We start from the raw sequence: 56325 nt of genomic DNA on the forward strand, positions 1-56325 counted from the left end.
GCGTCCCGGCGGCAGCGGCATCAGCGGCCGCCGGGGGTTCCGCCGGATCGGCCGGATCGGAGGTCGCGCCGGGCGGCGGATTGGGGAAGAGATCGACGATCAGCCCGGGCAGCAGGACCGCGTTGGGATTGGCATCGGCGGCGTTCGGGCCGTCGGCCGCGACCGCCGGACCGGCCGGCGTCGTGTCCGGGGCATCAGGATTTGGCGCCGAGGGCTCGCCCTGCACGGTAAATTCGTCGGGTCGCGCCGCTCCCGGCACGCAGTCCGGCCCGCCGGCGGCCTGCAGCCGCAGGCATTCGAGATCGGCCTCGGTCAGGCTCGGGTCGTTGGTCTGCGCGGACGCGGAAAAGGCGGCGATAAGAACCGCCGCCCAAACAAGCGTTGCAAATCCGTAGCGCGCACTAACCGCCATCGCCCGGCTTCCTCCCGGTCAGCACAGTGTCGGCAAAGGGCTGGGCAGCAATAAGGCCGACAATGCGATCATAATCCGCGGCGGTTTCCACGGGAATGCCGATCTTGAAAACACCGCCGGAGGCCGGTCCGGACAGGATGGTCGCGCCCTGGCCGGACAGGAAGGCGGCGACGTCGGCGATCCTGGCCTCCGGCTTGAAGGTGACCAGCGCGAAGGGAAGATCGGGCTGCCCCCAGCCGGCGATTTCGACCGGGCCGCCGCGGCCGCCGGGACCCATTGCCGTCTGCACCAGCACCAGCGCCACCGCTGCGGCGGCCGCCGCCCAGGCGAAGCTCGCCGGGATCGCCAAAAAACCGCTCCACAGCCGCGCAAGCGCCGAGCCCGCCGAAGCGCGCGCCGGAACGGCCTCCGCGTCGAGCGTCCTTGAAAAGCGGCTCAGGGCGTCGGCGGGCGGCCGTATGGCGTCGTTGGCGGCGGAAGTGCCGGAGAACTCCGCCTCGGCTTCCTCGAGCGCGGCCATGGCGCCGGGATCGGTCGCCAGCCAATCTTCCACGGCGGCGAGATCGGCGCCGTCGAGCGTACCGTTCAGGTAGAAGGGCAGCAGCGCCTCGAGTTCGTCGCGCCGCGACATGTTTCCGGTGTTCTCTTGCGGGCTCATGGCCATCCCCTTTCGAAGCCGGCAGCCTGCAGGGCCTCGCCGAGTTTCTTGCGGGCGTAAAACATGCGGGTCTTCACCGTGGCGGCCGGGATCGACAGGATCTCGGCGATCTCGGCGACCGACTTGGCATGGTAGTAGGCGAGATCGATGACGGTGCGGTGTTCCTCGGGCAGCGCGTTGACCATGCCGCGCAAGGCGGTCGCCTTGTCGTCCTTCATGACGGCGACCTCGGGCGTATCGGCCGTGTCGGGTACGGCCGCCGCCGCGTCGTCGTCGATCCAGACCTCCTTCTTCTTGCGCAGCGCCGACAGCGCCTTGAAACGGGCTATGCCGAGCAGCCAGGTCGACACTTCCGAGCGGCCTTCGAAGGCCGGCGCCTGCCGCCACAATTCGAGGAAGACTTCGCTTGCAATATCGTCAGCCATCGTTTCCGATCCCGTCTGGCGCGCCACGAAGCGGTAGACCCGAGCGTGGTGGCGCATGAACAGGAGCCTGACGGCGGCGCGATCTCCCTTGGCGACCCGCTCCACGAGTTCGCGGTCGGACTGCTGGCCGGGTGCTGCGGTCATGGTAACCATGAGGCTCCTGCAGGCTCAGTCGCGCGTAGCCGGCGAAAGGTTCACCGGAATATTCGGACTCTGGCTTTAGCCGATGTGGCCTGCGGGCGGAAGGGTGCGTTTCCCCTGCCCATTTCCAGACGAGGGGCGGAAAGTCCGCGCCCGATGATTGCGGCCTGTCCACCCCGCCTGCTATGCGCGCGGCATGCCGCCGCTGCCGACCCTCCCCGTCACGGAAATCCTGCCGCAGCTTGCGCGGGCGCTCGACGCCGGCGTCAGCGCCGTGCTGGTCGCGCCGCCCGGCGCCGGCAAGACGACGCTGGTGCCGCTGGCGCTGCTCGGAGCACCCTGGCTGAAAAACGGCCGCATCGTGCTGCTGGAGCCGCGCCGGCTCGCCGCCCGTGCCGCGGCGCGGCGCATGGCCTCGCTGCTGGGCGAGGAGCCGGGCGCAACGGTCGGCTACGCCATGCGCATGGAAAGCCGCATGTCGGCGAAGACGAAGGTCATGGTCGTCACCGAGGGCGTGCTGGCGCGCATGATCCTCGACGATCCCGAACTGCCCGGCGTCTCCGCCGTGCTGTTCGACGAGTTCCACGAGCGTTCGCTCGACGGCGATTTCGGGCTGGCGCTGGCGCTCGACGTGCAGGGCGCGCTGCGGCCCGACCTCAGGCTTCTGGTGATGTCGGCCACGCTCGACGGCGCGCGGGTGGCAAGGCTGCTCGAAGGCGCCGCCGTGATCGAAAGCGCCGGGCGTGGTTTTCCGGTCGAAATCCGCCACGAGGAGCGGCCGGCCGGAATGCCGGTCGAGGACGCCATGGCCAGGGCGATCCGCGAGGCGGCCGCGACCGAGCCGGGCGGCGTGCTCGCCTTCCTGCCCGGCCAACGCGAGATCGAGCGCACCGCCGAGCGTCTCGAAGGCCGGCTGCCGGCAGATTGCGACATCGTCCCGCTCTACGGCCAGCTCGACGGCAAGGCGCAGGACGCGGCGATCCGCCCGGCGCCCGCCGGCCGCCGCAAGGTCGTGCTCGCCACCGCCATCGCCGAAACCTCGATCACCATCGACGGCGTGCGCGTGATCATCGATTCCGGCCTGTCGCGGCTGCCTCGCTACGAGCCAGCGACCGGCCTGACGCGGCTGGAGACGGTGCGCGTCAGCCGCGCCTCCGCCGACCAGCGCGCCGGCCGCGCCGGCAGGACCGGGCCGGGCATTGCCATCCGTCTGTGGCGCGCCGAGCAGACGGCGGCGCTGCCTGCCTTCACGCCGCCGGAGATCCTGCAGGCGGACCTGTCGGGCATGCTGCTCGACTGCGCCGCATTCGGCGTCTCAGACCCCTCGGCCCTGCGCTTCCTCGACCCGCCGCCCGGCCCGGCGCTCGCCGAGGCGCGCGCTCTTCTCACCGGCCTCGGCGCGATCGACGAGGCCGGCCGGCTGACGCCATCGGGCGAAGCGATGCGCAGGCTGGCGCTGCCGGCGCGGCTGGCGCACATGGTCGCCGAGGCCGCACGGGGCGGACAGGCCGAAACCGCCGCGGAACTCGCCGTGCTGATCACCGAGCGCGGGCTGGGGGGCGACAGCGTCGACCTGGAGCGGCGGCTGACCCGCTTCCGTGGCGAACGCGGCCCGCGTGCGACCGCGGCGCGAGGACTGGCTGAAAGGCTGGCGAGGCAGGCGCAAGACACCGCCCGCAAGCGTCGCGATGACCCGACCAGCCCCGGCGCGCTGCTGCTCAATGCCTGGCCGGACCGCGTTGCCAAGGCGCGGAGCGAGCGCGGAAAGTTCCTGCTCGCTAACGGGAGCGGTGCTCGTCTCGACGCGACCGACCCGCTGGCGGGCGAGGCGTTTCTCGTCGTCGCCGATCTGCAAGGCAAGGCGCAGAGCGCCCGCATAGCCTCGGCCGCCGCGGTGTCCGAGGACGACATCCGCGCCGCCCTCTCTCATCGCATCGAGACCCGCACCGAAACCGCCTTCGATGCCGAAAAGCGCTCCGTGCGCGTCAGGGAGACCGCCCGCCTCGGGGCCATCGTGCTGTCGGAGCGCATGCTGCCGCCCCCGTCCGGCGCGGAGGCGGACCGGGCGATCGTTTCGGCGATCCGGGAACATGGCCTTGCGCTGCTGCCCTGGACAACCGACGCCGAGACGCTGCGCCAGCGCCTGTCATGGCTGCATCGCGGCCTCGGCGCGCCCTGGCCCGATGTTTCGGACGAGGCGCTCACTTCCGCGCTGGAAGATTGGCTGCTGCCCTTCCTGCAAGGCCAATCGTCTTTCGCCCGAATCGATCCGGGCGTCCTCCATACCGGGCTGATGTCGCTGGTCCCGCACGATCTGCAGAGGAAGATCGGGTCCCTCGCACCTACGCATTTCGACGCGCCGTCGGGCAGCCGCGTGCCGATCCGCTACGACGGCGAATGGCCGGTGCTGGCGATCCGCGTGCAGGAGCTGTTTGGGCTGGACACGCATCCGTCCATCGCAAATGGTAAGGTCCCGCTTACGCTGGAGCTGCTCTCGCCCGCGCACCGTCCGATCCAGACGACGCGCGACCTGCCGGGCTTCTGGCGCGGCTCCTGGGCGGACGTGCGCGCCGACATGCGCGGCCGCTATCCGAAACATGTCTGGCCCGACGACCCGCTGGCGGCCGTTGCCACCGCCCGCGCCAAGCCGCGCGCGAAATGAAATAAAGCATTCCAGCAAAGCGTGTTCGGCGGTTTTGCGTTCGGAATTGCGCGGGAACAATCTATACGAATTGCACGACCGCAACGATATGGTGTGACGACCATGGCCCTCAACACGCTCGATCTCGGCCAGAGCCAACGGCTGCGCCTCAATACGCTGGTGCGCCTTCGCTGGCTGGCGATCGTCGGCCAGAGCGTTTCCGTCGTCGTCGTCGCCTATGGGCTCAGCTTCCCGATGCCGGTCGTGCCCTGCTTCGCGCTGATCGGCTGCTCGGCTGCGCTCAATGTCTATCTTGCGCTGCAATACCCGGCCACGCACCGGCTGCAGCCGAACGCTGCCTTCGGCATCCTCACCTTCGACGCGCTGCAGCTTGCCGGCCTGCTCTACATGACCGGCGGCCTAACCAATCCGTTTTCGCTGCTGATGGCGGTTCCGGTCGTGGTGTCGGCGACCTCGCTGCCGCTCGGCATGACGGCGTTGCTGGGCGGCATCGTCGTCGCCACCGCGACGCTGCTCGCCTTCTTCCATCTGCCGCTGCCCTGGTATGACGGAGCCGAGATCGCCATGCCCTTCATCTATGTCGCCGGCAGCCTGGTGGCGCTGTCGTCGTCGATCGCCTTCACCGGCATCTATGCCTTTCGGGTCGCCGAGGAAGCCAGGCTGCTCGCCAACGCGCTGTCGGCGACGGAACTCGTGCTGCAGCGCGAGCAGCACCTTTCGGCGCTCGACGGGCTGGCGGCTGCCGCCGCCCACGAGCTCGGCACGCCGCTCGCAACCATCGCCTTGGTCGCCCGCGAGATGGAGCGCGCTCTGGGCTCGGACGCGACTTACGCCGAGGACGTGAAGCTGTTGCGCTCGCAAAGCGAACGCTGCCGCGAAATCCTCAAGCGGCTGACCAGCCTGTCCTCCGAAGGCGAGGTGCACCTCGCCCGCCTGCCGCTCACCTCGCTGGTCGAGGAGGTGACGGCGCCGCACCGCGATTTCGGCATCGCCATCAAGCTCGAGCCGGGCGAGCGGCAAGGCCCAGAGCCGGTCGGCCGGCGCAATCCCGGCGTCATCTACGGGCTCGGCAATCTGGTCGAGAACGCCGTCGACTTCGCCAAGGAGCGCGTCTCCGTTCACTGGCGCTGGAACGACGAGCAGGTCGTGTTCACCATCGTCGACGACGGGCCGGGCTTCCCGCCCGAGATCGTCAGCCGCATCGGCGAACCCTATGTGTCGACGCGCCAAGGCGCCGAGCGCGGCGGTGGGCTGGGGCTCGGCCTGTTCATCGCCAAGACGCTGCTGGAGCGCTCCGGCGCGACGCTGTCCTTCCGCAACTCGAACACGCCGGGCGAAGGCGCCCTGGTCGAGATTTCCTGGCCGCGCGCCGCCTTCCTGGCGCCCGTGCAGGCGGCCGAGCCGATGTTCGACACGGCCTGAATCGCGGCGAAATTGGACAAGCCGGCTCACTGGTCATATTTGAGGGCCATATTGCAAAGCGGATAGAGATGATGACCCCGGACGAGATAACCGAGATTGGCACGATCGATGGCGACGCCTCGCTGCTGATCGTCGACGACGACAAGCCCTTCCTGACTCGCCTTGCGCGCGCCATGGAAGGCCGCGGCTTTACCGTCGACACCGCCGAGAGCGTCGAGGAGGCGGTCGCCAAGGCCCGCGCCAATCCGCCGGCCTATGCCGTGGTCGACATGCGGCTCGGCGACGGCAACGGGCTCGACGTGGTCGCCGCCATCCGCGAGGGGCGCAAGGACGCCCGCACCGTCATCCTCACCGGCTACGGCAACATCGCCACCGCCGTCACCGCGGTGAAGCTCGGCGCGATCGACTATCTGTCCAAGCCCGCCGACGCCGACGACGTCTACGCAGCGCTGACCCGCACCTCAGGCGAGCGCGCAGCACCCCCGGAAAACCCGATGTCGGCCGACCGGGTGCGCTGGGAGCATATCCAGCGCGTCTACGAGATGTGCGACCGCAATGTCTCGGAAACCGCGCGGCGGCTCAACATGCACCGCAGGACCTTGCAGCGCATCCTGGCCAAGCGGGCGCCGAGATGAGGGAGTAGGGAGTAGGGGAAAAACGGAGCAGGCTCCCATCACTACTCACTACTCACTACTCACTACTCACTACTCACTACTCACTACTCACTACTCACTACTCACTACTCACTACTCACTTTCCCCGTCCAACGCCGGCACCGCCACGCCCGCCAGTTCCGCCGCGAGCAGCCGCGCCGCGCCTGCGCGTGCGATCCTCAGCATCAGCGCCTTGCGCGTCGCCGGCAGCATGCGGTGCTCGGGCGCGTCGCGCAGCATCTCCGCGCCGTAGCCGTCCGAAAGGATGAAGCCGCATTCCCTAGGAAAGATTTCCGCCGGCACGTCCGGATGCGTGGCGAAGAAGAAGCGGTCGGCAAACAGCCTATATTCCGGCCATTTGCGGTCGACGCGAAAATCCTCGACCGAGGACTTTATCTCGATGATCCAGATGTCGCCCTTCCTGGTCAGCGCGACGAGGTCGGCGCGGCGTCCGGTGGCCAGGCTGAGCTCGGGCAGCACATGCGCACCCATTTCGGACAACAACCGCTGCACGCCGCGGCGCACCATCATGGCGCGCGCCGACTGGCGGCCGTCTACAAGCGGGTTCTGGAGAATCGGCGAAACGATTGGCATGGCGCACCATGCCAGCTTTTGTTCACGATTTGAACCCCGCGCGGCGAGGCGCCGCGCCGGGATCAGTTCCGGTCGAAAGGCGATCCGGCGCCGTTTGCCGTGACGGTGTCCAGCTTCCCGCGGCGAACCAAGATCGGCTTCTCGTATTGCTTTTTCATGTACCCGCTCCGCGTCAGTATCTTGCCCTAGGTTCCATACCAGGGAGGATCGGTCAACCGTCGGACTTAACTCGCGGTCATCCCGCCCGCCATATCGTCGAGGATCGGGCAATCCGGGCGCTCGTCGCCGTGGCAGGCGTGGATCAGCGTCTGCAGCGTCGCGCGCATCGACTGCAGCTCGCGCACCTTCTCCTCGATGGCGGCGACATGGCTCCTCGCGATCTCGCGCACGTCGTGGCTGGCGCGGCTCTTGTCGCGGTAGAGCGCCATCAGCTGGCGGCAGTCCTCGATCGAGAAGCCGAGCCCGCGCGCACGCCGCAGGAAGGTGAGCCGGTGGATGTCGTCGCCGGAATAGTCGCGGTAGCCGTTCTGCGCCCGCGCCGGACGGATCAGGCCGATGTCCTCGTAATAGCGGATGGTCTTCGCGGGGAGGCCCGAGCGGCGGGCGGCGGCGCCGACATTCATGGTGGTGAGTCCTTGATTCCGTCCCGGCCATTTCCGGGCCATTGATTTTGCTTCACATTCTCGTGACACCTGTTGCCAAAATGCCATAGAGAACCGCTTACTTGGCGTCACACGCCGCATATAGGCAATCTGCGCTTGGCAGACAAAGGCCGCGCAACCTAAGAATGGCGAAAATGCGGCCCGAATCGGGCCATGACGCGGACGGGATACCAGGACCAATCATGCGGATCAAATCACTGCTCGTTGCTGCCGGGCTTGCCATGGCGACTGCGCTTGCCGGCTGTTCGACCGACGGCATCACCGGCGTTTCGTTCGCCAGCTACGGCGCACGCACCGACGCTGGCTACCGCGTTCCGGCCATACCGATCACCAAGGTTGCGAGCAAGTACCGCCGCCAGACCGTGAATTACCAGACCAATGAAAAGCCCGGCACCATCGTCGTCGATACGGGCCAGAAGTTCCTCTACTTCGTCCAGCCCGGCGGCAAGGCGATACGCTACGGCATCGGCGTCGGCAAGGAAGGCTTCGAATGGAAGGGCACGGCGCGCATCGGCGCCAAGCGCGAATGGCCGGTGTGGACGCCGCCGCCTGCGATGATCAAGCGCCGGCCCGATCTCGCCAAATGGCGAGGCGGCATGCCGGGCGGCCCGCAGAACGCGCTCGGCGCGCGCGCCATGTACCTGCACAACAAGGGCGGCGATTCCGGCTACCGGCTGCACGGCACGCCCGAGTGGTGGTCGATCGGCAAGGCGATGTCTTCGGGCTGCATCCGCATGCTGAATCAGGACGTCATCGACCTCTACAGCCGTGCCAGCGTCGGCGCCAAGGTCGTCGTGAAGTAGAGTTTCGCATATCCGCGGACCGTCTCGGCAACAAGGGTGGTCCTAGACAGAAAACCGGGTCGGGGGGCCCGGTTTTTTGTTGTCTGCCCTCGCGTCAGGCCGTAAACCGGCATCAGGCGCGACACCGGCCCCCGGTTCGGATATGGGCAGGTACCGCGTGCGGCGAAGCGGTGTCCGGAAAGTGTGCTGATCGGCAAGGTCGCGACGGTATCGCCGCCGGCGGCCGGCGGTGTATCCGAAAGAAGGCGAAGGGGTCGATATGAGCGAACGGTTCGAGACGCGTGGGGAGATAGGGCATTCCATCGCCGGCGTGAGGGATCAGCTCTCGCTGCAGGCCCGGGTCTTCACCGTGGCGGTCGGCATCTCGGTAATCGTGCTCGGCTTCCTCTACTACCAGTACATGGGGCTCGCCGAAAAATACGCCGATCTGCAGGCCGCGCACGCCAGGATCGAGACGCAACTCGAAGCCGCGATCGCCAGCGTCGCCAGGGTGAAGGTGGATACCGAACAGGGCCGCGTCGATGCGCGGGACATCAAGAGCCTGCTCGAGGCTGCGCTGAAGCCGCCGGGAGCCCCCACCAGCGCGTCATTCCCGGGATGGCTTGGTATCAGGGCGGACGGGCCGAAGGAAGCGAAAGCGCTCATCGACCAGTACAAAACGCCGGTCTGGATCTACGCGACCAGCCCGATGGAATAGCCTTCAGCGTCGCGCGTCGGTTCGGACGCGCAACAAAGCTCGGCTCTATTTGTGAAACCGAAGTTTTTGCCGTCAGGCGACCTGCTCGACCTGCTGCACTTCCGGCACGAAATGCTTGAGCAGGTTCTGGATGCCGTGCTTCAGCGTCGCCGTCGATGACGGGCAGCCCGCGCAGGCGCCTTTCATGTTCAGGAACACCGTGCCGTTCTCATAGCCGCGGAAGGTGATGTCGCCGCCATCCTGGGCGACCGCCGGGCGCACCCGCGTGTCGAGCAGTTCCTTGATGGTGACGACGATCTCCTCGTCGGCCTTGTCGTAGAACTCGCCTTCCTGCTCCGTGCGGTCGGCCGTCGCCTGGCTGCCGGTAATCATCACCGGCGCCCCCGACATGAAGTGTTCCATGATGGCGCCGAGGATGGCGGGCTTCAGATGCTGCCATTCCAGGCCCTCGTCCTTGGTCACGGTGACGAAGTCGTAGCCGAAGAACACGCCCGTCACGCCCGCTATGGAGAACAGCTTTCCAGCCAGCGGCGAAGCCTGAGCGGCGCCTTCCGCGTCGCGGAAATCGGCGGTGCCCTCGGCAAGCACTTCCTTGCCGGGCAGGAATTTCAGGGTCGCCGGGTTGGGGGTCGCTTCGGTCTGGATAAACATCGTCGTCTCCGTGGCCGTTCGAGCAATCGGCCGCTTCTTTGGAATAATTCTAAATAGGCCTGTTTTCAGTCACATTCAAGCGAAAGCGATGCTTCCTCGCCGGGCCGGCAGGAACGGTTTTCTCCCGGGACGGCCGAATCGAGGTCGTTCAGGCCAGGCTGTCGATTTCCTCGTCCGAGAGGTTCTGCGGCACGACCGTGACCGGAATGGGGAAGGCGGCGCCCTTGCCGGCGATCGAGGCGACCAGCGGCCCCGGTCCCTCCTTCGCCGCGCCCGCCGCCAGCACCAGGATCGCGATGTCCTGGTCTTCCTCGATCAGCTTGTGGATCTCGTCGGCCGGTTTGCCTTCGCGGATGACCCGTTCCGGCTCGATGCCGACCTGCTCGCGCACCTTGGTCGCATAGACGTCGAGCGCGGCGCCAGCCGCCTGCATCGCCTCCTCGCGCATGATCTTCTCGACGCCCAGCCAGTGCTGGAAGTCGCCCGGCTCGATGACGTAGAGCAGCACCAGAACGCCGCCGGTGCTCTTGGCGCGCTTCGAGGCATAGGCGACGGCGCGCTCGCATTCCGGCGTATCGTCGATGATCGCCAGGAACTTCCGGCGATGGCCGGCTTCCCGGCTGAGACGTTTGGAGACCATGGACTACTCCCTCACGCGGCCGCTGGTCGATCGGCGCAATCTGCCACCCGCCGGCTCAGGCGGCAAGCCGAGGCCGGTGGTCCAGCCACGGCTCCTGCCAATCAGTTGCCCAGCAACCCGACGATCTCGCGCACCGTCTTCATCGTCGCCTCGGCCTGCATACCCGCCCGTTCGCCGCCGTCGCGCAGCACCGAATCGACATAGGCATGGTCGGCCGAGATACGGCGCATCTCGCCGGCGATCGGCGCGAGTTTCTCGACCGCCAGGTCGGCCAGCGCCGGCTTGAACGCGGAGAACTGCTTGCCGCCGAACTCGGCCAGAACGTTCTCCTTGCTCGTCTCGGCAAGCGCGGCATAGAGCACGACGAGATTTTCCGCCTCCGGCCTGCCCTTCAGCCCGTCGGCCTCGGACGGCAGGCCATCCGGATCGGTCTTTGCCTTCCTGATCTTCTTCGAGATCGTCTCGGCGTCGTCGGTCAGGTTGATGCGCGACAGGTCGGAGGGATCGGACTTCGACATCTTCTTCAGTCCGTCGCGCAGGCTCATGACGCGCGGCGCGGGGCCCTCGATAAGCGGCTCGGTCAGCGGGAAGAAGCCGTTCACCGTCTCCTCGCCGACCTTCATCTCGACGCCGGCGCCAAGCTCGGCGATGCGGGCCGAAAAGTCGTTGTTGAATTTCTGGGCGATGTCGCGCGTCAGTTCCAGATGCTGCTTCTGATCGTCGCCGACCGGCACATGGGTGGCGCGGTAGACCAGAATGTCGGCCGCCATCAGCGTCGGATAGGCAAACAGGCCGACGCTGGCGTTCTCGCGGTCCTTGCCGGCCTTCTCCTTGAACTGCGTCATGCGGTTCAGCCAGCCCATGCGCGCCACGCAGTTGAAGATCCAGGCGAGCTCGGCATGCTGCACGACGCGGCTCTGGTTGAAGACGATGTGTTTTCGCGGATCGATGCCGGCCGCCAGGAAGGCGGCGGTCACCTCGCGCGTCGCGCGGATGAGCTCCGCCGGTTCCTGCCAGGTGGTGATCGCATGCATGTCGACGACGCAATAGATGCAGTCGTGGCTGTCCTGCAGCTGCACGAAGCGGCGGATCGCGCCAAGATAATTGCCGAGATGGAGGTTGCCCGTCGGCTGGACGCCGGAAAAGACGAGCGGCTTGAAACTGGACATTCTTGTTCCTTTGGCTTGTGGAGGGCCGTTCAGCATGGTCCCCAACCCGACGGTCAGCGCAGCAGAAGTTGCGGACTTTTCGGGACGGGTCATGCGTCTAGCAGATATGCGAGACGACTGTCCTTGCGGACGGCGCGCTTATGGACGAGCGCGCGCTTCGGATCAAGCCTATGCCTTCGCGCCAACGGGCTTGTCGGCGGCCGGGGCGCGCCCGGCCCTGTCGACGAGCCCTACCAGCGGCTTCAGCGCCGAGGGCAGGCGGTCGGCCAGGATTGCGAACAGAAGCGAGCCGACGACGGTGGCTGCAAGCACCAGGACGAATTTGGTCCACATTCCGGCGTCGAGCGGCAGCACGTAAAACAGCGCCGCCACCACGACGGTCTGGTGGACGATGTAGAGCGGAAAGATCTTGCGGTTGAGCCAGGCGAGCGTTGTGCTGGAGCGGTTGAAATACAGCGCGAAATAGCCGACGAGGGCAAGGATCATCGACCAGGCCAGCGCGAAGAGCAGTATCTTGAAGAGCGGCGTCATCTGGTCGTAGTCGCCGATGAAGAGCCGGCCCGCATCGGTCCAGGAATAGACGTAGAGATAGGCCGCGCATGTCAGCGACAAGCCCAGACTGACATGGCGGCGCGCCACGATCGCGCCGATCACCGCCGCATGGTGCTTCGCGACGAGGAAGCCCAGCCCGAACCAGCTCGCCCAGGTCGCGAACCAGGCGCCGTCATTGACGAGTGCATTGGTCTGGCGCGGGAAAAACGGCGTCAACGCGAGGTTCAGCACGAGCGGCAGCAGGAAGAAGAGATAGATCGCGTCGCCGCTCGCCTTTTTCTCAAACCAGTCCGCCACCGGCCGCATCGCCGGATGGCCAAGCAGCCGGAACACCGGGTAGCAGACGAAGCACATGACGACGAGATAGCCGACGAACCACATATGGGCCCAGGTGAAGTTGCCCTCCGGATATTTGCCCTCGGTGAAATAGCGGGTCAGCCAGAAGGCCGGCAACGAGCCTTCATAGCCGTCCTCCCAGATGCGCTCGTACCAGACTTGCGGCACGACGATCACGCACATGGCGAAGATCAGCGGCACGAACAGCCGCAGGAAACGCTCCTTGAGGAAGCCGAGCCCGCCGCTCGAGCGGAAGACGAACCACGTGCCCATGCCGGAGACGAAGAAGAGCAACGCAAGGCGCCACGCGCGCGGATGTTTCATCACCAGCGACAGCGTCTCGCTGCCTTCGGTGCTCTTCAGAAGCCAGTTCATGTCGGGAAAGAAGGCGACCGACGAGTGGTAGACGATCAGGAGCGCGAAGGCGAAGACGCGCAGCGCATCGACGTAATAAAGCCGCCCTGCCGACTGCATGACTCACACCCCGTACACACCATACCCGACCCGTCACCGGGCACCCGCTCCGGTTGTGACGGCATTTCGTTAAGAAAGTTTGGGTTCCGTCGGTAGGATTAGAAACGACCGTTAATAGAGGCCTATTCCGCGTCGACCGGCGTCGTGCCCGCGCCGCCCTTGCGCCTGACATTCCTGCGGATCATGCCGAGGTCGGCGCCGCCGAGCCCGAAGGCCGCCGCGAAATAGAGGAGCATCGCGCCCGCCACGATCCCGGCAAGCGCCACCGCCTGCGTATAGAAGGGAGAGGCAGAGGCAAGCTGCGGCGTCAGATACGCCGCCGCAGCATAGATCGCGCCCGCCATCGCCGCTGAAGCCAGTACCAGCCGCGGCATTCTTTTCACCAGGCCGGCGTCGCTTTTCCAGTGCCCCCGCTTGATCAGCACGCCGAACAGCAGCGACGCGTTCACCCAGCCGGCCACCGCCGACGCCGTGGCGATTCCCGCCGCGCCCATCGTCGGGAACAGCCATAGCGCTACCGAGATGTTCACGGCGACCGAGACACCCGCGAACAACATCGGCGTCCTGGTGTCTTCGCGCGCAAAATACCCGGGCGTGAAGGCCTTGATCAGCACGAAGGCTGGCAGGCCGATGCCGAAGATGGCGAGCACTTCGGCGACGACCGCCGTATCGGCGGGCGTGAACGCACCGCGCTCGTAGAGTACGCGCACGATCGGCTCCGCCATGGTCATCAGGGCGGCCGCCGCCGGCAGCGTCAGGAACAGGGTGAACTCGACCGAACGGTTCTGCAAATTGGCCGCCTCGATGCGGTTGCCGGAGCGCAGCGCGCGCGCCAGTTCCGGCAGCAGCACGACGCCGACCGCGACGCCGACGACGCCGAGCGGCAGCTGATAGACGCGGTCGGCCAAGTTGAGCGACGGCACCGCTCCGGCCCGGCCGGACGCGATGGCGGTGCCGACAAGCGTGTTGATCTGCGTGATGCCGCCGGTGATGGCGGCCGGCAGCGCCAGCCACAGCAGGCGCCTGACGTTGCGCGTCAGGCGCGGGCGGCGAAAGCCGATTGACACGCCGGCGTGCCGCACCGCGAAGAAGACGATGCCGAGCTGCACCAGGCCGGCCGCGAGCACGCCCCAGGCCAGCGCCAGGCCGACCTCCCTGCCGTCATAGCCGCCATACCAGGCCACGGCGAGGACGCCGACCAGTATGACGTTGAGGAACACCGGCGCGATGGCCGCCGCGAAATAGCGATGCAGCGAATTCAGCATGCCCGCCATCATGGCGCCGAGCGACATGCAGATCAGATAGGGGAACATGATCGCCGCCAGCTCGACGGTGAGCAGCAGCTTGCCGGGATCGTCGGCGAAGCCCGGCGCGATCGCGTAGCGGATGACGAAAGGCATCGCGAGTTCCATGACGATCGTCAGCACCAGCAGGATGCTGAACAGCACGCCGAACACTTCCTCGGAGAATTTTTTCGCGCCGGCCACGCCGCCGGCTTCGATCTCCCTGGCGAACAGGGGCACGAAGGCGGCGTTGAACGCGCCTTCCGCGAACAGCCGCCGGAATGTATTCGGAAACTGGAACGCCGCGTAGAAGGCCTCGGCGACCGGTCCGGTGCCAAGTGCGGCCGCCATCAGCATCTCGCGGGCGAAGCCGAGGATGCGGCTCGCCATCGTGCCCGACCCGACGGTGGCGAATTTTTTCACAAGGCTCATGCGGGTTCCATCACTCCGCCGCCGCCTTCGCTTTCGCCGCGCGCTCGGCCGCCACGGTTCCTTCCAGCGTTGCGATCAGCCGCTTCTTCACCGTCTCCTGCCGGGTCGGGTTCTCGATCTTCGAGCCGGTCAGGTCGGTCACGTAGAAGGTGTCGATCACCTTCTCGCCGAAGGTGGTGATGTGGGCCGAGGCGATGTCGAGCGACAGGTCCGACAGCGTGCTGGTGATCTCCGACAGCAGGCCCGGCCGGTCGAGCCCCTCCACCTCGATGACGGAGAAGCGGTTCGACAGCGAATTGCCGATGTCGACGCGCGGCTTGATCTTGAACGTCTTGGCGCCGCGCTTCGGCTTGGTGCGCCTGGCGATCATCTCAGGCAGCCACGCCTGGCCCGACAGCACATCCTCGATGAGCTTGCCGACGCGCTCGGCGCGCCGCCGCTCGTCCTCGTCGCGGTCGAATTCGCGCGAGATGAGTATCGTGTCGAGCGCGCGCCCGTCGGCGGTGGTGAATATCTGCGCGTCGACGATGTTGCCGCCCGCCGCCGCGCAGGCGCCGGCGACGACCGACAGCAGGCGCGGGTGATCCTGCGCCAGCACGGTGATCTCCGTCACCGCCTCGAAGGTATGCGTCTTCACCATGGTCGCCAGCTTTTTCCTCGCCGCATCCGCCTCGCGGATGAACTCGGCATGGCGAAGCTGGTCCTTCAGGTCGACGGTGAGCAGATAGTTCTCGTAGTGCAGCCGGACATATTTGCGGCGCGCCTTCTCCGGCCAGTCGGCAAGCCCCGCGGCAAGCCGTTCGCGCGCCCCGCTAGCGCGTTCGGCGCGCGTCACCTCGGAGAAGCCGCCGGTCAGGAGCAGTTCGGTCTCGTAGTAGAGCGTGCGCAGGAGCTGGCCCTTCCAGCCGTTCCACACGCCCGGCCCGACGCCCCTGATATCGCATACGGTGAGCACCAGCAGCAGTTTCAGCCGCTCGACCGACTGCACGACCGAGGCGAAATCGTCGATCGTCTTCCTGTCGTTGAGGTCGCGCGTCTGCGCCGTCATCGACATGACGAGATGGTTCTCCACCAGCCAGGCGACGGTCTCGGTGTCGGCCGCCGACAGGCCCATATGCGGACAGATGCGCCGCGCGATCCTCGCGCCAGCCTCGGAATGGTCCTCGGGCCGGCCCTTGGCGATGTCGTGCAGCAGCACTGCCACGTAGAGCACCTCGCGGCTTTTCCTGAGACCAGGCATCAGCGCGTGCGACAGCGGATGGATCCTCTCTCCGTCGCCGCGCTCGATCTCGTGCAGCACGCCGATGCAGCGGATGAGGTGCTCGTCGATCGTGTAGTGGTGATACATCGAGAACTGCATCATCGCGACGATCTTGCCGAAGTCGGGGATCAGCCTGCCGAGCAGGCCGGCCTCGTTCATCCGCCGCAGGTTGAGATCCGGATTGCGGTCCGAAGTCAGAAGATCGAGGAACAGCCTGTTCGCTTCCGGGTCGCGGCGCAGGTTCCTGTCGACGAGGCCAAGCGAGCGGGTGAGCAGCTTCAGCGCGTCGGGGTGGAATTCCAGCCCGTGCTTGTCGGCGAACCAGAACAGCCTCAGCATGTTGACCGGATCGCGCCGGAAGACGTCGGCGTCGGCGATGTTGATGCGGTGGTTGTCGACGATGAAATCGCTGGTGCCGGCGAGCTTGCGCTTGCGGCGCTGGAACGTCAGGAAGATGCGGTTGAAGCCGGGAACGTGTTTTGCCTGCTCCTCCTCCAGCGCCGCGCAGAAGATGCGGGTCAGGTCGCCGACCTCCTTGGCGATCAGGAAGTAGTGCTTCATGAAGCGCTCGACCGCCGACAGGCCGGGATGCCGGGTGTAGCCCAGCCGCTGCGCGATCTCGCTCTGGATGTCGAAATGCAGCCGCTCCTCGGCCTTTCCGGTCACGAAATGCATGTGGCAGCGCACGGCCCACAGGAAGTCTTCCGCCTTGCGGAACTGATCGTATTCCCCCTGGGTGAACACGCCCTGGTCGACCAGTTCGTCGGCCGTGCGCACGCGATAGAAATATTTGCCGATCCAGAACAGCGTCTGCAGGTCGCGCAAGCCGCCCTTGCCGTCCTTGACGTTGGGCTCGACGAGGTAGCGCGTATCGCCCGCCTTGGCGTGGCGGTCGTCGCGCTCGGCGAGCTTGGCCTGCACGTATTCGGTGCCGGTGCCCTTCACCACCTCCTTGTCGAATCGCACGATCAGCTCGTCGTAGAGCGCCTGTTCGGCCCACAGGAAACGCGCCTCCAGGATCGAGGTGCGGATTGTGATGTCGGCGCGCGACAGGCGCACGCATTCGTCGATGTTGCGCGTCGCATGCCCGACCTTCAGTCCCATGTCCCATAGCATGTAGAGCATGTATTCGACGACGGCTTCGCCCCAGGGCGTCTGCCTGGCGGGCAGCAGGAAGAGCAGGTCGATGTCGGAGCCCGGCGCCAGCGTGCCGCGGCCGTAGCCGCCGGTCGCCACCACCGCCATGCGCGGGCCGGGCGGCTTGCCCTTCCCGTTGGGAACCTGCGTCAAGGCGAAGTCGTGCAGCGCGCGGATGATCTCGTCCATCAGGTGCGACAGCCGCATCGCGCAGGCCGTGCCCCCGCCATCCTCGAGCAGCATCGTCTCGGCAGTCTGCCGGCCGGCGGCCAGGCTCTCCTTGAAGAGCGCGAGCGCCTTTGCCCGCGCCTCGGCCGGCGTGCCAGCCTTTCCGGCCCGCGCGTCGAGCTTGCGCCGCAGCGCCGCGCCGTCGATCATGTCTTCGAGCTTGAGGGGAATCTTAGCCATTGGGCCTCGGCGTCACGGCGCGTCTATAGAGCAATTCCCCGAAAAGTGGAAACCGGTTTTACGGCCGGAATTGCGGCGGACAGACGAACTATTTCGGGACAGGCGCAAACCGGTTTTACGGCAGGGATTGCCCCTATGACGCCTCGCGCATCAGGCGGGCGCGGGCGAAGGCCTTGAGATCGGCGTTGCTCATCGCACGCGCGAAGGCATGGCCCTGCAGCGCGTTGCAGCCGAGCATTTTCAGTACGCGCGCATGCTCCATCGTCTCGACGCCCTCCGCCAGCACCTCGATGCCGAGCGACTTGCCGATCTCGATGATGGAGCCGACCAGGTGACGCTGCGCCGGCGATTCGAGGACCGGCGTCACCAGCTGGCGGTCGATCTTCAGCCGGCGTGGCTTCAGCCTGAGCAGGCTGACGATGGACGCATGGCCGGAGCCGAAATCGTCGATCTCGATGTCGATGCCGAGCGCCTTTATCTGCTCGACGTTCCAGGTCACCAGCTCGTCGTTCTCGTCGAGGAAGATCGATTCGACGAGCTCGAAGGAGATCGTCCCCGGTTTGATGTCGAGCCGGCCCAGGCTGCGGATCAGCTCCTCGTCGTGCAGACGGCGCGCCGAGACGTTGACCGAAGCCTTGGGTATCTTCAGGCCGCTCGCCGCCCAGTCGTTGAAATCGTTCAATGTCTGCTCGAGGATCATGCGGTCGATCGTGGCGACCACGTTGAGTTCCTCCGCGATCTTGATGAAGTCGCCCGGCGCCAGCAGCCCCGCCGTCGGGTGATTCCAGCGCGCCAGCGCCTCGACGCCGACGATCGTGTGGGTGGCGGCGTCGAACTGGGGTTGGTACCAGGCGACGAATTCTCCGCGTTCGAGGCCCGACAATATGTCGTCGGCGACGCGCTTCGTGGTGACGATCTCGGCCTGCAGCGCATCGTTGAAGAATTGGTAGCGGTTGCGGCCCCGGCCCTTGGCCCGGTAGAGGGCGAGATCGGCGTTGACGAGCAGCCGGCGCGGATCCGACACATGGTCGAGATCGCAGGCGATGCCGATGGAGACCCCGAAGCGGCATTCGTGGCCGTGATAGGGCACCGGCTGGTGCATCTGCTCGACGATGCGGTCCGCAAGCTTGGCGAGCAGTTCGTTCCAGCGTGGCTTGTCGGCCGCGTCGATCTTGCACAGCACGACGAACTCGTCGCCGCCGACCCGGGCGATGAAGTCGCCCGACCTGAGGTTTGCCCTGAGGACCCGCGACGCGTGCACCAGCATGGCGTCGCCGGCGGCGTGGCCAAGCGTGTCGTTGATCTGCTTGAAGCGGTCGAGGTCGAGGTGCAGCAACCCGGCGCGCTCGCCTTCGCTCTCGAACCTTTCGACATGCGAGGCCAGCATGTCGTCGAGGTAGCGGCGGTTGGGCAGGCCGGTCAGCGAATCGTGCAGCGCGTTGAACTCGATCCGTTCCTTGGCCGCCTCGAGCTCGGCGTTGCGCGCCTCGGTCAGCATTTTCGCGCGCTTCAGGTCGTCGGCTAGCGCGACGTCGGCCGTCGCGTCCCAGTTGACGCCGACGATGCGCACGGTCCCGTCGCGGTGGCGGTAGGTCTTCGCGCCTTCGCGCAGATGCCTGACCTCGCCGCCGGGCAGCAGCAGGCGGTATTCCGTCTGGAACGCCTCGCCGGTCGACGCGACGCGTTCCGTTTCCCTGAGCACCCGCGCCAGGTCGTCCGGGTGTATCCTGCGCTCCCAGTCGGCATAGGTCCGGGGCTTCCTGTCGGCCGGGTAGCCATAAAGCTGGTTGACCCGGTCGTCCCAAAGCAGTTCGTTGGTCTCCGTATTCAGTTCCCACACGCCGATCTGCGAGCTGTCGAGCGCCAGCTTGAGGCGGCGCGACAGACGCTCCAGCTCCATCTCGCGCCGGCGCAGCTCGTCGATGTTTTTCAGCCTCTCGCCGATCAGCCTTCCCGTCACCAGTGCCGGGATCATGATCAGCGAGCCGGCGAACAGGATCGCCAGTCTCAGCATCCACGCATTGGGCGGCGTCTGGTCCCAGCCGCCCTTCGGCGCCGCCGCGATTCGCCACGAGCCCGAAGGCAGCAGCACTTCGGCCGTCACCGGATCGTTCGCGGCCGCCCTGCCGTCGCCGAAGAACGGCTCGCCTCTGCTTCCCGTGCCGTCGCGGCCGGAGATGGAGATCTCGATCGGCAGGTTGTTGTCGAGCAGTCCGCTTTCCCGGTAAAGCCGTTCCATGTCCACAACGGCCGAGACGATGCCCCAGAACCGCTTGGGGCTATGGCCGTTCTCGATGAAGACGGGAAAGCGGCCGATGAAGCCGCGGCCGCCCTGGATGAGGTCGACCGGTCCGGCAAGCACAAGCTCGCCGGTGTCGCGGGCGCGCAGCGCCGCCTCGCGCTGCGCCTTGTTCTCGTTGTAGTTCAACCCCATCGCCGCCTCGTTCCCCTTGATAGGGTGGACCATGGCGACCACGAGGTCCGGCGCGCCGGCGACGATGCTGAGCTGCGACCGGCGGTCGATCAGCTTGCTGGCGAGTTCCGTGAAGCGCTCCTGGCTCATGTCCGGCTCGGTCGTCAGCGTGGCGACGAGACCGCGCACCAGCTGGATGTTGCCGTTGATGTGGCCTTCGAGCCGCGCGCGGATCAGGCTGACTTGGGCCAGCACGTCGGCACGCATCCGCCCCTCGTTGATGCGGCGGTTCTGGTATTCGGCGAACAGCGCGGCCACGACGATAACCAGAAGCGCAAGCGCGGCCGGCACATTGGTCGGCTTCCAGATCAGACGCAGCATGCTGCGCAGGGCGTCGAGCGAAGCTCTCAATTTGATTGCCTGCGTGCTGTTTGGGCGCGAACCTGCTGACGCTATGATGGACTCTTTAAATAGGAGCTTAAGAAAAGCACCGAATTCCAATAAGTTTTGACCAATATGCTTTACGTTAGTTGGATGCGCAGGGCGCGCGCGAAACATGCGCCGAGTATTCCCATGATTATCTGAAACGGAAAGTTGTGTCTGGCTGACGCGGCGTCAGCGACCGATTGTCTTTTGCTCGGGCAATGCTCCCGCCGACAAGGTCGACCCGCTAGCGGTCGGCGGCCGCTCGCGCAGTTTCCGGCGTCCCGTAGCCGGGCCAGAACTTCGCCCGCCCAGGCAAGCGTCAGGGCTTCCCGCCCAACCCCTTCAGCCGGTACAGCGCTTCCAGCGCCTCGCGCGGGGTCAGTTCGTCCGGGTTCATCGAGGCGAGCGCCTCGCCAAGCGCGTCGGTCCTGGCCGGCAGCGGCGCTTCGCGACGGGCGACGGCCGAAAACAGCGGCAGATCATCCACCAGTCGGTCGGCCTTGCCGGCGGATTCGCCGGTTTCGAGTTGCGCCAGCACATCCTTGGCCCGGCTGACGACGGCGGCGGGCAGGCCGGCGAGCCGCGCAACCTGGACGCCGTAGCTGCGGTCGGCCGCCCCCTTCGCCACTTCATGCAGGAAGACCACGTCGCCTTCCCATTCCTTGACGCGCATGGTCACGTTGTGCAGCCGGGAGAGCTTTCCCGACAGCGCCGTCATCTCGTGGAAATGGGTGGCGAAGATCGCCCTGGCGCGATTGTGCTCGTGCAGATATTCGACCGCCGCCCAGGCGATCGACAGGCCGTCGAAGGTCGCGGTCCCGCGCCCGATCTCGTCGAGGATAACAAGCGAGCGTTCTCCCGCCTGGTTGAGGATCGCGGCCGTTTCGACCATCTCGACCATGAAGGTCGAGCGGCCGCGCGCCAGATCGTCCGACGCGCCGACACGGGAAAACAGCCGGTCGACCACGCCGATATGGGCGGCGCGCGCCGGCACATATGAGCCCGTCTGCGCCATGATGGCGATCAGCGCGTTCTGCCGCAGGAAGGTCGACTTGCCGCCCATGTTCGGACCGGTGAGCAGCCAGATCGCGCCTTTCCCAGTGCCGTTCTCGGGTGAGAGGTCGCAGTCGTTGGCGACGAACGGGCTTTCGGCCTGTTTGCGCAGCGCCTGCTCGACCACCGGATGACGCCCCGCTTGAATCGCGAATGCCAGGCTGCCGTCGACCGAGGGCCGGCAGTAATCCTCCGCTTCCGCCAGGCAGGCGAGCGCGGCCGACACGTCGAGCGTGCTGAGCGCCGCGGCGCCCGCGCGGATCGTGGCGGCCGCGGCGACTGCCTCGCCGACCAGACGGTCGAACGCCGCAAGCTCGATCGACAGCGCCACGCCCGCCGCGTTGGCGATCTTGCTTTCCAGCCCGGCCAGCTCCGTCGTGGTGAAGCGCATCGCGTTGGCCATGGTCTGGCGGTGGATGAAGCGCCCCTTCGCCGCGTCCGTACCGGTCATCACGGCGTGATGGTTGGCCGTCACCTCGATGTAGTAGCCGAGCACGTTGTTGTGCCTGATCTTCAGCGACCGGATGCCGGTTTCCTCGATGAGGTCGCGTTCCAGCGCCATGATCACGCGCCGCGATTCGGTCGCCAGCCCGCGTGCCTCGTCCAGCTCGCCGTCGTAGCCTTCGCGCAGGAAGCCGCCGTCGCGCTTCAGGAGCGGCAACTCGTCGGCCAGCGCCTCGTCGAGGTGCAGCGCGAAGTCTTGGGGCAGCGCCGCGACCGCCTGCATCGCCTCGGCCAGTTCGTCGGGCAGTTGCGCGCCGGCAAACAATGCCGCGGCCTCGCGCGCGGCGCCAAAGCCCGCACGCAGCGCGCCGAGGTCGCGCGGGCCGCCGCGGTTGAGTGCCAGCCGGGTCAGAGCGCGCGGCATGTCGGCGACGCTCTTCAGCGCCGACCTCAGCGCGTCGCGCAAACCTGTCTCCGCAACGAAGAAGCCGACCGCATCGAGCCGCCGGTTGATTTCAGCCGGGTCGGTCAGCGGCGCCGTCAGGCGGTCCGCCAGCAGCCTGGCGCCGCCGCCGGTGACCGTGCGGTCGATCGCCCTGAACAGCGAGCCGTCGCGGCTGCCCGACAGCGTCCTCATCAGCTCGAGATTGGCGCGCGTCGCAGGGTCGATGAACAGCGTGGCGCCGCTCTCCTCGCGCTCGGGGAAATTGAGCGGCGGCCGTTCGGCCTTCTGGGTCTTCTCGACATAGGCGACGATCGCCGAGATCGCCGACAGCTCCGCGCGCGAGAACGCTCCAAAACTGTCCGGCGTCGCGATATCGTAGAAGCGCGCGATGCGGCCGGCAGCCGCGCTTGAATCGAACAGCGCGGCGGGCTGCGGACTGGCGACACGGCCGAGCACATCGAAGACGGCCTTCAGCTCCGCATCGTGGAACACCGCGTCGGCGACGATCAGCTCCCTGGGGTCGACGCGGAAGATGTCCGAGGCGAGCCGGTCGGCGTCGGTCTCGGCCACCCGGAATGCGCCGGTCGACATCTCGATCCAGGCCAGCGCGTAGGAATTTTCGCTGCTTCCCTTCACCCGTCCCAGCGCCATCAAAAAACTCGACTCCGAGGGAGCGAGCAGCTTCTCCTCGGTGATGGTGCCCGGAGTCACCAGCCGCACCACGTCGCGCCGCACCACCGACTTGCCGCCGCGCTTCCTGGCCTCGGCCGGGTCCTCGATCTGCTCGCAGACGGCCACGCGGAAGCCCAGCGCGATCAGCTTCTGCAGGTAGTCGTCGGCGGCATGCACCGGCACGCCGCACATCGGTATGTCCTGGCCGAGATGCTTGCCGCGCTTGGTGAGGACTATCCCCAAGGCGCGCGACGCCTCTTCCGCATCGCCGAAGAACAGCTCGTAGAAATCGCCCATGCGGTAGAACAGCAGCGAATCCGGGTTCGCCGCCTTGATCTCCACATACTGCTCCATCATCGGCGTCGCCGCCGGCTGGGCATTCTCGCGTCTGATCGGCGTCTCGTCGTTCACGAAATCCTTCCGTCGCGGCAAAAAGCGCCGCGCCCCGCCTTGTTGGCGCTTTACTCCCCTGAAGTGTAGCCTTAATCCCGAACGCTCCACAAAAACAAAGCGCTTTTCCCTGGGAGGGGATTCCAGCCATGGCCAAGAAACCGGAAAACGCCGGCCCTAACTCAGGCCCGAACTCAGGCCCGTCCGTCAGCGCGCAGGAAGCGCTCGACTTCCACGCCATGGGCCGCCCCGGCAAGCTGGAGATCGTGCCGACCAAGCCGATGGCCACGCAGCGCGACCTCAGCCTCGCCTATTCGCCGGGCGTCGCCGTGCCGGTCCTCGCCATCGCCGAGGACCCCTCCAGAGCCTACGACTACACCGCCAAGGGCAACATGGTCGCCGTCATCTCAAACGGCACCGCCATCCTCGGCCTCGGCAATCTCGGCGCGCTGGCCTCCAAGCCCGTCATGGAAGGCAAGGCGGTGCTGTTCAAGCGCTTCGCCGACGTCGATTCCATCGACCTCGAGGTCGACACCGAGGATGCCGACGCCTTCATCAACTGCGTGCGCTATCTCGGCCCCTCCTTCGGCGGCATCAACCTCGAGGACATCAAGGCGCCGGAGTGCTTCATCATCGAGCAGCGCCTGCGCGAGCTGATGGACATCCCCGTCTTCCATGACGACCAGCACGGCACCGCCATCATCTCGGCCGCCGGCCTCATCAACGCGCTCGAAATCACCGGCCGCGACATGAAGAGCGCCAAGCTCGTCTGCAACGGCGCCGGCTCGGCCGGCATCGCCTGCATCGAGCTCATCAAGTCGATGGGCTTTTCGCCTGATAACATCACGCTCTGCGACACCAAGGGCGTGGTCTACCAGGGCCGCGCCGAAGGCATGAACCAGTGGAAGTCGGCGCACGCCATCAAGACCGACGCGCGCACGCTCGCGGAAGCCATGGACGGCGCCGACATCGTGCTCGGCCTCTCCGCCAAGGGCGCCTTCAGCGACGCCATGATCCGCTCGATGGCGCCCAACCCGATCATCTTCGCCATGGCCAACCCCGACCCCGAGATCACGCCGGAGGATGTCGCCAAGATCCGCTCCGACGCCATCATGGCGACCGGCCGCTCGGACTATCCCAACCAGGTCAACAACGTGCTCGGCTTCCCCTACATTTTTCGCGGGGCACTTGACGTCCGCGCGACCACCATCAACGACGCCATGAAGGTCGCCGCGGCCGAAGCGCTCGCAGCACTTGCCCGCCAGGACGTGCCCGACGACGTCGCCGCCGCCTACCAGGGCAACCGGCCGAAATTCGGGCCGCAATACATCATCCCGGTGCCCTTCGACCCCAGGCTCATCGTGGCGATCCCGCTCGCCGTGGCCAAGGCCGCGATGGAGACCGGCGTCGCCCGCAAGCCGATCCCGGACATGGAGAAATACGCGCAGGAGCTTTCCGCCCGCCGCGACCCGATCGCCTCGACGCTCAGCCGCATCTACGACCGCGTGCGCAGGAAACCCCAGCGCGTCGTCTTCGCCGAGGGCGAGGAGGAGCAGGTCATGCGCGCCGCCGCCTCCTATGCCAGCCAGAAGCTGGGCACGGCAATCCTCGTCGGCCGCGAGGAGATCGTGCGCGAGAACGCGCGGCTCGCCGGCGTCGACCTCGCAAAACCCGGCATCCAGATCATCAATGCGCGCCTGTCGAAGAAGAACACCGCCTATGCCGACTTCCTCTACGAGCGGCTGCAGCGCAAGGGCTATTTGTTCCGCGACGCGCAGCGGCTGATCAACAACGACCGCAACCATTTCGCCGCCTGCATGGTGGCGCTGGGCGACGCCGACGCGATGGTGACGGGCGTCACGCGCAACTATTCGACCGCGCTCGACGACATCAGGCGCGTCATCGACGCCAAGCCCGGCCACCGCGTCATCGGCGTGTCGATCGCGCTCTGCCGCGGACGCACGGTCATCGTCGCCGACACCGCCGTGCACGACATGCCCAACGCCGAGCAGATCGCCGACATTGCCGAGGAAGCCGCCCATTTCGCGCGGCGCATGGGCTACGAGCCCCGCGTGGCCATGCTCGCCTATTCGACCTTCGGCCACCCGGCCGGCGAGCGTTCCGAGCGCGTGCAGGAGGCGGTCAAAATCCTCGACAAGCGCCGCGTGGATTTCGAGTATGACGGCGAGATGGCGGCCGACGTCGCGCTCAACCCTGAGGCGATGAAGCGCTACCCGTTCATCCGCCTGTCCGGCCCGGCCAACGTGCTGGTCATGCCGGCCTTCCACTCGGCCTCGATCTCGACCAAGATGCTGCAGGAACTCGGCGGCTCCACCGTCATCGGCCCGCTGCTGGTGGGGCTCAACAAGCCGGTGCAGATCGTGTCGATGTCAGCCAAGGACAGCGACATCGTCAACATGGCCGCAATCGCGGGGTATTCAGCGGGGGTGTGAGGGTATTTTATGGTATCCCGAACGCTCATTCGCACGAGGGGATCGAGGGGCTAAGTTTGCGCGTAGATGTGTCGGCAAACGATCGAGAAATTTCACTCGGCGAGGGCTTGGCCGCTATTCCTGAACGCCTGATGCTAGCTCATGCCCGCGGCGAGGTCCTTTTTATTTGTGGGGCCGGGATTTCCAAGCCTGCTGGTCTACCTGACTTTCGAGAGCTCGTATTGGATGTGTATGCAATACTCGATACCAGCGTCCACGCCGTTCTAAAAAGTATTCCCCGTGGGGTATGCAACTTGTGGCAACCCAATCATACAGGATTAACTGAACGTCACATTGCAGAGGTAAAGCGTTTTGTAATAGGAGATTACGACGTAGTTCTTGGGATGCTTGAGCGGCGCTTAGATAGCCAGACCCGTGGGGACAGTAAGGTACGAAATCAGGTTTCTGTGCTTTTGCGCGGCAGCGGAAATAGTCCCTCACCCATCCATCGCGCGCTTATTCGACTGGCCGACCGAGGTGGCGCGACCACGATTGTGACCACCAACTTTGATCTGCTTTTGGAGAGGGCAGTTAAGAAGCTCCATCCTGCCATCGAAACATACGCCTTGGGTTCGATTCCTAGGCCGACAAGACAAACAGAATTCGCTGGTGTCATGCACATTCATGGCGCCCTCGACCGAAATCCAAGTCGCGTGTCCGAACTTGTGCTTTCTGACCAAGACTTTGGTGAGTTCTATCTGCGTAGGCGCGTAGTGCCTGACTTCATCTATGATGCCGCCCGTCTGTTCCATTTGGTGCTGGTGGGCTACAGCGCTAATGACCCTCCGATGCGATATCTCCTAAATGCCGTGGCGGCCGATGGAACAAGATTTGAAGACCTTAAAGAGCGATTTACATTTTTTGGAACCGATCCCGTCGACCGTGTAGCGCTAGAGGATTGGAAGGCTCGAGGGATTACTCCCATCCACTACAACTCAAGAAACGGTCATTCTTCTCTACTTAAAACCTTACAACGGTGGGCCAGACTGTCCGCAATCAACGGACAAAAATCGGCAATTGATGCGGAGGTCCACCGAATTGTAAGAAACTCGCGGGCCGCAGCCCCGGAGGAAGACCGAGACCTGTTTGATCATATTTTCAGGAGAAGCAACGCAAGCGAGCGTTCTCGATTGTCGACTCTAGCATCAGCAGCAAAAGCCGATCTTGGGTGGCTTAATGCTATCGTGAAAATCGGGTCCGAGAGAGAACGTGGACGCCGCCCATGATACCAAAATGGGCGTATCTCGATGAACACGATCGCGGGGTATTTCGGGCAACCATAGCCTTTCTGAATGAGCGCCTTGCCGAACAAGGTACGATCGATTGGGCGCTTGGACTGGGCCCGACCGATCGAATCCAAAGGATTGCGATCGAAGAATTGCTTGAGAGCCAAAAGGGAGCTGCTCTGGGAGAACCTTGGAGGAGCGCATGGCGCTTAATCGAAGAGAGTTGGTCTGCCGGAGAGGTAGACCTCGGTGCATCAACCAAGGTGTACGAAATTCAAGAAAGGTTAGTTGCTGGAGATTATTCGGGTTCAATAATATCCGCGATAATTGATCTTGTTGCCCCGCTGATAAAAGCGGAGCCTCTCGATACTTGGCGATGGCAATTCACAAAGAAACCTCGTTATCCGAAAGCTGTAAACCACCTCTTATCTGTGCATATGACTAGTGGTGAACTTGTTGATTTGAACCTCCTTCAACTCAACAAAATACTGGATATCGCTTTTCTGACCGCTGTCGCCGACGGTTTGGAAAGTGCTGTAATCCGCGGCTTGGACATTGGTCGCCGCTTGGGATGGGACGGTGGTGAATCTCTATGGCCGTTGGGGGATTTGAGATCAGTATACTACACCTCGGAAGTTGATGAAGACGGCGAAGATAAGGACCCCGACGCCTACAATAGGGGCATAGCTCCATCAGTTAAGCTTCTATTTTCAGTAGTTTCCCGCATAGCTGAAATAGACATCCTATCTGCAGTACGGTTCGTCAAGCGATGGGACCTCCTAGCATCGCCAATTCATCGACGGCTTTGGGCGGCCGCGGCTAGAAACGTTGATCTAGTTTCAAGCTATGAGGTGGAAGATTTCCTTCTTAAGACAAACAGTCGACAATTTTGGGATTTGCATTCTTTCCCTGAAATTGCGGAGCTTAGGGCGCTGCGATTTAGCGATCTAAGCTTAGATGCGCAGAATGAGGTTGCGGCGCGCATACGAAAAGGACCGCCGCGTGACCATTGGCCCAAGAAAGTGGAAGCGAAAAAAATCGGCGAAGCAAGACAATATTGGGCTATCCGAGAACTCCGGCGTATAGAAATTTGCGGCGGCAATCTCCCTCTAAACATAAAGTTGTGGCTCGATTCTCAGCGCGAGAATTTTCCCGATTTGAAGAAGATGGGACCACGCGAAGGCTTTCTGGGAGGGCCTATGGTGCGTTCCATCGTGCCAAATGCGGATACTAGATATAATGCCCTAAATGGCGTGGAACGGCTCCAAGCACTCGAAGCAGCACTTGGCAGCAGTGGGGGCTTGGATGGAGGCCTTGCAGACCGAGCAAATGACTGGCTGCTTCAATCAGGCAACTCGGAACTCATCCTTAGCGACCTAACAGCAGCCGAGAACGGCGGGGATAACTATCCCAAAGTTTGGGATCGATTCGGATGGATACACTCTCCGGAAGAGGGACAACAACGTGATCCCCAAGCCGAAGCCGATCAGGTCATAACATCCCTTAGCCGCCTATCAGAGAAAACACTTCTTGCTGCTGTCGGGGGGATCAGCACTTGGCTTGATAGATGGAGAAAGTACGCGGCGAGCTTGCCACTAGGCTCTGAGGTATGGCTGCGAGTTTGGCCGATAGCGGTCAAGGCCACAAATGCGCAAAAGGAGAGCGATGAAGACGTCGATCTAGACGTTGCCGTCTTTCACGCAAGCGAAGACGAGGCTGAACCCAAGGACCTGGACACGTTGAATGTTCCGGCTGGCAAACTCGTTGGCACATTCTTGTCGTTTTGTCCGGACCTCTCGAAGACCTCAACTGCTTTTGCCCAAGGAACTGTGGAGCGGCAAATGCGTGATGCCCTCGTTCTAGCAACTGGTCGAAGCGGCCTGATTACGAAGCACCGTTTGATAGAGTTTCTGCCTTACTTTCTTCGCGCCGATCACGATTGGGCAGAACAATTCTTAGTTACGCCTTTGCTGAAGGACGATAGTGAGGCACTGGCTCTTTGGCGGGCGATTGCACGACGCACGCTTTTTACCGATGTGTTGACAATTATCGGCGAAGCGCTGGTCGAACGGGCAACGGATCGTAGGCTTGGTAGGAAGGCGCGGCAAAGATTGGTATTCAGTCTGGTGGTCGAGTCATTGCATGCTTTCCGGGAAAACCGCGATCCCGCGGTAGCAAATCCACGTATACAACAGATGCTTCGTACCTTGGATGACGAAGTACGCGCGCACGCAGCCGGCAGCGTGCAAAAATTTGTACGCGACTTGGGGACCAAGGAAGCGCTCGGCGCAGCAGATGTTTTTAGACACTCAGCCGCGCCCTTCTTGAGGGAAGTGTGGCCTCAAGAAAGGTCGCTAGCAACACCCGGTGTGAGCGGCGCATTTGCTGATCTACCGGCGACCTCCGGCGAGGCTTTTTCTGAGGCCGTGAACTTAATCGAGCGTTTTCTCGTGCCATTCGATTGCTGGTCGATGACATACTATGGATTGCGCGGTAGGGCAGAGGAACACGGCAATCTACAGTTGGTAAACACTCAGGAAAAAGCTGCCGCCTTGTTGCGACTTCTTGATCTGACCGTGGGAGCCGCCGAGGGCGCCGTAATTCCCCATGATTTGACCGATGCTCTCGATCAAGTTCGCCTTGTCGCGCCGCAGCTAGTCGAGACACCTATTTATCGGCGACTAGCCACTGCAGCGAGACGTTAGTGCGGCGATTTCGTGAAGAAAGGTCGCCCCAATATTAGCAGATTCTCGCAAATCACTTCGGCTAAAATGTTGAAATCGCAATCTCTCTAAAAAAATAAGAGACGAAGACCGCACTTTTTCCGTGCAACTTTTTCCCCACCCCTCCCGCCTCCCGCATAATCCCCTCACCGCTCTCATGGGAACCTGGTGCGCACCGGGTATCAGGGAGGGCGGCGGCGCCGGATCGGTCGCGCTAACGGTGGCGCGGCTGGGTGATGAACCCCCAGGTCCGGGCCCTCTTGGAGACCAGCGGCAACGGCCGTGTCCTCCACCGGGGCAAGAACGCCGGCGACGCAGACGAACCGCGCCGCACACAAATATTAGATAGGCGCGGTCGCCTGCGTCGCTTCCCGGCCTTTTCGAGGCGCGGGCTCGCTTCCGCTCGCCCTCAGATATCCCGACCGGAAAACCGAAGGAGACCCCATGCTAACAGGATACCACACGCTGCTGTTCGAGACCGCATTGCAGGCCGCCGCGACGGCTCGCGGCCTGCCCGCCTCGTGCCGCCGGCGCAGCTGCCGCGACAGTGGAACCTGCTCGCTCAGTTACCAGCCCTGGAACGGCGGTAACGACCGCGGCTGCAATCCGGATTTTTCCACCGCGCGCGCCGCCGCCGAACATATCGAGTTCCTGCATCTGCTTGCCCGGATCGACCCCGAGGGCACGGTCTATGAGGACATCACCGCGCCGCATCTGGAAGCCGACGACCCCAACAGGCTTGGCCCGAGACCCACGCCCCGGCCCGAAGCCTGGGCGAAGGCCATCGCGGCGGTCTTCGGCATACCGAAGGACCCCTCCCTTGGTCGTAGCGATTAGCGGGTTGGCAATTTTGTCTCGCCGTCTAAACTCCCCCTCCCACAGCTTCCAGGGAGGAAAAGATGCTCAGACCCGCGACCCGTATGCTCGCCGCCGCCGCTTTTGCGCTTGGCCTAGCCGTCGTTCCCGCCAAGGCGCAGGAATTCATCAACGTGCTGACCGGCGGCACGTCGGGCGTCTATTATCCGCTCGGCGTGGCGCTGGCCGACATCTACGGCAAGGGCATCGAGGGCTCGCGCACGCAGGTGCAGGCCACCAAGGCGTCGGTCGAGAACCTCAACCTCCTGCAGCAGGGCAAGGGCGAGATCGCGTTCGCGCTCGGCGATTCGGTCAAGCTCGCGGCGGAGGGCAATGCCGAGGCCGGCTTCCCCGGCCCGCTCGACAAATTGCGCGGCATCGCCGCCATCTATCCGAACTACATCCAGATCGTCGCCAGCCAGGAGAGCGGCATCAAGACGCTCGCCGACCTCAAGGGCAAGAGCCTGTCGGTCGGCGCGCCGGCGTCGGGCACCGAGCTCAACGCCCGCGCGATCTTCGCCGCCGCCGGCCTGAAATACGAGGATCTCGGCAAGGTCGAGTACCTGCCCTTCGCCGAATCGGTCGAGCTGATCAAGAACCGCCAGCTCGACGCCACGCTGCAGTCGGCGGGCCTCGGCGTCGCCTCGATCCGCGACCTCGCGACATCGCTGCCGATCAATGTGGTGGCGGTGCCGGCCGCCGACGTCGCCAAGATCGGCTCGCCCTATGTCGCCGTCACCATTCCGGCGGGCACCTATGACGGCCAGGCGGCGGATGTCGAGACGGCGGCGGTCGGCAATTTCCTCGTCAGCCATGATGGCGTGCCGGAGGAGACCGCCTACCAGATGACCAAGCTCCTGTTCGAGAGCCTGCCGCAGCTCGTCGCCGCCCACGCCGCCGCCAAGGCGATTGATCCGGCAAAGGCGCTCGACGGCATGCCGATCGCGCTGCATCCGGGCGCGGAACGCTATTACAAGGAGGCCGGCATCCTGAAGTAGCGCCTTGGCCGCGCCCCGCGAAAACGCCGCCGAAGCCGAGATCGTCGAGGGCCTGCCGCCGGGCTTCGGCGTCGGCCTCGCCGGTCGGGCGGCGTTCCTGATCGCCGTCGCCTTCGCCGCCTTCCAGATCTGGACGGCGGCCTATGGCAGCCTGCCCAGCCAGGTCGTGCGGGCCATGCATGTCGGCTTCCTGCTCTTGCTCGGCTTCGCGCTCATCGCCAATCTGCGCGCCAAGACGGCGGCCGGAAAGGCGTGGTTCTGGCTGCTCGGCGCCCTCGGTTTTTCCACCGGCGTCTACAACTGGGTCTTCTACGAGGATCTGCTGCGGCGCACCGGCTTCCTCACCACGCCGGACCTCGTCGTCGGCGCGGTGCTCATCGTCCTGGTGTTCGAGGCGGCGCGCCGGCTGATGGGCTGGCCGCTCGCCGTCATCGCCGGCATCTTCCTCGCCTACTGCCTGTTCGGCAACCACCTGCCGCCGCCCTTCATCCACCGCGGCTACGACTTCGCGCAGATCGTGGAGAATTTCGCCTTCGGCACCGAAGGCATCTACGGCACACCCATCTACGTCTCGGCCGCCTACATCTTCATCTTCGTCGTCTTCGCAGCCTTCCTCGAAAAGGCCGGCATGATCGCGCTGTTCAACGATTTCGCGCTCGGCCTCGTCGGCCACTGGCGCGGCGGGCCGGCGCAGGTCTGCGTGCTCTCCTCGGCGCTGATGGGCACCATCTCCGGCTCGGGCGTCGCCAATGTCGTGGCCAGCGGCCAGTTCACCATCCCGCTGATGAAGCGCTTCGGCTTCCGCCCCGCCTTCGCCGGCGCGGTGGAGGCGACCTCCTCGATGGGGGGCCAGATCATGCCGCCGGTCATGGGCGCGGTCGCCTTCATCATGGCCGAGACGCTGAACGTGCCCTACGCCGACATCGTCAAGGCGGCGATCATCCCGGCGCTGCTCTATTTCGGCGCCTGCTTCTGGCAGGTCCACCTCGAGGCCGGCAAGGCCGGGCTCTCCGGCATGGCCAAGGCGTCCCTGCCCAATCCATGGCAGGCGGTGCGACTGCATTGGCCGCTGGTGCTGCCGCTCGCCGCGCTGGTCTACCTGCTCTTTGCCGGCTACACGCCGATCTTCGCCGGCACGATGGGCCTGGCGCTGACCGTCGTGCTCATCCTCGGCACGCCGCTCGCGGCCCTGATCGGACCGCTCGCCTTCCGGGTGGTGTTCTGGATCGCGCTCGGGCTCGCCGCGGCTTCCTTCCTGCGCTACGGCGTCGATATACTGGGCCTCGTCATCCTGGCGCTGGTCGCCGGCTGCTTCTTCTTCAGGGGCGGGCGCGAGACGATCGTGATCTGCGTCGAGTCGCTCGCCGAAGGCGCCAAGAACGCGCTGCCGGTCGGCATCGCCTGCGCGATCGTCGGCGTGGTCATCGGCACGCTGACGCTGACCGGCATCGCGTCCACCTTCATCGGCGCGATCATCGCCATCGGCGAGCACAATCTCTTCCTGTCTCTGCTCCTGACCATGCTGACCTGCCTGGTTCTCGGCATGGGCATTCCGACCATCCCGAACTACATCATCACGTCTTCGCTCGCCGGACCGGCGCTGCTGGCGCTCGACGTGCCGCTGATCGTCTCGCATATGTTCGTCTTCTATTTCGGCATCATGGCCGACCTCACGCCGCCGGTCGCGCTCGCCGCCTTCGCGGCCGCCCCGATGGCGAAGGAGTCCGGGTTGAAGATCGGCATCCAGGCGTCGAAGCTCGCCGTCGCCGGCTTCGTCGTCCCGTTCATGGCGGTCTACACGCCGGCGCTGATGCTCCAGGATCCCGGCCCGATCAGCCAAACCTTCGGCTATCCGGTCGAGGTCGCCTATATCGTTGCCAAGGCGTGCCTCGGCATCATGTTGTGGGGCGCTGCCGTGGTCGGCTTCCTGTTTTCCCGGTTGGCCGCGTGGGAGCGGATCGTCGCCTTTGCAGCCGGCGTGCTGCTGGTGCTTGCCCTGCCGCTCACCGACGAGATCGGCTGGGCGCTCGCGCTGGCGTGGATCGGCTGGCACTGGCGGCAGGCGCGCCGCGCTGCGTTGCCGCAATGAGCCTTTGCGTCATCGCGGCTGGCAAGATGACGGTACTCGCCGTCTCCGCCTTCACCCTGTCGTGGATACATTCGGTCGAGAAGGTCCGCTGGGAAGAGGACTGGCTCGTGACGCCCGCCGGGCTCGAGATCGACGAGGCCCGAGTCAAGGGTTCCGGCGCAGGCATGGACCCGCCCGCGGGCGCCGAACTCAGGGGCGGATGGTGGACTTACCAGCCGAAGATCGGCCCGCAGGCGTCCGTCAGGCTCGCGGCATCCGGCGCCACCGGCGGCGGCTGGGTGCTCTGCGCGGATCAGGCCTGTCTGGAGTTGGGCGCGGAAGCGGGCGAGCCCGTCCAGATTTCAGCCTGTGCAGGTACGGCCAAGTCCCCGTAGAGCCGGGCGGCGCGGATGCGCCGATGCCTTGCCAGGTAAAGTTCAGTGAAAGGCAGCCGTACCGAAGGAGCCCGTCCGGCGGCGCGCGCATGCGGGACCCGGACCGCGCATATAATAGCGCTCGGGACGATAGGTCGGCGCGACGAATTCGCGCAATGCAAACGCAAGATGCGTGATATGATTCCAGAACGTCATGGTACCCGGTCCCTGTCCCTCGGATGTCCCTTCCGATTGAGACACATGCTTAGCGTCCAGTCGTGAATAGTCGGTGAACACGATGTTAATCTTCGGCTGGATTCGTCCTCGACCGTGGCTGAACTGCGGCTGATTCGCGGTCTTTCCTCGCACGGCCGAAACTTTGTCCGGCCTGTGCTTTTTGCGACACAGTCGTTTCGCGCCGATGCCGCCGGGAAGAATTCCTGTTTCAACTTCGTCGCAAGCCGGAAATTCCGATGCCGCCCGGAACCGCGCTGACCGCGAGACGTTGCAAGACCAGGCCGGATATCCGGTCCCCAGGGCACCGCGTCGCGCTCCAGCGAATTCCGGCCCTTGAGTTCCCCACCAAGCCTTGCTTCCCTGAACCTCGACATTCGGTCTACGAGGCGCGGCGGCGCCCCTGGTCGATGATGCCGGCGAATTTGGTCATGGAGCATCTCGACTGAGTGTCGGCGCGCATCCGAACAGAGAGCAATTCTTCAGGCATTGCCGATCAGGACGCCGGCTGCGAGCACCAGGCTGCCTCCGAGCACAACCTGCAGGACGGCGCGGAAGAACGGCGTCTCCATGTAGCGATTCTGGATGAAGGCGATCGCCCATAGCTCGACGAATACCACCGCGCCGGCGATCGCCGTCGCGGTCCAGAAATGCGGGATCAGGTATGGCAGCGCATGGCCGAGACCGCCGACCGACGTCATGATGCCCGACGACAGTCCGCGTTTCACAGGCGAGCCGCGCCCCGACAGCTTGCCGTCGTCGTGGGCAGCTTCGGTGAAGCCCATGGAGATGCCCGCGCCGACCGAAGCCGACAGGCCGACGAGAAAGGTCTGCCATGTGTCGCCGGTGGCGAAGGCGGCGGCGAAGATCGGCGCCAGCGTCGATACCGAACCGTCCATCAATCCGGCGAGACCCGGCTGCACATAGGTCAGGATGAATTGGCGGCGTTCGCCGGCAGCCTCGCCGGACTTCACATCCTCGGGCACATGCTTCAGCCCGAGCCGATGCGCCAGCGCCTGATGCGACTTCTCCGCCACGGCGAGATCGCCGAGTAGCTTGCGCGTCGATGCGTCCGACGTGCGTTGCGCAGCCTCGAGATAGAAGCGGTGCGCCTGGTCCTCCATCGTCTCGGCCTGAGCGCGCACCTTGTCGATGCCGAGCGGCCGGACCAGCCAGTCGGGCCTGCGCTCATAATAATCCTTCACATGCTCGCGGCGGATCAGCGGGATGCGTTCGCCGAAGCGCTTCCGGTGCAACTCGATCAGCACGGCGCGGTGGCTGTCTTCCTCGTCCGCCATGCCGTCGAAGACCCTGGCGGAAGCCGGGAACTCGTCGCGCAAACCCTCGGCATAAGCACGGTAGATGCGGCCGTCATCCTCCTCGGAGGAAATGGCGAGCGCCAGGATTTCCTGCTCGGTGAGCGAAGCGAAGGAACGGCGGCCGAAGCCGAAGACGCGGGAAAGCATGATCTGTGAGCTCTAGTTTAGAATAATTCTAAACTAGAGCGTCCGGCGCGGTCATGCAATGGCCGGGGTCATTGGTCCAACGAATTCCCAAGTCCTGCTCTACAGACCCTGTGTTTTCTATAGCCGAACATCACCTATATAGGCTAACGTCTAGCTATAGGAGAATCCGTCGTGAAGCAGCAGAATCCCGCCTCCCAGGACGCCGCCGATGCGCAGGCCGAACCTTTCGATCCGCAGCCAATCCTCGACCTGATTTCCGGCATCCAGGCCGACCTCGACCGGCTTCGGGGTTTGGTGGAGCAGGCAGCACCCAAATACGACCCGGCCAACCCGCATAACAAGACCGCCGACGGCAAGCTGTCGGAGGATGGGGTAGAGTGCTGCTACCGCATGTTCGACGAAGGCAAGAGCCGCTATTCCGTCGCCCGATCAATGAAAATCTCATTCGCCGCGGCGACGCACCGCTTCAACGCCTGGCGCAAGGCAGGCGGCGAAAAGCGTGTGCGCGCGCTGATGGGCTGAAAGCCTGCCGGACCCATCGGATAAAGGATGGCGGCCTGGACACCATCCTTGCGTCAGCTCAGCACGGGGCAGCTCGGCTGGCGGCCGAAGGTGACATGGATCCGATCGCCATAGCGGTCGCGTCCTCGCACGTCGATGGTGCGCCTGCCGACATCCGCTATGCGGGCGCGGCGGATGCCCATGCGTTCCGCCTTGCGCAGCGCGCGGCCCTCTGAACAACGCGGACGGTCGTCGTAAAACTCGCGCCGGCGCTCGCCCCGGTAGCAATCCTCGTAGCGGGGATTGCAATCGCGCTCGATCCTCAATCCGTCGCGGCCGATTTCCAGTTCGAGATCCTGCGCCGAGGCCTGCATCGGCGGAATCATGCCTGCGCTGGCGAACAGGACGCAGCCGATCAAAATATTACGCATTTCAAAGCTCCCGGTTGGCTTGGTCGAGCCCAAACGGGAGCGGAACATTTGGGTTGCATCAACAAAGTTTGCAGCGGGTAACGTTCAGTCGAGCGTCCGGCGGAAACGGAACAGTGCCACCGCCGCAAACAGCACGACGAAGAAGCCGAGCGCGCCGACCTCCACGCCGATCGCCGCGAAGTCCGCGCCCTTGAGCATGACCGCGCGGGTTATGCGCAGGAAATGCGTCAGCGGAAAGATCTCGCCGAACACTTGCGCCCAGCCGGGCATGCCGCGATAGGGGAACATGAAGCCCGACAACAGGATCGACGGCAGGAAGAAGAAGAAGGTGAGTTGCAGCGCCTGCATCTGCGTGCGCGCCATGGTCGAGATCGTGTAGCCGAGCAGCACCAGCGCAAGCACGAACACCAGTATCGCCGACAGCAGCAGCGTCACCGAGCCCTCGAAGGGTATGGAGAACAGGAGCTTCGAGGCAACCAGAACCACGGCGACCTGGACCGCTCCGACCACGAGGTATGGCAGCACCTTGCCAAGCATGATCTCGACCGGCGAGACCGGCATGGCGAGCAGGTTCTCCATCGTACCGCGCTCGGTCTCGCGGGTCAGCGCGATCGACGTCATCATCACCATCGTCATCTGAAGGATGACGCCGAGCAGGCCGGGCACGATGTTGTATTGCGAGATGCCTTCCGGGTTGTAGCGTTTGTGAACGACCACATCGAGCTGCGTTTTCGCGGCTTCCGCGGCCTCGGCCTGGGTCCCCTGCGCCCGCAGCAGCGCCCTCTGCGTCACCGTGCCCAGCGTCGAGATGGCGCCGCTCGCCACCGCCGGATCGGTCGCGTCGGCCTCGATCAGGATCTGCGGATTGTTGCCGCTTTCGACACGGCGGGCGAAGTCGGCCGGGATCGTCACAAGGAAGGAGACCGTGCCGTTCGCCATCAGCGCTTCGGCCTCTGCCTCGGTCTGCACGACATGGTCGAAACGGTAGTAGCCTGTCATCTGCAGCGCCGAGACAATGGCGCGTGTGTAGTTGTCGTTGCTGGTGGCGACGAGTGCGGCGGGCAGGCTCTTCGGATCGTTGTTGATGGCGTAGCCGAACAGCACGAGCTGCATCAGCGGCACGCCGAGCATCATGGCGAAGGTGATGCGATCACGCCGCATCTGGATGAATTCCTTCATCAGAAGCGCCCCCAGCCGGGCGAAGGAGAAGATCGAGTTCATGCCATATTGTCCTTCGAGGCGGCCATGAACTGGATGAAGACGTCCTCGAGGCTGGTCACCCCAGGCCTCACCGTCGTGCCGTCGCGCTTGCGGATGTCCGCGAGCGCCATCTCAAGCAGCTTGCGGTCCGAACCGACGACGTGCAGGGTCGTGCCGAAGGGCGCCACCTGATCGACGCCAGGCTTGCCTGCAAGGGCCGCGGCGACCTGGTCGAGCCGCGGTCCTTCGACGACGAAGGTGGTCAGGCCCGCATTCTTCACCACCTCGTCGACCCGGCCCGATGCCAGCATCTTGCCGTAGGAGATGTAGCTGATGCGGTGGCAGCGCTCGGCTTCGTCCATGTAGTGGGTGGAGACAAGAACAGTCAGCCCGCTGCGCGCCAGCCGGTGAATCTCGTCCCAGAACTCGCGCCGCGCCTTGGGGTCGACGCCGGCGGTCGGTTCGTCGAGCAGGAGCAGCCGCGGCTTGTGCATGATGCACGCGGCAAGCGCCAGACGCTGCTTCCAACCGCCGGAAAGCGTGCCGGCGAGCTGGTCGCGGCGCGAGGCAAGGCCGAGATCGTCGAGCGTGCGGTCGACATGTTCCGATAAGGGCTTCAGCCCGTAGAGCCTGCCCACGAATTCGAGATTCTCGGCGATGGTGAGGTCCTCGTAGAACGAGAATCTCTGCGTCATGTAGCCGACCTCGCGCTTGATCTTCAGCGCTTCGGTCCTCAGGTCGTAGCCAAGCACCTCGCCCTCACCCTCGTCGGGGGTCAGCAGGCCGCACATGATGCGGATCGTGGTCGTCTTGCCCGATCCGTTGGGTCCGAGGAAGCCGACGATCTCGCCCTCGGCGACGCGCATCGTCACATGGTCGACGACGGTCTTGTCGCCAAAGCGCTTGACGAGGCCGGTTACGTTGATGGCGTCCATGCGTCGTTCCGGTTTGAGGGGCGTAGGGGAGGTAAGGGAGTAGGTTGGTGGGGATTTGAAGTGGCGGACTTCCTACTCCCCTATCTCCCTTGTTCCCCTACTCCCCTAATTCCACATCCACGATCTGCCCCGGCTGCAGCGCCGAGGTGGCGTCGACCGGCCTCGCCTCGACGAGGTAGACGAGCTTCTGGCGCGTCTCCAGCGAGTAGATCACCGGCGGCGTGAACTCCGGGTCCGGCGAGACGTAGCTGATGCGCGCCTCCAGCCCGTCCGGACAGCCGTCGCAGCGGACTTTCAGTATCTTGCCTACCTCGACCTTGGAGAAAGAAGGCTCGGGCACGAAGAGCGAGAGCTTCACGGCTCCGTCCGGCAGCATGGAAATCACCGGCGCGGAAGGCCCCGCAACGTCGCCCGGATTGCGGATAACGTCGTCGACGCGGCCCGCCGACGGCGCCGCCAGCGAGCGCTTCGAGAGACGCCACTTCGCCTGGTCGAGCGCCGTTCCCGCCTGCTTGACCTGGTTCTCCGCCGCCTTGATTTCCTCCGGGCGCGCCGGAAGCTTGCCGACCGCAAGATTGGCCTCGGCTTGGTTGATCTTGGCTTCGGCCACCTCGACAGCGGTCTGCGCCTCGTCGAACTCCGCCTGGGTGGCGATGCCGCGGTCGAGCAGGTCGGTCGCCCGCGCCAGCACGCGCTGCTTCTCCGCGGCCTCCGCCTTGGCCGAGCGCACCATGGCGTCGAGCACGGCGATCTCCTCGGGCCGCCTGCCGATCAGGAGATTGGCGAGCTGCGCCCGCGCCTGAGCGAGTGCGGCTTCGGCCTGCGCCACCGCGATCCTGGCGTCGTCCGTCTCCATCTCGGCGATTGCCGCCCCGGCATCGACCCGGTCGCCGCGCCTGACCGAGATCGACCGAACCTGGGCGACCTCGATCGGCGCGAGCAGGACATAGTCGCCCTCGACATAGCCGACGGCGAGCGGTGCCGGGCCGGCACAGGCAGAGAACAGAGACGCAGCGAAAGGGATCGAGCAAAGGATGCTCATGGCTTGTTGCCTTTTCGACTGGCGAGGACCGCGGTGAGGTTGTCCACGGCGACGGACGCGATGGCTTTGGCCTGCTCGGGGCCAATGTCAGACCAACCCATGCGGCGGAGCACGGCCTCGCGGGCAATACGGAAATAGACCACCTGGCCGATCAGCGTGAACATGCGGATCTTGGTCGCCTCGCTTTCGGCGGGTTCGCCGGTCGCCTGCTCCCAGACACGGCAGAGCTGGGCGTGGGTCGGCGCGAACACGCCATTGTAGAGACGATCGAGCGCCGGGCTCGGAACCGACAGCTCTCGCAACACAAACTGCGCGAAATCGCCAACCTCGGGGCTGGCGACGAAGAACGAGACGATCCGCTCGATCGACTGCTTCAGGCCCTCGGCGGCGGTCTCCGGGGTGAGCGCTGCAGCGGCTTCGGCAAGCGCAGGCTTGGCGATCGACTGGATCGTCTCGACGATGAAGTCCGCGCAGGCGAGGTGCAGCCCCTCCTTGCCGCCGAAGTGGTAGGCGATCGAGCCGATGTTGGCCTTGGCCAGCGCGGCGAGCTCGCGCGTGGAGGTTGCTTCATAACCCTTGCGGCCGAAGAGCTTCAGCCCGGCCCGTAACAGGGCCATGCGGGTCAGGTCAGCGGGCGACGGATATTTCTCGGCAGGCTTGATCACAGCAATCATTTAATCAATCGTTTGATTAATGTCAATTGCCGATCTCTTGTTTTGACTCCCGCCCCCTCCACAACCCATTATAGGACGCGACGCGCCGGAGAGAACGTGGCCAAGGAAATCGAACGCAAGTTTCTGGTGGCGGATTCAGCCTGGCGGGATTTCGTTGAAGCGGAAATCAGCATCCGCCAGTTCTATCTCGCCACCGGGCCGGGCCGGACCGTCCGCATCCGCATCAGCAACGGCGTCGAGGCGACGCTTACGCTGAAATTCTCGGGGCGCGGGCGAGGTCGCGACGAGTTCGAGTATCCCATCCCGCTTGCCGAGGCCGAAGAGATGCAGGCATTCGCGCTCGGCCACGTGATCGAGAAGACGCGCCACCATGTGCGCCACGGCGGCTATCTCTACGAGGTCGACGTGTTCGGCGGAGAGCTTGAAGGCCTGGTGGTCGCCGAACTGGAGACGCCAGACACGGTGCCGGACGGCCGCTTGCCGGGCTGGCTCGGCCGCGACGTCACCAGCGAGGCGCGCTATTACAACGCATCGCTTGCCCTCGGCGAAATTCCAGAGGCCGCCGCATGAGCTATCGCATCAATGCCGGTCTGCCGCTGACCGCCGAAGTCCAGCGCATCGCGGCGGAGGAGATCGACGGCGCGCTTCGCCATCTTGCAACCGCGCATGTCGATCCCGACAAGGCGCTGCACGGTTGCCGCAAGCGGCTGAAGAGCCTGCGGGCGTTGCTGCGGCTCGTCCGATCCGGCGACAAGGCGCTCGTCCGACGCGAGAACGCGCGCTATCGCGACGTTTCGGCAAGCCTTGCTGGCCTGCGCGAAGCCGCAGCCCTCATCGAAACCGTCGACCGGCTGGCCGCGGCCTATCCCGACCGGACCGCCGGAGGCGCGCTCGCCCCGGTTCGCGAAAAGCTCGTCGTTCACCGCAACACTTTGCTTGAAGGCGGCATGGATCTCGCGGCGGCGGTCGATGCGGCGACCAAGGCCTGCAAGGCCGGCATGCGACGTCTCGACAAGCTCGCCTTGCCAGATCAGCCTGAAAGCGCCGCCGACGTTCTTGCGGACGGCGCCCGCAAGACGCTGCGCCGGGCGCGCAAAGCGCTGCAACGGATCGACAGGGACGGAGATGAGACCGACTTCCACGACCTGCGCAAGGCGGTCAAGGCACATACCATGCATCTGTCGCTGCTGAAGACATTGTGGCCGCCGCCCGTGAGGGCGCAGCGCAAGGCCTTCGATGCTCTTGGCGAAAGGCTCGGCGAGTTGCACGACATTTTCGTCCTGCGCGCGCTGCTTGAGGATGACAGCCGGCCGCTCGGCGATCGCACCGAGACGCGCCTTCTGGCCCGACTGGTCGGTCGGTCCGAAAGGACGCTGAAAAAGACCTGCCTCGCCGAAGCGACCTGGCTTCTCGGCGACGGCCCCAGGCGCACGGTTAAGAAGCTTGCCCGCAAGGCCCGCGGCGATCTTGCCAAAGGCTCCCGGCGCAAGACGGGGGACGATGTCGGGGACGATGCCGGCCACGAAGCGGCTACCTGATTGGCCGTCCGATGATGCATTCTGGCAATCGGCGGCATGGGCATGTTATCGCTGGCCAATGACTGAGCGGAGCGACACTCTCCTCGACAGGTTCGGCCGTTTCCTCGCCGGACGCCTGCAGGCGGAATCGTCGGGCTATGAGCCTTACACGCCATCCGATCCCGAAACGCTGCGGCGCGTGCTCGCCCCGGGCGACGTCCTGCTCATCGAGGGCAATCTGCGCATTTCGGCGACGATCAAATACCTCACCCAGTCGACCTGGTCGCATTCGGCGCTCTATGTCGGCGACGCGTTGCCGGAGCCGGAGGATGGCTCCGAGCGGCCCCGCCTCATCGAGGTCAATCTTGGCGAAGGTTGCGTGGCGGTTCCGCTCTCGAAGTACCGAACCTACAACACGCGCATCTGCCGGGCGAGCGGCCTCTCCCCTGAGGACCGCGAGCATGTGGTCGACTTCATGCTGAAGCGGATCGGCCTGAAATACGACCTGAAGAACATCTTCGACATGCTGCGCTACTTCTTTCCGGTGCCGATGCCGGTGCGCTGGCGCCGCCGCGCCATCGCCTTCGGTTCGGGCGATCCGACGCGCGCCATCTGCTCCTCGCTGATCGCGCAGGCCTATGAGGAAATCCGCTATCCGATCCTGCCGGAGATCACCCGCGCGCCGGGGCGCGCCTCGGCGCAGTCCTCCTATTCGAGGAGCGAGATCCTGCACATACGCCACCATTCGCTCTACACCCCGCGCGACTTCGACCTCTCGCCCTTTTTCCGCATCGTCAAGCCGACGCTCGAATACGGCTTCGACTACAGGAGCGTGAACTGGGCGCAGGAAAAGCAGGCGCAGGACGCCAGGTGACAAACTCCCGCTCGCGCAACTGATGGATATTTCATCCGCATATCGCTCGACGATCATGCCGCCGACCCTGATGCCGGGTGACAAGGTGCGCTTCGTTTCGCCGGCCAGCACGCCCGACAGGGATTCCGTTCTGCGGCGAGCGAAGATACTCGAGGGCTGGGGCCTGCGCGTCGATTTCGGCGAGCACGCCTTCGAAAAGCTGTCTTTCCTCGCCGGCAAGGACGACGATCGGCTGGCCGATTTCAACGCGGCGCTCGGCGATCCCGAGATCAGGGCGATCTTCGCCACGCGTGGTGGCAAGGGGTCGTATCGCATCGCCGACCGTCTCGACTACGGGGCCTTGAGGCACGACCCGAAGTTCGTCGTCGGCTTCAGCGACATCACCGCACTGCTCCTCGCCCTCGACAGGAACTGCGGGCTGGTCGCAGTCCACGGTTCCGTCATGGACGAAAGCGGTTCGCACCCAACGAACATGGCCCTGCGGAGGCTGCTCATGGAGGGTGGCGGCGTGCTGCTCACCGCACGGACGAACGAAAACACGGCCGTGCTCACCACCGGCGGCCGGGCGAGCGGCCGGCTGATCGGCGGCAATCTCGATACGATCGCGGCATGCGCCGGCTGGGCGCTGCCGAAGCTCGACGGCGCGATTCTGCTCCTGGAGGCGGTGGAGATGCAGATCGGCCAGGTCGACCGCCAACTCACCATGTTGCGCAAGGCCGGGCATCTCGACGGCGTCGCCGGCATCGCCGTCGGCCAGTTTACCGGCTTTCGGCCGAGTTCCGGCGGGCTGACGGTGATCGACCTGCTGCGAGATCATCTGGAGCGGCTTGGAGTACCTATCCTCGGCGGCCTGCCGGTTGGACATGGCGACGACTGGCTGCCGGTGCCGCACGGCGCGCCGGCATTGCTCGACGCCTCCGGGGGAACCCTGACCGTGGCCTTCCGTTCTCCCTTAGCCGCCTAAGCTTCGGCCGGAACCTCGGCGCGCTCGCTCTTGATCTGCTTCGACCCCGACCAGCATTCCCGGCCAGGATGGCCGCGAGCGCTTCAGCCCCCGTGCCCCTGCCTGAGTCCGCAGGATGAACACATGAAGCAGTCGTAATGATGTTTCGAGCATCAACTCTTATATTAAATCATCAAGCTCGTTCAGCCAGGATTTCGCTGCTCCGGAAGAAGTGCCGGGCGACGAGCCAGCACAACATCGCCCAGGCGAAGCCCGCGCACCAGCCGGCGAGCACGTCGGATGGCCAATGCACGCCGAGATAGATGCGTGAGACGCCAACCAGGAGTGTGATCAGCACGGCGACGGCGAGCACGTAGATTTTCGTTGCCCTGCCGGGAACGATCCCCGCCAGCATCGAGCCGAGCGTCAGATAGGTCACCGCCGACATCATGGCGTGGCCGCTCGGAAAGGAGAGCGTCTGTACCTCGGCCAGGTGGGGCACGAGGTCCGGCCGCGGACGATCTATGCCGAGCTTGAGCAGACTGGACAGGATCTGGCCGCCGACGACGGCAATCAGCACCAGCAGGGCCTCGCGCCCCCTGCGGATCAGGAGGAAGTAGAACACCGCTATCGCAGTCACCAGCACAAGGACGATCATCGAGCCTAGCCCGGTGACGTCGCGCACGGCTTCCTCCAGCCACGGCGGCCCGACCGGATCGTCGGGTTTTCCGGCCTCGCGGAAGGCGAGCAGTATCTCGGTGTCGAAGACGTGCGCGCTGCTGTCGCGCGCCACTTCGGCCATCGCGACGAAGCCCCACAAGCCTCCGGCGACGATCATGCCCGCCAGCAACACGGAGAGCTCGATCTTTTCCCACAAACGCAGCGCCACTGTTCCTCCAGACGGTCGACCGGCCGAAATTCGCTCCACTAACGTCCGCTTGCCGCCGGACCGAGGGTGATCATGGCTACCGCGACAACCGCGAGCAGGACGCCCGCGCCCTGGACGAGACCGAGCCGTTCCCCGAAATAGATGAGAGCGATCAGGTTCACGGCCACCAGCTGAATGATTGCAGAAAGGCTGAACGCCGACGCCATGCCGAAATCGCGCACAAGCCTCAGCATGATGAGGTTGCCCGCTGAATAGAGCGCCAAGGCAAGCACGACCTTTCCGAGGTGCGGTGCGACCGCCCACTGCTTGGCGGCCGTCGCGGCCAGCAGGAAGATGATTGTCGCCAAGCCGAGCTGCAGCAGTCCCCAGATGTTCATATGCGTGTCCCAGATTGCCGCGCATTCGCGCCTGGCACGTTGTCGGCAGAAGCTCGAGGATCGTCAAGCGCCCTGGGCGGGACTGCTGTCAGGCCGCGGCTTCTTCCTTGAGCCGCACCGGTACGGCGGCCAGCAGCCGGCTGCGGACGCGCTCGATCTTCCGGTCGTTCAGGAACGGGCTCCACCGGTGGATCGGAATGGCCGACTTCTCGCCAAAACCGTCAATGGCGACGAACTCGCCGCGCGGATCCCGCGCCTCGCTGTAGACGATATTGTTCACGGTCAGGTCGCCGAACACGACATGCAATTCCCGGCACCGGTCGAGGAATCGTTCCAGCGCCTGCAGATGGCGCTTCGCGAACCGGTCTTCGCCGATCAGCTCCAGCATGGTCGGAGCGAGGCCGTCGCCGTTGGGTATCCGCTCAACGACCAGCCCCAGCCCGGCGCTGGTCAGCACCAGCCCGTGTATGCGCGCAATCGGCAGACTGGAAAGATCGCGGCCATACAGCCTGCGGCAGAGCACGATGAATTCGTCGACCTCGCGGCGGAAGGCGAAATAGGCGCCATGCGGCCGCCTTTTCTTCCACCGTGCATAGGCCTTGAAATATCCGTTGCGGTCTACGAGTTCAGGCTGCAGCGTCTTGATCAGCAGGCCTGGCAGCGCCTCATGCTCGTGCACATTGCGCGTGCGGCCGCTTTTCACCAGCACGCAATCGTGCAGGTCGATCTCCTGGCCGGCCAGGAACGGCGTGAAGGTCGTCATGCCGGTTCAGCTCCGCTTGGGCAGCTGCTCTGCCGGATGTCAAAAGACGCCTCCGCCTTGACCATCCGGCCATGCCCGAACGGGTAGGACTAGCGGCAATCCGCCTCAGATGTAAACCGAGCGCTGGATCGGCTTCCGGCGGTCGGGCTCAAACCGCTTTCGCACGCCACCCGCCGCCGACGGAATCGCGCAGATAGCCCAGGGTGGCATCAGCATCGACAGGTCGCCCGAACAGAAAACCCTGGCCGCCGCCGCAGCCGAACTGAACGAGGCGCTCGGCCTGCGCCTCCTCCTCGATACCCTCCGCGACGACGTCCATGCCGAGCCCTTCGCACATGGCGAGGATGGCGCGAATGATGTGCTCGGAGGGTCGGTCCTCGAGGAGCGAGGCAATGAAGGCGCGATCGATCTTCAGCTTGTCGAAATGGAATTCGCGCAGCCGGCCGAGCGAGGATTGCCCGGTCCCGAAATCGTCGAGCGAGACACGGATGCCGCAGCGGCGCAAGTCGTTGACGATCTTCTCGGCCGAAGTGGGATCGGACATCAGGCCGGTCTCGGTGATCTCGATCTCGAGCCGGCGCGGATCGAAGCCGGTGCGGTCGAGGATGGCCAGTATGTGCAGGCCGGTGTTCTGGTCGACCAGCTGCGACGGCGACAGGTTGAACGACAGGAAGAGGTCCTTCGGCCAGTCGCGCGCGGCTTCCGTCGCCTTGCGCAGCACGAGCTGCGACATCGGTCCGATGATGCCGCGCTCCTCGGCGATTGGTATGAAGACGACAGGCGGGATCGGCCCGAGATCGCGGTCGGTCCAGCGCGCCAGCGTCTCGAAGCCCACGGTCCGGCGCGTCCTCAAGTCGACGATTGGCTGGAAATGCGGCTCTACCTCGCCGGCGGAGACGGCGCGCCTGAGCGCCTGTTCGATGCGGGTGACCCGCTTTGCGGCCTCCTCCATCTCGCGCGTGTAGACGACGACGCGGCCGCGGCCGGAACGCTTCGCCTGGTAGAGCGCCGTCTCGGCCTTGTGGATGAGTACCTCCGTGGTCTCGTCGCCGAAATGGAAAAGCGAGCAGCCGACCGAAGCCGACAGGCGCGCCGTGCGCTCGCCGACATCGTAGGGCGCCGACAATATCTCGATCAGCATGCGCGCCTTGTCGGCGGCGGCAGCTTCGCTGAAGACCAGAGGATATAGGAAGGCGAATTCGTCAGCGCCGATGCGCGTCACCGTGGAGTGGTGGTCCATCGATGCGCGCAGCCGCATGGCGACCTGGACAAGAATGTCGTCGCCCGCCCTGCCGCCGAACAGGTCGTTGATCGGCTTGAAACCATCGAGGTCCAGGATACCTATCGCGAAGGGCGCGGGGTCGTCGGAACGATCGCTGATCAGGCGATCCACCTTGTCGTAGAAGCGACGATGATTGCCGAGCCCGGTCAGGGGGTCCGTGAACGCGAGTTCGGAACTCTCCCTGCCGGTATAGCCGTTCGCAAACACGGTCTGCATCGGGGTCCTGGTGTCATGCTGGTATTGCCCCGCAACTTGCCATCAAAGCGTTTAGGAAACGTATCGCGGCAGCGCACAGAACGTTGAATGGCGTCCCGTGATGTTGACGCAGCGGCAGTCCGTTTCTGGCGTGCGCGAGGCGTTAGGGAAGCGGCAGGACGCGGTAGAGTTCGAGCGGTCTGCCCCGGCTTTCCGGCACGATCTCCATCCAGTCGGGCGTGTCTTCCGCAAGCAACGCGGCCAACAGCCCGTCCGGGGCGCGCTTGGCCAGAAACGCCGTTTCCGGATTGCCGCGGCAGAAGGCGACCAGCCCGACATTGTTTGCCCGGGCTACCGCGCCGCCGTTCTCAGGAGCTCCAAGGAAGGCATTGAGCGCGGCGAGATTGCCCTCCAGATTGCGGTGGTATGGTCCGGCCAGCGCCCGGTGCGGCGTGTAGCGCAGCACCGGAGCGCCGAGATTGGAGATGGACAGCACGCCATCGGCCGGCATTGCGGCAAGCTGCGCATAGTCGGCGCTGCTATAGCACCTGTCCTTGGCCGGTTGCTCACCCGCTTCGGTCGAGGACAGCAGCTGCCAGAGCCCGAGCGTCGCCAGGATCCAGGTCACGTTGAAGGAAACGAGCCAGGCCCCCACGAGTTTGAGCGAAGAGGCGGTACCGGGTTCGGCTTGCGCGCGCGCACGCCATTGCGCGACCCACATCGCAAGCGGCACGCAGGCAAGCGGCACGGAGAAGCGCGAGCCGCGAAGCTGCCAGATGCTCACCAGCAGCGCGACCGTCAGCATCGCCGCGATCAGCACGTCCTCGCGGCTCAGGCCGCGCTTGCGTATATGCAGCGCCAGCACCGCCAGCGCGATCAGCACCGTCGCATAGTGACCCGCCGCAGCCTCCGGTTCCCTGGCGAGCAGGCTCCACAGCGGCTGCGCCTCGCCGACCAGGCCGAGCCAATGGCTTTGCAGCATCGGCGCCAGGTCCGCATAGGGATCGTTCAGGCATTGTGGAAAATAGATCAGCGCCAGCGCCGCCACGGCGGCGCCAAGCACGGCAAGTGACGCTGCGCGCCGCGCAAGACCGCCGTTCAGCGCTGGCGTCGACGCAATCGCCGCAAGGCCGGCGCCGGCCAGCACGCCCATGGCGAATTGGACGACGGAATAGGCATCGCAATAGGCCGCACCCCATTGCGACGCCGGAACCGTCGCAACGAGCACAACCGCTGACGCCGCCGCGAAGGCGATGCCGAAGCCGGACGCGACGCCGTTCGCCTCTTTGCCTCCAACAAGGAACCAGCCGGCGACGAACAGGCCGCCGACCGCGACGTAGGGAGCGGTCTCCATGCCGACCGCCAGCATCAGCACGGCCGAAATGCCGGCAAGCCAGGCAGAGAGCTTGTCCCGGCCCGCCTGCAGCAGGAACAGCACCATGGCCAGCATCAGCACGAGCTGGACGTTGTGATGGTCGATCGCGCCCGGCACGAAGATGCCGACATAGTAGAGCGTGGCCGCGCCGATGATCGTGAGCGGGAACATCGCCTCGTCGCCGGCCACGAGACGGCCGATGCGCAGGAGCAGGTAGAGAGCCACCGCGTAGAGCGCGATGGGCCAGACGACAAGCGCGGCGATTTCGCCAACGGCCTGCGAGCCGGTCACGGCCGCGACCGCAAGAACGATTGCTGCGATCGGCGCATCGACCAGCCGCGACCAGTGCATCAGCAGCCCGCCGCCAGTCCCCATGCGGTACTGATGCAGGTCGAACCAGCCCTGGCCCGCGATCAGGTCGCGCACTTCGACAAGCCTGAGCAGGCTGTCGTTGTCGGCGGTTCCGTCAAGGCTCTGGAAGCCGCCGGCCGCCGCGACCGCCGCGACGAGAAGCATCGCCGCCAGCGCCTTGGCCACGTCGCTGCGCCAGAACGGTTCCTTGCCGAGCCGCGAGCCGGCCATCGTCATCGCCATGCGCTTTTCCGGAAAACAAATCCGCCAGTTTGGGGCTGGTCCTAAACCTAGCCTTAACGGCTTCAATAAATAGTAAAGCGCCGGATGGCTGCCCGCCGCACCAGCGGCAGAGCGGAGACTTCGATGCATCACAGCGGCCTGGAAGACCTCGCCATCGCGGTTCTCATCCCCTGCTACAATGAGGAGCAGACGATCGGCGACGTGGTTTCGCGCTTCCGCGCCACGCTGCCGTCCGCTTCGGTCTACGTCTACGACAACAATTCGAGCGACCTCACCGCGCTCAGGGCCCGGGCGAGCGGCGCGATCGTCGTGCGCGAACCGCGCCAGGGCAAGGGCAATGTGGTCAGGCGCATGTTCGCCGACATCGAGGCCGACATCTACCTCATGGTCGACGGCGACGGCACCTATGCGCCGGAGGATGCGCCGCAGCTTATCAACACGCTTTTGACGGCGCATTCCGACATGGCCGTCGGCACGCGCCGCGGCGTCACCGACGATGCCGGCCGCGCCGGCCACGCCTTCGGCAACCGTCTCTTCAACGGCCTCTACAAGCGTCTCTTCGGCCGCGACTTCACCGACATCTTCTCCGGCTACCGCGCCTTCACCCGCCGTTTCGTGAAAAGCTTCCCGGCGGTTTCCGGCGGGTTCGAGATCGAGACGGAGATGTCGGTGCATGCCTCGCAGCTCAAGCTGCCGGTGAGCGAGATCGCGCTCGACTACGGCCGCCGTCCGGACGGTTCCGCCTCGAAACTGTCGACCTACAAGGACGGCGCCAAAATCCTCTGGATGTTCGCCATGCTCGCCAAGGAAACGCAGCCGATGCGTTTCTTCAGCGCAATAGCGGCCATCTTTGCCGTCGCCAGCCTAGTGCTGATGACGCCGATCCTGATCGAATACGCCGCGACCGGCCTCGTGCCCAGAATGCCGACTTGGGTGCTGTCGCTCGGCATGCTGATGTTCTCGGCCATGATGGTCGTCACCGGGCTCATCCTCGATTCGGTGTCGCGCGGCCGCGCCGAGCAGAAGCGCATCTTCTATCTCAGCATCCCGGCGCGACGCGCGAAGCGAGAGGCGCGCGAGCTTTCGCCGCCGGCGGGCAAACGCGCCCAACGGTCAGATCCGTCGCGCGCGGCATGAGCCGCATCCTGCGATTCACGGTCGTCGGCGGAATCGGTTTCGTCGCCGACGCCGCGATGCTCGCCCTGCTGCTGGCGACGACGCCTCTCGGTCCCTTCGCCGCCCGGCTGATCTCGATCGGCTTCGGGCTGACAGTCACCTGGCTTTGCAACCGCGCGCTCACCTTCGGACCTTCCAGCCGGGGCATGCTGCGGGAGGGAGTTCGCTACGGCGGCGTCGGCGTCAGCACCAGCGTCGTCAACTATCTCGTCTACAGCGTGCTTCTGCTCGCCATGCCGTGGATGGCGCCGCTCCTGGCTCTGGTCATCGCCTCGCTCGCCGCGATGGCGCTCTCATATCTCGGCTATTCCAGGCTGGTCTTCGACCGCTGAGGACTGCCCTGCCCCAAATGTTGCCCGCTTGGCCCGATTGGCAGACGCCGCGCATATCCCTATATCGCTGACGACAGAATTTTCCGGAGCATCCCATGCCGCTGAAGGTCGCCGTCCAGATGGACCACGTCTCGACCGTGTCGATCGCCGGCGACACGAGTTTCGCGCTGTCGCTCGAGGCGCAGCGCCGCGGCCACACGCTTTTCCACTACACGCCCGACCGCCTGTCCATGCTCGGCGGCAAGGTCTTCGCCCGCATCGAGGAGATGACGGTGCGCGACGAGAAGGGCAATCATTTCTCGCTCGGCGCGCCCGTCCGAACCGACCTGTCGGAAATGGACGTGATCCTGCTCAGGCAGGATCCGCCCTTCGACATGAACTACATCACGACCACGCATATCCTCGAGCGCATCCACCCCGGGACGCTGGTCGTCAACGACCCGGCCTGGGTCCGCAACAGTCCGGAGAAGATTTTCGTCACCGATTTTCCCGACCTGATGCCGGAGACGCTGATCACCAAGGACGCGCGGGAAGTGGACGCCTTCCGCAAGGAGTTCGGCGACATCATCGTCAAGCCGCTCTATGGCAATGGCGGCGCGGGCGTCTTTCACCTGCATGACGCGGACCGCAACCTCGCCTCGCTGCTTGAGATGTTCGGCCAGGTGTTTCGGGAGCCCTTCATCGTGCAGCGCTACCTCAAGGATGTCCGCAAGGGCGACAAGCGCATCATCCTGATCGAGGGCGAGCCGGTCGGCGCGATCAACCGCGTTCCGGCCGAGCACGATTCCCGCTCCAATATGCATGTCGGCGGCCGCGCCGAGAAGACCGACCTGACCGAACGCGAGCGCGAGATCTGCGCCCGCATCGGCCCGTCGCTCAGGGAGCGCGGCTTCATTCTCGTCGGCATCGACGTGATCGGCGACTACATGACCGAAATCAATGTCACGTCTCCGACCGGCGTGCGCGAGGTGCAGCGCTTCGGCGGCGCCGACATCGCCTCGCTGTTCTGGGATGCGGTGGAGACCCGCAAGGGTTAGATCCAGGATCATATATTCCTGGTCGCTTGACTCCGTTGCTGATCGTCGGGCCCTGTCCCACGGTTTGTTCCGGGGCTACAACCCGCTACAACCGGACGGCAGCTGGCGCCATATATTTGTTCCCGTCTTGTTCCTAAGCGCGATCCAAGCTGCTTGGCGAATGTCCGCATTTGACGAGAAGCCCTAAACCGTGACATTTTTTCCGACCTCCGCTCCAGGAGTTGGGTAATGAAGAAATCTTATCAGAAGCCGACGCTGAGGCGTCGCGAGTGCCTTTCCAGCGTCACGGCTTTCGCGGTTGCCCTTTCCGATCAGTTGAACGGCTCCGGTAACGGCGCGCAGGAAGGCTAAGCAGCCAATACAGGCCGCTCCAAAGGCTATTCAGTCGTAGGCCAGGGGCGAGGCGTCGACCCCCTATGGCGACCTTATATTTGTTCCCGTCTTGTTCTTGCTTTATCCAAAAAGTCGTGCTTTCCTGACGTATAGGGAAATCTGATCCGATCTTGGGGCGGCAGTTCGCCGTCGGGTCCGGAGGGGCGGCATGGTTTCGCGCGTGCGCACGGTTGCATTCCAAGGCATCGAGGCGGTGCCGGTGGACGTTCAGGTCATGATCGCACCGGGAAAGACCGGCATGCACATCGTCGGCCTGCCCGACAAGGCGGTGGCCGAGAGCCGAGAGCGCGTGCAGGCCGCGTTGCACGCCTCCGGCCTTTCGATGCCAGCCAAGAAAGTGACGGTCAACCTCGCGCCGGCCGATTTGCCAAAGGAAGGCAGCCACTACGACCTGCCGATCGCGCTCGGCCTGATGGCGGCGCTCGGCGCCATTCCCGGTGACGCGCTGTCGGCTTATGTCGTGCTCGGCGAGTTGTCTCTCGACGGCACCATCGCCGCGGTGGCCGGCGCGTTGCCCGCCGCGATCGGCGCCAATGCGGAAGGCAAGGGGCTGATCTGCCCGCATGCCTGTGGCCCGGAGGCGGCCTGGGCCGGGGCCGACATCGACATAATCGCACCACGCAGCCTGATCGCCGTCGCCAATCATTTTCGCGGCACGCAGGTACTGTCGCGTCCGGAAGCCGCGGTGCATGTGCCGGCAAGCAACCTGCCCGACCTCGCCGACATCAAGGGGCAGGAGAGCGCGAAGCGCGCATTGGAGGTGGCGGCCGCCGGCGGTCACAACCTCCTGATGATCGGCCCACCCGGCTCGGGCAAATCGATGCTGGCGCAGCGCCTTCCCTCGATCCTGCCGCGGCTGCAGCCGAAAGAACTTCTCGAAGTTTCGATGATCGCCTCGATGGCCGGCGAACTCGCCGGCGGCAAACTGACGGACCGGCGGCCGTTCCGCGCGCCGCATCATTCGGCCTCGATGGCTGCCTTGGTCGGTGGCGGTTTGCGCATTCGGCCCGGCGAGGTGTCGCTGGCGCATAACGGCGTGCTGTTCCTCGACGAATTCCCGGAGTTCTCGCCGCAGGCGCTCGATGCGCTGCGACAGCCGCTCGAGGCCGGCGAATGCATGATCGCCCGCGCCAATCACCGCATCACCTATCCCGCGCGCGTCCAACTCGTCGCCGCGATGAACCCGTGCCGGTGCGGCATGGCGGGCGAGCCGGGTTATCGCTGCGCGCGCGGCCCGCGCTGCCATGCGGACTATCAGGCGCGCATTTCCGGACCGCTGCTCGACCGCATCGACCTGCGCGTCGACGTCCCCGCGGTGTCGGCAAGCGATCTCATTCGGCCGGGCCGGGCCGAAGCGAGTAGCGCGGTGGCCGCGCGCGTGCTCGCTGCGCGGCGAATCCAGCAGGAGCGGCTCGATCGTCTCGGGGTTTCGGCGACGAACAACGCGCATTGCCCAACATCGCTGATCGAAGACATCGCGGCGCCCGACGCAGCGGGGCTCGCGCTGCTGCGCGATGCCAGCGAAAAACTCGGCTTCTCCGCGCGCGCCTATCACCGCGTATTGCGTGTAGCGCGCACGCTTGCCGATCTCGACCAGGCCGAAACGGTCGGCCGCATTCATCTCGCCGAGGCGATTTCCTATCGCATCAGCGCCGAACGCATGGCGCAGGCGGCATAGGGCCCGGCGCACAGATCGAGATCAGCTGCCTGTGTGGAGGGCGCAACCCGCGTCATTTGCCCGCGTGAGCGGCAGGCCGACGAAGCAAGGAGGCGGCCCGGAAGACGGGGCTAGAGCGGCGAACGCTCAATCGGAATCGCTTCGCCGCCCTATCTCGTTGTTTCAGCGTCGGATTTATCCGAAAACCGCTGCGCACTTTTCGGTCCGATGCTATTTCACCGCGGCGACGAGCGGCGCCGCTGGCTGGCTGTCGCGGATCGTGACCCAACGGCCGGTGTGATTGCTCGCCTGGCGCTTCAGGAAACGGTAACCCGTCAGATCCCACGTGCGGACGGTATCGGTGAGGTTGTCCAGGACGAAATCGCCTTTGTCGGTGCGCACGGTCAGGATGGCATGGCCCTCTCCGTCAGGCTTGCGCACGACCGTGATCAGGAGGTTCGACAGCGACAGGCCCTGCCGCATCAGGTCGCGGCGCTTTTCAAGCACATAGTCCTCGCAGTCGCCGACGCCGTCGGGATAGGCCCAGACCTCGTCCTTGCCGTAGATGTCGGAATCGTTCATCGGCGTGATGGCTGCATTGACGCCGACATTGACGGCCACGATGGCTTTCCACAGCGTGCCGCTCATGTGCTCGGGCCCGGGATCGCGCAAACGGATGTTGCATTCGACAGGGTTGGCCCTGCAAAATTCGTAATGGCCGATCGGCTGCGAGGTTAGGCCGCCGGTCAGCATCGGCGGCGAGGCGGATGCCTGCGAAACGGATAAACCCGCCGCAAACCCCGCAATTGTCAGGGCGCGTAGCGACGCCTGCCTCGTTCTCCGTGAGGAAGCCATTTACCCCGGCCCGCCCGTTTTTGTTTCTTAAGCAAACGTTAAAGGCGAATTTTCGGGGCTGTCAATTCGATTGGCCGTCAGATTGTCGTGATGGTTACGCGCACGAATCCAATAGCGGCGGATTTGCAACAATCAGGCACGGACGGTCGTGCTTACTGGTGCTTTGCCGTCTTGGTTTTCGGCGTGGTTGCCGCCCGGGCTCCTCGCCCGTAGCTGGCGATGAAATCGGCGATGCGCGGAACGATCTCCGCGCGGAAGCGCGAGCCGTTGAAGACGCCGTAGTGGCCGACCGCCGGCTGCATGTAGTGCACATGCATTTCAGGCGGGATGTTGCTGCACAGACCATGCGCCGCTTCGGTCTGGCCGATACCGGAGATGTCGTCGTTCTCGCCCTCGATGGTGAGCAGGGCAACGTTGCGGATCGCTTTCGGGTCCACAGTCACCCCACGATGCTTCATCTCGCCCTTGGGCAGGGCATGACGTATGAACACGGTGTCGACCGTCTGCAGGTAGAACTCGGCGGTCAGATCCATCACCGCGAGATATTCGTCATAGAAGTCGCGGTGCTTCTCGGCTCCGTCGCCGTCGTTCTTGACGAGATGCATGAAGAACTCCTTGTGCGCCGTGATATGGCGGTCAAGGTTCATGCCCATGAAGCCGGAGAGTTGCAGGAAGCCCGGATAGACCTCGCGCGCGAAGCCGGGCACCGGCCACGGCACCGGCATGATGACATTGTCGCGGAACCAGCCCAGTCCCTTCTCCTTGGCGAGCACGTTGACCGCTGTCGGATTGCGGCGCGTGTCGACCGGTCCTCCCATCAGCGTCATCGTCGCCGGCGCGAAGCGGTCGCCCTTCGCTTCCATGACGGCAACGGCGGCAAGCACGGGCACCGAAGGCTGGCATACGGCCATCACATGCGTGTCGGGCCCGAGTTCGTGGAACATGTCGACGACGTAGTCGATGTAGTCGTCGAGATCGAATTTGCCCTCGGCGAGCGGCACCATGCGCGCATCGGTCCAGTCGGTGATGTAGACGTCGGCATAGGGCAGCATCGCCTCGACCGTGCCGCGCAGCAGCGTCGCGTAATGACCCGACATCGGCGCGACGATCAACAGCTTCGGATCGGCCCTGCGTGCGGCCGGCAGGTCGCGCTCAAAGCGGATCAGGTTGCAGAAAGGCCGCGACCAGACGACCTCTTCCTTCACCGCGACCGTCTTCCAGTCGACCACGGTCTTCGTCAAGCCGAAGGTCGGCTTGGCGTAGCGGCGCGTCGTGCGTTCGAAGAGTTCGGCGGCGGCGGCCACCGAACGGCCGAAGGGCGTATGCGAAACCGGATTGAGGGGATTGGAATAAAGCAGCTTCACCGCGTCGGCATAGGCGCGCATGGGCTGCACCGCGGCGTAGTTCAATTCGTAGAGCTGATAGAACAAGGTCAAACCCCGCTGCGCCGGGCTTTGCCCCGGCTGCTCCGATTCTTAGACAACGAAGTTAGCGATGTTTTGTTGCGATGCAATACGTCGGGCCGCGCGACC

The 56325-nt window shown here is 64.9% G+C and carries 48 protein-coding genes (1 of these 48 running past the window's edge); 22 read left to right on the plus strand and 26 right to left on the minus strand.

All coding sequences use genetic code 11. From position 1 onward, the window contains the following. The 3 genes in view from ABLE71_RS06715 to ABLE71_RS06725 are tightly spaced (each overlapping or abutting the next) and all read right to left on the minus strand, a layout consistent with a single transcriptional unit that may run on beyond the window. On the minus strand, positions 1-412 hold the beginning of the coding sequence (locus ABLE71_RS06715) for a S8 family serine peptidase (protein ID WP_348782575.1). 1151 nt of this gene lie to the left of the window's left edge; 412 of the gene's 1563 nt are visible here — the first part of the coding sequence; it begins with the start codon at positions 410-412; its stop codon lies off the left edge, out of view. Continuing rightward, entirely contained in the window at positions 402-1076 is a 675-nt protein-coding gene (locus tag ABLE71_RS06720; protein ID WP_348782576.1) for an anti-sigma factor, read from the minus strand. The genes ABLE71_RS06715 and ABLE71_RS06720 overlap by 11 nt, the downstream gene beginning before the upstream one ends. Further along, a complete protein-coding gene (locus ABLE71_RS06725) occupies positions 1067-1639 on the minus strand; it encodes a sigma-70 family RNA polymerase sigma factor (RefSeq protein WP_348783678.1) in 573 nt (190 codons plus the stop codon). The genes ABLE71_RS06720 and ABLE71_RS06725 overlap by 10 nt, the downstream gene beginning before the upstream one ends. 193 nt (positions 1640-1832) lie before the next feature. Between ABLE71_RS06725 and hrpB the strand changes: the two genes are divergently transcribed. The 3 genes from hrpB to ABLE71_RS06740 all read left to right on the plus strand — a co-directional run bounded on the left by hrpB (position 1833) and on the right by ABLE71_RS06740 (position 6355). Continuing rightward, entirely contained in the window at positions 1833-4298 is a 2466-nt protein-coding gene (gene hrpB / locus ABLE71_RS06730) for an ATP-dependent helicase HrpB (RefSeq protein WP_348782577.1), read from the plus strand. A gap of 102 nt (positions 4299-4400) precedes the next feature. Then, complete coding sequence (locus ABLE71_RS06735) at positions 4401-5720, plus strand: ActS/PrrB/RegB family redox-sensitive histidine kinase (RefSeq protein WP_348783679.1); 1320 nt, start codon at positions 4401-4403, stop codon at positions 5718-5720. 71 nt (positions 5721-5791) lie between these two features. Beyond that, on the plus strand, positions 5792-6355 hold the full coding sequence (locus ABLE71_RS06740) for an ActR/PrrA/RegA family redox response regulator transcription factor (RefSeq protein ID WP_348782578.1): 564 nt from the start codon (positions 5792-5794) through the stop codon (positions 6353-6355). A gap of 111 nt (positions 6356-6466) precedes the next feature. Here ABLE71_RS06740 and ABLE71_RS06745 read toward each other — a convergent pair whose 3' ends face one another. Beyond that, entirely contained in the window at positions 6467-6967 is a 501-nt protein-coding gene (locus ABLE71_RS06745) for an MmcB family DNA repair protein (protein WP_348782579.1), read from the minus strand. Between the two features lie 224 nt (positions 6968-7191). Then, on the minus strand, positions 7192-7590 hold the full coding sequence (cueR, locus tag ABLE71_RS06750) for a Cu(I)-responsive transcriptional regulator (protein ID WP_348782580.1): 399 nt from the start codon (positions 7588-7590) through the stop codon (positions 7192-7194). A 221-nt stretch (positions 7591-7811) separates the two neighbouring features. On the opposite strand from cueR, the gene ABLE71_RS06755 reads away from it, so the two are divergent. Further along, on the plus strand, positions 7812-8432 hold the full coding sequence (locus tag ABLE71_RS06755) for a L,D-transpeptidase (RefSeq protein ID WP_348782581.1): 621 nt from the start codon (positions 7812-7814) through the stop codon (positions 8430-8432). Between the two features lie 259 nt (positions 8433-8691). Continuing rightward, positions 8692-9129, plus strand: coding sequence for a hypothetical protein (locus ABLE71_RS06760; RefSeq protein WP_348782582.1), 438 nt, complete (start codon positions 8692-8694; stop codon positions 9127-9129). A gap of 72 nt (positions 9130-9201) precedes the next feature. Here ABLE71_RS06760 and ABLE71_RS06765 read toward each other — a convergent pair whose 3' ends face one another. The 8 genes from ABLE71_RS06765 to mutS all read right to left on the minus strand — a co-directional run bounded on the left by ABLE71_RS06765 (position 9202) and on the right by mutS (position 23282). Further along, on the minus strand, positions 9202-9780 hold the full coding sequence (locus tag ABLE71_RS06765) for a NifU family protein (RefSeq protein WP_348782583.1): 579 nt from the start codon (positions 9778-9780) through the stop codon (positions 9202-9204). 148 nt (positions 9781-9928) lie between these two features. Continuing rightward, positions 9929-10420, minus strand: a complete 492-nt coding sequence (locus ABLE71_RS06770) for a universal stress protein (protein WP_348782584.1) — start codon at positions 10418-10420, stop codon at positions 9929-9931. A gap of 101 nt (positions 10421-10521) precedes the next feature. Further along, entirely contained in the window at positions 10522-11589 is a 1068-nt protein-coding gene (gene trpS, locus ABLE71_RS06775; protein ID WP_348782585.1) for a tryptophan--tRNA ligase, read from the minus strand. 168 nt (positions 11590-11757) lie between these two features. Beyond that, positions 11758-12951 (minus strand): acyltransferase family protein, encoded by a 1194-nt coding sequence (locus tag ABLE71_RS06780; RefSeq protein ID WP_348782586.1) that lies wholly within the window; start codon positions 12949-12951, stop codon positions 11758-11760. 122 nt (positions 12952-13073) lie between these two features. Beyond that, positions 13074-14666 (minus strand): murein biosynthesis integral membrane protein MurJ, encoded by a 1593-nt coding sequence (murJ, locus tag ABLE71_RS06785; RefSeq protein WP_348782587.1) that lies wholly within the window; start codon positions 14664-14666, stop codon positions 13074-13076. A 10-nt stretch (positions 14667-14676) separates the two neighbouring features. Beyond that, positions 14677-17472 (minus strand): [protein-PII] uridylyltransferase, encoded by a 2796-nt coding sequence (locus ABLE71_RS06790; protein ID WP_348782588.1) that lies wholly within the window; start codon positions 17470-17472, stop codon positions 14677-14679. Positions 17473-17605: 133 nt separating this feature from the next. Further along, a complete protein-coding gene (locus ABLE71_RS06795; RefSeq protein WP_348783680.1) occupies positions 17606-20266 on the minus strand; it encodes an EAL domain-containing protein in 2661 nt (886 codons plus the stop codon). Between the two features lie 364 nt (positions 20267-20630). After that, a complete protein-coding gene (mutS, locus tag ABLE71_RS06800; protein ID WP_348783681.1) occupies positions 20631-23282 on the minus strand; it encodes a DNA mismatch repair protein MutS in 2652 nt (883 codons plus the stop codon). A 182-nt stretch (positions 23283-23464) separates the two neighbouring features. Here mutS and ABLE71_RS06805 point away from each other — a divergent pair, with 182 nt between their 5' ends. The 7 genes from ABLE71_RS06805 to ABLE71_RS06835 all read left to right on the plus strand — a co-directional run bounded on the left by ABLE71_RS06805 (position 23465) and on the right by ABLE71_RS06835 (position 34072). Further along, positions 23465-25768 (plus strand): NADP-dependent malic enzyme, encoded by a 2304-nt coding sequence (locus ABLE71_RS06805; RefSeq protein ID WP_348782589.1) that lies wholly within the window; start codon positions 23465-23467, stop codon positions 25766-25768. A 56-nt stretch (positions 25769-25824) separates the two neighbouring features. Next, positions 25825-27033, plus strand: a complete 1209-nt coding sequence (locus ABLE71_RS06810) for an SIR2 family protein (RefSeq protein ID WP_348782590.1) — start codon at positions 25825-25827, stop codon at positions 27031-27033. After that, complete coding sequence (locus ABLE71_RS06815; RefSeq protein WP_348782591.1) at positions 27030-29738, plus strand: hypothetical protein; 2709 nt, start codon at positions 27030-27032, stop codon at positions 29736-29738. The genes ABLE71_RS06810 and ABLE71_RS06815 overlap by 4 nt, the downstream gene beginning before the upstream one ends. A gap of 462 nt (positions 29739-30200) precedes the next feature. Beyond that, entirely contained in the window at positions 30201-30593 is a 393-nt protein-coding gene (locus tag ABLE71_RS06820) for a hypothetical protein (protein ID WP_348782592.1), read from the plus strand. A gap of 62 nt (positions 30594-30655) precedes the next feature. Further along, a complete protein-coding gene (locus tag ABLE71_RS06825; RefSeq protein WP_348782593.1) occupies positions 30656-31609 on the plus strand; it encodes a TAXI family TRAP transporter solute-binding subunit in 954 nt (317 codons plus the stop codon). Between the two features lie 4 nt (positions 31610-31613). Continuing rightward, entirely contained in the window at positions 31614-33698 is a 2085-nt protein-coding gene (locus ABLE71_RS06830; protein WP_348782594.1) for a TRAP transporter permease, read from the plus strand. Beyond that, entirely contained in the window at positions 33695-34072 is a 378-nt protein-coding gene (locus tag ABLE71_RS06835; RefSeq protein ID WP_348782595.1) for a DUF1850 domain-containing protein, read from the plus strand. The genes ABLE71_RS06830 and ABLE71_RS06835 overlap by 4 nt, the downstream gene beginning before the upstream one ends. A 695-nt stretch (positions 34073-34767) precedes the next feature. Here the strand turns inward: ABLE71_RS06835 and mbfA are convergent. Next, positions 34768-35751: an iron exporter MbfA gene (gene mbfA / locus ABLE71_RS06840; RefSeq protein WP_348782596.1), complete on the minus strand. Its 984-nt coding sequence runs from the start codon at positions 35749-35751 to the stop codon at positions 34768-34770. Positions 35752-35922: 171 nt separating this feature from the next. On the opposite strand from mbfA, the gene ABLE71_RS06845 reads away from it, so the two are divergent. After that, positions 35923-36273 (plus strand): hypothetical protein, encoded by a 351-nt coding sequence (locus ABLE71_RS06845; protein ID WP_348782597.1) that lies wholly within the window; start codon positions 35923-35925, stop codon positions 36271-36273. A gap of 53 nt (positions 36274-36326) precedes the next feature. On the opposite strand, the gene ABLE71_RS06850 is transcribed toward ABLE71_RS06845, so the two are convergent. The 5 genes from ABLE71_RS06850 to ABLE71_RS06870 all read right to left on the minus strand — a co-directional run bounded on the left by ABLE71_RS06850 (position 36327) and on the right by ABLE71_RS06870 (position 40534). Continuing rightward, entirely contained in the window at positions 36327-36683 is a 357-nt protein-coding gene (locus ABLE71_RS06850; protein WP_348782598.1) for a hypothetical protein, read from the minus strand. 84 nt (positions 36684-36767) lie between these two features. After that, positions 36768-37904, minus strand: a complete 1137-nt coding sequence (locus tag ABLE71_RS06855) for an ABC transporter permease (RefSeq protein ID WP_348782599.1) — start codon at positions 37902-37904, stop codon at positions 36768-36770. After that, complete coding sequence (locus ABLE71_RS06860; RefSeq protein WP_348782600.1) at positions 37901-38818, minus strand: ABC transporter ATP-binding protein; 918 nt, start codon at positions 38816-38818, stop codon at positions 37901-37903. The genes ABLE71_RS06855 and ABLE71_RS06860 overlap by 4 nt, the downstream gene beginning before the upstream one ends. Before the next feature lie 97 nt (positions 38819-38915). Next, positions 38916-39860 carry an HlyD family efflux transporter periplasmic adaptor subunit gene (locus ABLE71_RS06865; RefSeq protein ID WP_348782601.1) on the minus strand — a complete coding sequence of 315 codons (945 nt, stop codon included), beginning with the start codon at positions 39858-39860 and terminating at the stop codon, positions 38916-38918. Beyond that, positions 39857-40534, minus strand: coding sequence for a CerR family C-terminal domain-containing protein (locus tag ABLE71_RS06870; RefSeq protein ID WP_348782602.1), 678 nt, complete (start codon positions 40532-40534; stop codon positions 39857-39859). The genes ABLE71_RS06865 and ABLE71_RS06870 overlap by 4 nt, the downstream gene beginning before the upstream one ends. Positions 40535-40630: 96 nt before the next feature. Between ABLE71_RS06870 and ABLE71_RS06875 the strand changes: the two genes are divergently transcribed. Genes ABLE71_RS06875 through ABLE71_RS06890 form a run of 4 tightly spaced genes read left to right on the plus strand, consistent with a single transcriptional unit; the run spans position 40631 to position 43889 of the window. After that, positions 40631-41104 (plus strand): CYTH domain-containing protein, encoded by a 474-nt coding sequence (locus tag ABLE71_RS06875; protein WP_348782603.1) that lies wholly within the window; start codon positions 40631-40633, stop codon positions 41102-41104. After that, the gene (locus tag ABLE71_RS06880) at positions 41101-42072 is read left to right on the plus strand and encodes a CHAD domain-containing protein (RefSeq protein WP_348782604.1); all 972 of its coding nucleotides are present in this window, start codon (positions 41101-41103) and stop codon (positions 42070-42072) included. The genes ABLE71_RS06875 and ABLE71_RS06880 overlap by 4 nt, the downstream gene beginning before the upstream one ends. 58 nt (positions 42073-42130) lie before the next feature. Beyond that, positions 42131-42925, plus strand: a complete 795-nt coding sequence (locus ABLE71_RS06885) for a lipo-like protein (protein ID WP_348782605.1) — start codon at positions 42131-42133, stop codon at positions 42923-42925. 22 nt (positions 42926-42947) lie between these two features. Beyond that, entirely contained in the window at positions 42948-43889 is a 942-nt protein-coding gene (locus ABLE71_RS06890) for an LD-carboxypeptidase (RefSeq protein WP_348782606.1), read from the plus strand. Positions 43890-44061: 172 nt separating this feature from the next. Here the strand turns inward: ABLE71_RS06890 and ABLE71_RS06895 are convergent, their stop codons facing one another. The 5 genes from ABLE71_RS06895 to ABLE71_RS06915 form a co-directional block, all read right to left on the minus strand. Then, positions 44062-44706, minus strand: coding sequence for a phosphatase PAP2 family protein (locus tag ABLE71_RS06895; protein WP_348783682.1), 645 nt, complete (start codon positions 44704-44706; stop codon positions 44062-44064). Between the two features lie 89 nt (positions 44707-44795). Continuing rightward, the gene (locus tag ABLE71_RS06900) at positions 44796-45134 is read right to left on the minus strand and encodes a hypothetical protein (RefSeq protein WP_348782607.1); all 339 of its coding nucleotides are present in this window, start codon (positions 45132-45134) and stop codon (positions 44796-44798) included. An 88-nt stretch (positions 45135-45222) separates the two neighbouring features. Then, a complete protein-coding gene (locus ABLE71_RS06905; protein ID WP_348782608.1) occupies positions 45223-45897 on the minus strand; it encodes a YrbL family protein in 675 nt (224 codons plus the stop codon). 148 nt (positions 45898-46045) lie between these two features. Next, the gene (locus tag ABLE71_RS06910; RefSeq protein ID WP_348782609.1) at positions 46046-47395 is read right to left on the minus strand and encodes an EAL domain-containing protein; all 1350 of its coding nucleotides are present in this window, start codon (positions 47393-47395) and stop codon (positions 46046-46048) included. A 142-nt stretch (positions 47396-47537) separates the two neighbouring features. Continuing rightward, the gene (locus tag ABLE71_RS06915) at positions 47538-49343 is read right to left on the minus strand and encodes a GtrA family protein (RefSeq protein WP_348782610.1); all 1806 of its coding nucleotides are present in this window, start codon (positions 49341-49343) and stop codon (positions 47538-47540) included. Between the two features lie 123 nt (positions 49344-49466). Between ABLE71_RS06915 and ABLE71_RS06920 the strand changes: the two genes are divergently transcribed. From ABLE71_RS06920 to ABLE71_RS06940, 5 genes are all read left to right on the plus strand, one after another. Continuing rightward, a complete protein-coding gene (locus tag ABLE71_RS06920) occupies positions 49467-50480 on the plus strand; it encodes a glycosyltransferase (RefSeq protein WP_348782611.1) in 1014 nt (337 codons plus the stop codon). Continuing rightward, entirely contained in the window at positions 50477-50851 is a 375-nt protein-coding gene (locus tag ABLE71_RS06925; RefSeq protein ID WP_348782612.1) for a GtrA family protein, read from the plus strand. The genes ABLE71_RS06920 and ABLE71_RS06925 overlap by 4 nt, the downstream gene beginning before the upstream one ends. A 95-nt stretch (positions 50852-50946) precedes the next feature. Next, the gene (gene gshB / locus ABLE71_RS06930) at positions 50947-51888 is read left to right on the plus strand and encodes a glutathione synthase (RefSeq protein WP_348782613.1); all 942 of its coding nucleotides are present in this window, start codon (positions 50947-50949) and stop codon (positions 51886-51888) included. A 228-nt stretch (positions 51889-52116) separates the two neighbouring features. Continuing rightward, positions 52117-52239 (plus strand): hypothetical protein, encoded by a 123-nt coding sequence (locus ABLE71_RS06935; RefSeq protein ID WP_348782614.1) that lies wholly within the window; start codon positions 52117-52119, stop codon positions 52237-52239. Positions 52240-52429: 190 nt separating this feature from the next. After that, positions 52430-53959 carry a YifB family Mg chelatase-like AAA ATPase gene (locus ABLE71_RS06940; RefSeq protein ID WP_348782615.1) on the plus strand — a complete coding sequence of 510 codons (1530 nt, stop codon included), beginning with the start codon at positions 52430-52432 and terminating at the stop codon, positions 53957-53959. Positions 53960-54169: 210 nt separating this feature from the next. On the opposite strand, the gene ABLE71_RS06945 is transcribed toward ABLE71_RS06940, so the two are convergent. Next, positions 54170-54793 carry a transglutaminase-like cysteine peptidase gene (locus ABLE71_RS06945; protein WP_348782616.1) on the minus strand — a complete coding sequence of 208 codons (624 nt, stop codon included), beginning with the start codon at positions 54791-54793 and terminating at the stop codon, positions 54170-54172. 152 nt (positions 54794-54945) lie between these two features. Then, positions 54946-56223 (minus strand): polyhydroxyalkanoate depolymerase, encoded by a 1278-nt coding sequence (locus tag ABLE71_RS06950; RefSeq protein WP_348783683.1) that lies wholly within the window; start codon positions 56221-56223, stop codon positions 54946-54948. Between the last annotated feature and the right edge of the window lie 102 nt (positions 56224-56325).

Source organism: Mesorhizobium sp. KR9-304, from assembly GCF_040049215.1.
Classification (GTDB): Bacteria; Pseudomonadota; Alphaproteobacteria; order Rhizobiales; family Rhizobiaceae; genus Mesorhizobium_K.

Excerpts from the sequence above, each read along its gene's own strand:
- ABLE71_RS06895 (WP_348783682.1), bottom strand. The coding sequence starts at position 44,706 with ATGATCGTCGCCGGAGGCTTGTGGGGCTTCGTCGCGATGGCCGAAGTG.
- murJ (WP_348782587.1), bottom strand. The coding sequence starts at position 14,666 with ATGAGCCTTGTGAAAAAATTCGCCACCGTCGGGTCGGGCACGATGGCG.
- ABLE71_RS06945 (WP_348782616.1), bottom strand. The coding sequence starts at position 54,793 with ATGGCTTCCTCACGGAGAACGAGGCAGGCGTCGCTACGCGCCCTGACA.
- ABLE71_RS06925 (WP_348782612.1), top strand. The coding sequence starts at position 50,477 with ATGAGCCGCATCCTGCGATTCACGGTCGTCGGCGGAATCGGTTTCGTC.
- ABLE71_RS06850 (WP_348782598.1), bottom strand. The coding sequence starts at position 36,683 with ATGCGTAATATTTTGATCGGCTGCGTCCTGTTCGCCAGCGCAGGCATG.
- ABLE71_RS06765 (WP_348782583.1), bottom strand. The coding sequence starts at position 9,780 with ATGTTTATCCAGACCGAAGCGACCCCCAACCCGGCGACCCTGAAATTC.
- ABLE71_RS06915 (WP_348782610.1), bottom strand. The coding sequence starts at position 49,343 with ATGGCGATGACGATGGCCGGCTCGCGGCTCGGCAAGGAACCGTTCTGG.
- mutS (WP_348783681.1), bottom strand. The coding sequence starts at position 23,282 with ATGATGGAGCAGTATGTGGAGATCAAGGCGGCGAACCCGGATTCGCTG.
- ABLE71_RS06935 (WP_348782614.1), top strand. The coding sequence starts at position 52,117 with ATGAAGAAATCTTATCAGAAGCCGACGCTGAGGCGTCGCGAGTGCCTT.
- ABLE71_RS06795 (WP_348783680.1), bottom strand. The coding sequence starts at position 20,266 with ATGCTGCGTCTGATCTGGAAGCCGACCAATGTGCCGGCCGCGCTTGCG.
- ABLE71_RS06890 (WP_348782606.1), top strand. The coding sequence starts at position 42,948 with ATGGATATTTCATCCGCATATCGCTCGACGATCATGCCGCCGACCCTG.
- ABLE71_RS06880 (WP_348782604.1), top strand. The coding sequence starts at position 41,101 with ATGAGCTATCGCATCAATGCCGGTCTGCCGCTGACCGCCGAAGTCCAG.
- ABLE71_RS06725 (WP_348783678.1), bottom strand. The coding sequence starts at position 1,639 with ATGACCGCAGCACCCGGCCAGCAGTCCGACCGCGAACTCGTGGAGCGG.
- ABLE71_RS06755 (WP_348782581.1), top strand. The coding sequence starts at position 7,812 with ATGCGGATCAAATCACTGCTCGTTGCTGCCGGGCTTGCCATGGCGACT.
- ABLE71_RS06870 (WP_348782602.1), bottom strand. The coding sequence starts at position 40,534 with ATGATTGCTGTGATCAAGCCTGCCGAGAAATATCCGTCGCCCGCTGAC.
- ABLE71_RS06815 (WP_348782591.1), top strand. The coding sequence starts at position 27,030 with ATGATACCAAAATGGGCGTATCTCGATGAACACGATCGCGGGGTATTT.
- ABLE71_RS06885 (WP_348782605.1), top strand. The coding sequence starts at position 42,131 with ATGACTGAGCGGAGCGACACTCTCCTCGACAGGTTCGGCCGTTTCCTC.
- gshB (WP_348782613.1), top strand. The coding sequence starts at position 50,947 with ATGCCGCTGAAGGTCGCCGTCCAGATGGACCACGTCTCGACCGTGTCG.
- ABLE71_RS06940 (WP_348782615.1), top strand. The coding sequence starts at position 52,430 with ATGGTTTCGCGCGTGCGCACGGTTGCATTCCAAGGCATCGAGGCGGTG.
- ABLE71_RS06790 (WP_348782588.1), bottom strand. The coding sequence starts at position 17,472 with ATGGCTAAGATTCCCCTCAAGCTCGAAGACATGATCGACGGCGCGGCG.
- ABLE71_RS06910 (WP_348782609.1), bottom strand. The coding sequence starts at position 47,395 with ATGCAGACCGTGTTTGCGAACGGCTATACCGGCAGGGAGAGTTCCGAA.
- ABLE71_RS06760 (WP_348782582.1), top strand. The coding sequence starts at position 8,692 with ATGAGCGAACGGTTCGAGACGCGTGGGGAGATAGGGCATTCCATCGCC.
- ABLE71_RS06720 (WP_348782576.1), bottom strand. The coding sequence starts at position 1,076 with ATGGCCATGAGCCCGCAAGAGAACACCGGAAACATGTCGCGGCGCGAC.
- trpS (WP_348782585.1), bottom strand. The coding sequence starts at position 11,589 with ATGTCCAGTTTCAAGCCGCTCGTCTTTTCCGGCGTCCAGCCGACGGGC.
- ABLE71_RS06745 (WP_348782579.1), bottom strand. The coding sequence starts at position 6,967 with ATGCCAATCGTTTCGCCGATTCTCCAGAACCCGCTTGTAGACGGCCGC.
- ABLE71_RS06900 (WP_348782607.1), bottom strand. The coding sequence starts at position 45,134 with ATGAACATCTGGGGACTGCTGCAGCTCGGCTTGGCGACAATCATCTTC.
- ABLE71_RS06920 (WP_348782611.1), top strand. The coding sequence starts at position 49,467 with ATGCATCACAGCGGCCTGGAAGACCTCGCCATCGCGGTTCTCATCCCC.
- ABLE71_RS06835 (WP_348782595.1), top strand. The coding sequence starts at position 33,695 with ATGAGCCTTTGCGTCATCGCGGCTGGCAAGATGACGGTACTCGCCGTC.
- ABLE71_RS06855 (WP_348782599.1), bottom strand. The coding sequence starts at position 37,904 with ATGAACTCGATCTTCTCCTTCGCCCGGCTGGGGGCGCTTCTGATGAAG.
- ABLE71_RS06820 (WP_348782592.1), top strand. The coding sequence starts at position 30,201 with ATGCTAACAGGATACCACACGCTGCTGTTCGAGACCGCATTGCAGGCC.
- ABLE71_RS06865 (WP_348782601.1), bottom strand. The coding sequence starts at position 39,860 with ATGAGCATCCTTTGCTCGATCCCTTTCGCTGCGTCTCTGTTCTCTGCC.
- hrpB (WP_348782577.1), top strand. The coding sequence starts at position 1,833 with ATGCCGCCGCTGCCGACCCTCCCCGTCACGGAAATCCTGCCGCAGCTT.
- ABLE71_RS06805 (WP_348782589.1), top strand. The coding sequence starts at position 23,465 with ATGGCCAAGAAACCGGAAAACGCCGGCCCTAACTCAGGCCCGAACTCA.
- ABLE71_RS06860 (WP_348782600.1), bottom strand. The coding sequence starts at position 38,818 with ATGGACGCCATCAACGTAACCGGCCTCGTCAAGCGCTTTGGCGACAAG.
- ABLE71_RS06770 (WP_348782584.1), bottom strand. The coding sequence starts at position 10,420 with ATGGTCTCCAAACGTCTCAGCCGGGAAGCCGGCCATCGCCGGAAGTTC.
- ABLE71_RS06740 (WP_348782578.1), top strand. The coding sequence starts at position 5,792 with ATGACCCCGGACGAGATAACCGAGATTGGCACGATCGATGGCGACGCC.
- mbfA (WP_348782596.1), bottom strand. The coding sequence starts at position 35,751 with ATGCTTTCCCGCGTCTTCGGCTTCGGCCGCCGTTCCTTCGCTTCGCTC.
- ABLE71_RS06780 (WP_348782586.1), bottom strand. The coding sequence starts at position 12,951 with ATGCAGTCGGCAGGGCGGCTTTATTACGTCGATGCGCTGCGCGTCTTC.
- ABLE71_RS06905 (WP_348782608.1), bottom strand. The coding sequence starts at position 45,897 with ATGACGACCTTCACGCCGTTCCTGGCCGGCCAGGAGATCGACCTGCAC.
- ABLE71_RS06735 (WP_348783679.1), top strand. The coding sequence starts at position 4,401 with ATGGCCCTCAACACGCTCGATCTCGGCCAGAGCCAACGGCTGCGCCTC.
- ABLE71_RS06825 (WP_348782593.1), top strand. The coding sequence starts at position 30,656 with ATGCTCAGACCCGCGACCCGTATGCTCGCCGCCGCCGCTTTTGCGCTT.
- cueR (WP_348782580.1), bottom strand. The coding sequence starts at position 7,590 with ATGAATGTCGGCGCCGCCGCCCGCCGCTCGGGCCTCCCCGCGAAGACC.